The following is a 54855-nucleotide window of genomic DNA, read 5'->3' as shown; positions in this document are numbered from 1 at the left end:
TTGCGGAGCCGGTTGACCGCTCTGCAGCTTCGGTTGGAACCGCTGACCGGCCACGAAGACCCGGATGTTGCGGAGGAATCCCGGGCCGCGCAGGAACAAGCCGACCGCCTAGCCCAAGCCCTAGATGAGCTTCTGGCCGCCGCCCGCGCCGCCCGCGAGGTAGACGCCGAGCCGGTCGACCTGCCGGTGACGCTGCCCGCCGTTGCGGAGGAATGGCGTCAGTTGCTGCGGGTCGAGGGCCGGAACTTGCGGCTGAAGGTCGCCGACGGCTTGATGGTGCGCGTGACCCCGGCACGGCTGCGCGAGGTGATCGGGGTACTGCTGGACAACGCCCTCCGCCACGGCGCCGGGACTGTGACGCTGTCCGCCCGCCGCGGCGACGCTGAGGGAACGGTGGTGATCGAGGTGGCGGACACCGGGTCCGGAGTGCCGGACGAAATCGCACCCCACATTTTCGAACGAGGCTTTTCCGGCGGGGGCTCGACCGGGGTTGGCTTGGCTCTGGCGCGCGCTCTCGTCGAGGCGGATGGCGGACGGCTGGAACTGTCGAATAAGCGTCCGGCGATTTTCAGCCTTTTCTTGAAGGTCCCGCGCCCGGACGAGGTAGGAGAATTGCGGTGGCCCGCGGAGCCGGTTCCTCGGTGAGCAGGATCTGGACGGCTTGCCGCAGGTCGGCGGCGATGCGATGCGGTGGTTGCTGATCTTGCGGCCACGTGCGGTGGTGGCTGATCCAGAGCGTGCGAATTCCGGCGCTGTGCCCGCACTCTTGCGCCGCTCGACCGGAAGATGTGCGCATCCGGTTTGCGCAGGACTAGGCGTCGAGAATGCAGTAGCCGTCGGCTGCTTCGGCGAGGCAGGCGTGTCGGAGCTTCGCTAACCGGCTCATGGGCGACGACGCAGGATTCGCGATCCGGTGGCGCTCAGAATGCTGAGATTGTCCAGAGCGCACGGGCAGAGCTGTACGTGCGGCGGGATTCTCGCCCGATAGTTCGCTCGCAACTGGCCAGCTGGCTGGCCCAGCGGGAAAACGCCCCGCCGAGATCGACCAGCGTGTCGTCAAGATCGACCAGCGCCAGCCGGGTCACCGGGGAAGCCGGGTGACCCCGTCCTTCCGCCGTTCGCCCAGCTCATCCGGGAACACCCACTTCTTGAATCCCCAGAACCGGAACACCATCGCCAGCAGCATGCCGATGATCGACCCGCTCGCGAAGTCCGCCACCTCCTGCACGAAGCGCGACACGTTCGGCACTTCCAGGTGCAGCCAGTAGCGCGAGATCAGCAGCGGAATGAGGTTCACCACCACCGCGACGCCGCTGATCACGAAGAACAGCGTCGCCTCGTGGGCGCGTTCGCGGCCGCCCCTGGTGCGGAACGACCATTCGCGGTTGAGCACGTACGACACGATCGTCGCGACAATGATCGCGATCGCCTTCGCCGTGGTCGGTTTCGACTCCAGCACGCTGAGCTTCAGCAGGTACCAGACGCCGTTGTCGACCAGGAAGGTCGTGCCGCCCACGATCGCGAACTTCAGCAGCTCCCGGTGCTTCACGAGCACGGAGCGCAATGGCTCGGGGGTGCGGGCGAGCACGGTTTCGACGACGGTCACGTATCGCAGTCTAGAGAATTCGAGGTCACGCCAGGTCTCAGGCGGCCTTACGGTCCGGAATATCCGGATTGTCATTCCGCCCCGGTTCCGGCCGGGCGCCCTCCGTGGGGAAAACCCACTTTTTGAACGCCCACCAGCGGAACAACGTCCCGAGAAGAGTGCCTATGATCATCCCGCTCACGAAGTCGGCGGACTCCTGGCCGACCAGGCTCACGTGCGGCACCTGCAGGTCCAGCACGTACCGCGAAACCCACTGCGGCAACGCGTTCAGCCCGAGCGCGACCCCGCTGATCAGGAAAAACAGCGCGGCCTCGTGCGCGCGCTCCCGCCCGCCGCGAGTGCGGAACGCCCATTCCCGGTTCGCGACGTAGGAAAAGATCGTGGCGACCAGCACACCGACGATCAGCGCCGTGACCGGATGCGTCCGCAGCACGGTGAACTTCAGGACGTACGTGATCGTCAGCGTGATGACGAAGCTCGTGCCGCCGACCAGGGCGAAACGGACCAGCTCACGGTGCTTCGCCAGGAGTTCGCGCACCTGGCGGACGCTACTCCGTGAACCAGCCGAAGAACCCCCGGGGTTCGACCGACGGCGGGCGGTTGTCGTGGTTACCGGGTTTGCCCGGCTTGCCGTTCGAACCGGGGTTCGGCGGCGCGCTCGTGGTTGCGGCCGGGCTGCTGGACGTCGGGTCCGGGGTCTCGTCGTCCGGGGACGTCGAGGTCGGCGGGGTGGTGCTGGGCTTCGGGTGCTTCGACGAACTCGGCGAGTGGCTCTTCGAAGTCGAGGTCGAGGGCGACGTCGTCGGCAACGGCACCGACGTGGATGACCACGGCCCGATCGTCGGATCGTGGCACATGTCCCACCAGCAATCGAGCGGCACCGAAACCGGTTTCGCCGAGGCACTGCCGAGCGACGCGTTGACCGTGACGGTGTCCGGGCCGTCGAACGGCTCACGGTTCACACCCACCCACAACTCCGCCGTCTCGCCCGGAGCCAATGGCTTGACGCTGGTGCAGCTCAGGCTCGCATCGCCGGAAGTGCACTTGAACCGCTTGACGGTGAACGGCCCCGTAGCACGGTGGTCGATGGTGATCGTGACCGGTTTCGTGCTCTGTCCGGTGTTCTGCACGTCGGCCTTGAGGACCGGATGGAACCAAGGGCCGAGCTTGCTGGCCGCCAGCGAGAGGTCGTCCTTCGGAGCCTTGACCTTCACCTGCACGCGCACGCTGACGTTCACCGAAGCACCCGCCGTGACCGAACCGGTCACCGTGCCGCCGCTCGCGTTGTCGTCTGCCTTCAGCCGGAACATCAGCACAGCCGACTGACCAGGCTGCAAACCGCTGCCCGTCTTGCACGTAACCGTGCCGGTGCCGCCCGGGCACGCGACCTGCATCGGCCCGGACTGCGCGGCCGCCTCGCTGGAGTACGCGCCGGCAGCGCCGCCGCCGTTCGCGCCAACCGCCTGCACGCCAGGCGGCAGGTTCAGCGTCGCCTGGACCGGATCGGACACCGAACCGCCGTCGTTGCGCACGGTGATCGGCAGCGCGACCGGTCCGCCGCCTGGCTGGAGTTCGACCCCACCCGGCGGCATGGCCGCGGAAAGCTGCGGCGGAGCGGCCGGGTTCGGAGCTGGCGGCTGCGCCGGCGGTGCGGCCGGAGGAGCCGCAGGCGGCGGCACGGCGGGAGGCGCGGGCTGAGCAGGCGGCGGGGCCTGCGGAGCCGGGGGCGCGGCCGGAGGAGCGGGCTTCGGTGCAGGCGCAGGCGCAGGTGCCGGCGCGGCGGCCGGCGGCGCGGGAGCCTGCTGAGCGGCCGGAATGGTCTGCGTCCCGCCACCAGCAGCCAGCGCGACAGCAACCGCGGCCACCATCGCGGCCCCGGACATCGCGACGCCAGCGAACTGCCGAGGCGCGGACGCAGCTGCAGCCGCACCCGCCTTGGCTCCGCCTGCCGCAGCCGCACCAGCGCTGACCGCGGCGGCACCGGCAGTAGCCGCGCTCGCCTTGGCCGCGCCGATCGTGGCCAGGTAGCCGAGAGCGGCGCCGCCCAGGACGATCGGGGCGATGATCGCGCGCAGGCTGCCGTTGACGTCGGCCAGTTCGGCCGCCAGCATCCGGCATTCGTCGCATTCGTCGAGGTGGTTTTCCACCTGGGAGCGTTCGCGCTTGGACAGCCCGTCGCGCGTCCAGGCCCCGAGCCGCTCGGCCGTCGCACGGCAACGGTCCGCACCGTTTTCCTGCAGGTGGACCTGCAGATAAGCCTGGCGGAGCCCTTCCCGGGCGCGGTACGCGAGCGCGGACACGCCGTTCGCGGTCAGCCCGAGCAGCGGCGCGACTTCAGCCGGGCTCTGCTGCTCGATTTCGGTGTGCCACAGCACTGCCTGCCAGCGTTCCGGCAGCCGCGCGAACGCTTTCGCGGCCATCGTGCGCTCGAGGCCGGCGACGGCGGTGTCGGAGAACGGCACGGTGAGCGCCTCGCCGGCGGTCCCGCCGACGTCGCTCATGTCCTCGTTGAGGTCGATCCGGCGGTCGCGACGGGTCTTGTCATACGCGGTGTGACGCAGCGCGGTAAGCAGGTACGCACGGAAGGCGCTGTCCGGGCCCTTCCCGCCACGCAGCGTGTCCAGAACCTTCGAGAAAGCCTCCGACACGAGGTCGTCGGCCTCCGAGCTGGACCGCGCGAGCTGGCGGGCGAGGTTGTGCGCGGCACCGCTGTGCCGCTCGTAGAGCGGACCGTAGGACGCGATCTTTCCCGCGCGCACCTCTGCGATCAGCTCGGCGTCACTCTTACCGGAGAGATCGGCGGGAACGGTGGACACGGGGCTCCTTTAAGGCTGCGCGCGCGGCGGACTCCACGCGCCTTACTCCCTACAACGCACACCAAGTGTGACGGATGCGGCGACACTCGTCACGCCGTGGTCCGTCAGATGGCTCAGTAGGCGCAGCAAGTTCACCTCCTCGTCTGGTGATTAGACGAAAAAGATCGGGGAAAACGCGTCACGAGGGGAGTTGCGCCGCGTCCCCTCCGTGATTGGGGAACAAGATCGACAGGTACCGGAAGGAGCTGGGGGTTCGGTGGACGTACCGGCGACCGGGGCGCGGTTCGGCTCCGCAGGCGACTCGTCGGGGGACGAGACGCGTGCGCGGTTCGAGCGGGACCGCCATTTGCGGGCATTGCGAGCTCGCTGGCGAACAGCCAGCCTCGCCGCCGGCTGGCGTTTCCCGAGCGACTGGGCATTGCCCGAAGTAGACGCGGTGTGCGCGGCCGTCGTGCGGCACGGCTCGACCGGCGCGGAGAACGCGCTGGCCGGACTGGGCCGGGCGCGGGCCGCGGCGGGAGCGGGGCTGTCGGAAACGCTGTCCGACCTGGCCGCCCTGCACGCGGTGCTCGCCGACCCGCACGCGGTCGACGGATTCGTCGCGCCGGATGTCGACGCCACCCCGGCCCGGCTGCTCCGCGTGACCGCGCTGGCCTGGGCAGATGTCGCCACCGACCAGCTCGTGCACACCGAGGTCACCGACCCGCTCACCGGCCTGCCGTCCGCGGCGTACCTGCGGACGCGGCTCGGCGAGATCTACCGCGGCGGCGTCAACGAGGCGAACGTGCTGCTCACGGTCTCGCTGGATTTGACGGCGGTGTCCGGCTGGCCTCGGCTGACGGCGATGATCCTCGCCGCGGACGCCGTCCGGGCCGTGTTCGACACCGGCGAGTGCTACGCGACGATCGGCCCGTCCGCGGTCGCGGTGCTGGCTGAACGCAACGAACGCCTGGCCACGCGCGGAGTCGCGTTGCGAAGGGCGCTCAACGAACGCCTTTCGGTGGATCCGCAGCTGCGTGACGTCGCCCGTCCGCTGGTGTCGGCCGTGCGGCTTCCCGGGACGCATGACCGGGCCTGTGAGCTGCTGACGGAACTGGCGCACAGCTGAGCCCCGGTCCCCCTTCCCGACCAGCATTCCCGCGTTCATGCTTTCCTGGTGTGGTGACCAGGACCGTACCCTCCGCTGCCGACGGCGAAGCTCCGGTGAATCGATCCGGGCAGCCCCGGCTGGCTCTGCGCCGATCTCTGGCACGGCTCTCCGTGCGCCCGCGTTCGATGCTCATCTTCGCGGTGTTCCCGCTGCTCGCGATCGCGGTCGGGTTCTGGGGCTGGACGCACGACTGGAACCTCGGCGTGGACAGCGCGGTCTATCGGGCAGGCGCGCTGCAGCTGCTGCGCGGCGACAACCTCTACGACGCGAACACGCTGCCCACCGAACCCGGCTGGGCGCTGCTGCCGTTCACCTACCCGCCGACCGCGGCGCTGCTGTTCGCGCCGCTCGCGCTCGTTCCGGTGCAGGTGGCGTGGGGTTTCCTCACCGTGGTCTCGCTGGGCGCGCTCGCGCTGTCGGTGCGGATCGCGATCGGCGCGCTGCCCCGCCCAGCCTCCGACGGACCTCGCTGGTGGGCCTCGCCCGCGCGGTCGACCATCGTGTTCTTCCTGGTCTTCCTCGGCCTGGAACCGGTGTGGCGGACGATCTTCCTCGGCCAGATCAACCTGATCCTGATGGCGATGGTCCTGCTGGACATGCTCGTCATCGGCGCACGCGGGAGCCGCTGGGGCGGCGTGCTCGTCGGGCTCGCGGCCGCGATCAAGCTGACGCCCATCGTCTTTCTCGGCCACCTGCTGGTCACCGGCCGCTGGAAAGACGCTTTGCGCGGATTCGCGACTTTCGTCGGAATGCAGGCGCTGCTGTTCTTGATCAACCCGCACGATTCGTGGAAATACTGGACCAAAACGCTGCCCGACACCGGCCGGATCGGCCCGGTGCACTGGGCGGGCAACCAGTCCCTGAACGCACTGATGAATCGCGCCACGGACCTGGCCCCGTGGGCCTCCAGCGCGGCGACCGTCATCGGCCTGGTGCTGGCGATTCCGGCGCTGTGGCTGATGTTCCGTTTCCACCGGCGCGGACAGGCGCTGGCCGCGCTGCTCGTCACGGCGTTCTGGATTCTGCTGATCTCGCCGATTTCCTGGACGCACCACTGGGTCTGGGTCGCGCCGCTGGTCGTGCTCCTGGTGTCCAGGTTGCCGAAAACCACCCCGGCGACCGCGTGGAAACGGTGGCTGGGGACGTTCCTGGTGGCGTTCGTGTTCGTCAGCTGCGTATTGCTGATCTTGCCGAATGGCCGGAATGTCGAGCTGCATTGGAAGGTGTGGCAGAACATTCTCGGCGACGCCTACATCCTGATGCCGGTGGTGCTGGCTGTCGCGCTGGTGCTGCGGTGGGGTTTGCAGCGGCGTGCCCGCAACCGGGCCGAGCAGGAATCTTCCTAGCTCTTTTCGCTGGTCAGGGGCTTGCTGGCGGTTTTTGTCAGTGGTGGCGGTTACTGTCTGGATCGCGGTGGTTACGCGGCCGTCCGGAGTCAGACTCGCGGACGGGCACGGCCATCGTTCTGATCCGGCGTTCTTCGCGGGCAGATCAACCGAATAGTGAGCCCTTGTTACTCCGCGGCGTCGCCGTAGAAGTCGCCTAGCGCGGTGCGGGTGTACTGGATCAGCAGATCAGCGTGCGCGAAGCCGTCCGGAAGACAGTCGCGGGCGGCGGTGAGCAACTCGTCGAACCGGAGAGGCGGCGTGACGGCCTTGGCGAGTGGGTGCCGTTCGCGGAGCTGCTTCATCAACTCGGCGAGGTAGATGACGGCTGAGTTGGAGTCGGTGCTCCAAAGCCAGGCGAGAACGTCGCCGAACCCCTTGGGGAAGACCAGCGGCCGGGTTTCGCCGGTGAGCATCCCGGTGGCCACGCCGGGGAGGCTGGCCTGGCGAAGGGCGTGAAGAACCGGACGCGGGAGAGTGACGGATTCCATCCGGCCATCCTGCTGCAGCGGGACTGGCTGGGGCGGGTTTCCGCACCGGGGTGTCCGGTTGAGGTCCGGGTGCCGCTGCCGACCCAGCTTGCGCGATCCGGTCCCAGCCGATCGCCTTCGTTGGGCTTCGTGGGGAGGGTTCGGCGGAAAACTAGGTCGCTCCGTGCCGCCGATCCACGGGGACGCGCGCACTTCAGCCGGTTTCCGCCGACCCCGGCCTGTCGTGCCTCAGCCGTCGCGATTCGCCCCGCATCTGGCTGGCTAGCCGCGTTCGACGCGCTTCTGCCGCGAACCTCCGTGGGAAGCGTGGCCCTTGGAGCACTGTCCGGCCGGTTCACGGAGGTGCCCGAGGCTTCCTCCGACCCGACCCGACCCGACCCGGTTCGGTTCGGCGCGGCTGAGTCCAGTCGTTCGGATCCACCTCGTATTGGCTGCCCGGCTGCCGAGCCCGGTCGTCTCGGCTCGCCGCGCACCTAGATGGCTAGCCGCGTTGGCTGCCTGGCCGCGTTAGCGGCGCGCTTGCCGAGTCCTCGGTGGGGAGCGTGGTCTTTCGGGCGCTTTCCGGCCGGTTCACGGACATGTCCGAGGCTTCCGCCGACCCAGCTCGGCTGAGTCCAGTCGTTCGGATCCGCCCCGCACTGGCTGCCCGGCTGCCGAGCCCGGTCGTCTCGGCTCGCCGCGCACCTAGCCGACTAGCCGCGTCGGCCGCGCGTCCGCCGAGACCTCGATGGGCGCCGCGGTGGTCGCAGGCACAGTCCGGCCCGCTCCACGGACGTGCCCGCGGCTTCCACCGGCCCGGCCGCTGAGCCCAGTCGCCCCGATCTGCCCCACTCACTGGCCGAGTCCGCCGCGCTCCGGCCAATGCCTTCCCGCCGAAACGAGATCCGCCCGCCCACCGCCCAGCCGGGCACGCGCCACCCCGCCCGGTACCCGCCACCCCCAGCCGCCCGGCCCCAACCCCGCCCCGTCACCCACCTCACTCCGCCGCAGGTCGCCGACGGTCCGCCAGCTCCCGCCCAGTAACCTGGTCTCCGCTATGGACAAACGAACCGGTCTTCCCATCGTCGGCATGGTGGGCGGCGGGCAGCTCGCCCGCATGACGCAGCAGGCGGCGATTTCCCTCGGCCAGTCGCTGAAGGTGCTGGCGGCCGACGAGGGCGACGCGGCGGCCCTCGTCGCCAGTGACGTCGTGCTCGGCCACCACACCGACCTCGACGCGCTGATCGATTTCGCCCGCCAGGTCGACGTGGTCACCTTCGACCACGAGCACGTGCCCGGCGAGCACCTGCTCACCCTCGCCACTGAAGGCTTCGTCGTCCGCCCCGCGCCCACCGCGCTCGGGTTCGCGCAGAACAAGCTCGTGATGCGCGAGATGATGGCCGGCCTCGGCGTGCCCGGTCCCGCCTTCGCCGAAGTGTCCACTGTGGACGATGTGGTGACGTTCGGCGGCGAGCACGGCTGGCCGGTGGTGCTCAAGGCGTCGCGCGGCGGATACGACGGCCGGGGCGTCTGGATGCTCGACACCGCCCAGCAGGCCCGCGAGACCGTTCCCGAGCTCCTCGAAGCCGGCACGGAGCTGCTGGTCGAGGAGAAGGTCGCGATGAAGCGCGAGCTGTCCGCGCTGGTCGCGCGCTCGCCGTTCGGCCAGGGCGCGGCGTACCCGGTGGTCGAGACCGTCCAGACGAACGGCATCAACACCGAGGTCCTCGCCCCAGCACCGGGGCTGGCCGAGTCGCGCGTGCACGAGGCGCAGGAGCTGGCGTTGCGCATCGCGTCGACGCTCGACGTCACCGGGCTGCTCGCGGTCGAGCTGTTCGAGACCGAGACCGGCCTGCTGGTCAACGAGCTGGCGATGCGCCCGCACAACTCCGGCCACTGGACCATGGACGGCTCGCGCACGTCGCAGTTCGAGCAGCACCTGCGCGGCGTCCTGGACTACCCGCTCGGCCGCACCGACCTGATCGCGCCCGCGTGCGTGATGGCGAACGTGCTCGGCGCGGACGTCTCGCCGCAGATGAGCCCGGACGAGCGGGTGCACCACCTGTTCGCGCGGTTCCCCGAGGTGAAAATCCACCTCTACGGCAAGCAGGACCGGCCGGGCCGCAAGCTCGGGCACGTCAACTTCGTCGGCGACCGCATGGACGACCTGCGCAACCGTGCGCTGCTGTCCGCGCACTGGCTGTCCCACGCCGTCTGGCTCGACGGCTACGAGATCCACTGAAGGGGAACACAATGGCGCCGCAGGTGGGCGTGATCATGGGCAGCGACTCCGACTGGCCGGTGATGGAGGCCGCGGGACAAGCGCTGGACGAGTTCGGCGTCGAGTACGAGGTCGGCGTCTACTCGGCACACCGCACCCCGCAGCGGATGCTGGACTACGCGAAGTCCGCGGCCGACCGGGGCATCCGCACGATCATCGCGGGCGCGGGCGGCGCCGCGCACCTGCCGGGCATGGTCGCGTCGGCGACGGTGCTGCCGGTGATCGGCGTGCCGGTTCCGCTGAAGTACCTGGACGGCATGGACTCGCTGCTGTCGATCGTGCAGATGCCGGCCGGCATCCCGGTCGCGACCGTGTCCGTCGGCGGAGCGCGCAACGCCGGTCTCCTCGCGGTCCGCATCCTCGCCGCGGCTGACCTGCAGTTGCAGGCGAAACTGACGCAGTTCCAGGAAGACCTTGAGCAGCTGGTGCTCGACAAGGACGCCAAACTCCGCGAAAAAGCGGGCAAGTAGCGCGCGGATGCCGGTCCGGAACCGGCATCCGCACCCACCTCCAGGATCAAGCCGGGTCGGGCAGCTGCTTCCGCAGTTCGCGCTTCAGCACCTTGCCCGCCGCCGACACCGGGATCTCCGCCACGAAATGCAGCTCCCGCAAGCGTTTGTACGGCAGCACCTTCTCGTTCACCGCGGCCATCAGCTGCTCGGCGTCCACTGAGGAATCCGGCTGCCGCACCACGAACGCCACCGGCAGTTCGCCGACCTCCGGGCTCGGGCGGCCGACCACCGCCGCCGACAGCACGCCCGGCGACGCGCTCAGCAGCTCCTCCAATTCACGAGGAAAGACGTTGTATCCCTTGTACAGCAGCATGTCTTTCTTGCGATCCACAATGGACAGATAGCCGTCCTCGTCGAGAACGCCGATGTCGCCGGTGTGCAGCCATCCGTCGACCAGCGCGGCGGCGGTCTCCTTCGGACGGTTCCGGTACCCGCGCATCACCTGCGGCCCGCGCAAGCACGCCTCGCCCTCTTGCCCGGGCGGCAACGGCTCCTCGCTGCTATCCGCGACGAGCTTGACCTCAGTGTCGAAGATCGGCCCGCCGACCGATCCGACCTTGCGCACGCCGGACCGGTAGCTCGGCGAGATCACCGCGCCCATCGTCACCTCGGTGAGCCCGTACCCCTCGGCGATCACGACGTCAGGGAACCGCTGGTGCAGCGCGCGGATCATCTCGTGGCTCATCGGCGCGGCGCCGGAGCCGATGTTGCGCACCGACGACAGGTCGGCAGTGTGGAACGCGGGCGTCGCCAGCAACGCCGCGAACAGCGCCGGCGCGCCGCCGATGGTCGTGACCTGCAGTCGCTCAGCGTCCGCGACATACGCTGCCGGGTCGAACCGCGCGTGCAGCACTGTCGTCCCGCCGCTCATCAGCGGACCGTTGAGCCCCGCGATCACGCCCATCGCGTGGAACCACGGCGTCAGGTTGATGGCGGTGCCGGTGCCAAGCCGCGTCGGCCATTCGTCCGGGCTGCCGACCTGGTCGATCGTCAGGTCGCCGTTCGCGTCGAGGGCCGGTATCGAGCCGGTCGACCAGCAGGTGTGCTGCAGCGTGTTCGTGACGACGTTGCGATGCGTGAGCTCGACGCCTTTGGATCGCCCGGTCGTGCCACCCGTGTAGGCGAGATGCGCGAGGTCGTGGTCCACATCGATCGCCACGTCCGGCCTGGTCGCAGGCTGGTCAGCGAAGAACTCGCGGAACTCCACACTCCCTTCAGCGAGCTCACCAGCAGGCGAAACGACGATCGTGAGCCGCGCCGGAATCCGGTCGGCAACCGCCGCGAGCGTGCCCGCCACCGGCCCAAAGGTCACCACGGCCGCAGCCCCGCAGTCGGTCAGCTGAAAGGCGAGGTCGTCCGGCGGAAGCAGCGGATTCGTCGGACTGAATGTCGCTCCCGCCAGCAGGATGCCGTGGTAGGCGATCGGATAGGCGAGGCAGTTCGGCAGATGCACGGCGACGACGTCGCCCCGCCCGATGCCGCGGGCCAGCAACGCCTGCGCGAACTGGCAGGCGGCCTGCCAGGTCTGAGCGAACGTGAGCTGATCGTCGCCCATCGCGAACGCGACGCGGTCGCCGTACCGCGTCGCGGCGCCGGCGAGCACCGAACCGATCGGCACCTGGGGGTAGTCAAGGGAAGCGGGCAATCCGGGCGGCGGGGTCGACGCAGTGGCAGCCATCACGTGACCATACGAATGGTGAGGCCGAGGACACAAGCAGCGAGCCGCCGCGTCCGGTGTGAACGCGGGCTAACATCGGGGGACTTTCTCCCGTTTCGCTGCAGAAGAGGTGACTGAAGGTGGCCGAGGGCCTGTATCAGCTGGCCGAAGAGCACGAGGAACTGCGCGCCGCGGTCCGGGCTCTAGCCGAAAAGGAGATCGCCCCGTACGCGGCGGAGGTCGACGAACAGGAGCGCTACCCGGTCGAGGCCAACCAAGCGCTCGTCAAGGCGGGTTTCAACGCCGTCCACATCGGCGAGGAATACGACGGCCAGGGCGCCGACGCCATCGGCGCGTGCATCGTGATCGAGGAAGTCGCCCGCGTCGACGCGTCAGCGTCGCTCATCCCGGCAGTCAACAAGCTGGGCACACAGCCCATCATCCTGTCCGGTTCGGAGGCCCTGAAGAAGCTGGTCCTTCCGTCCATCGCCTCGGGCGAGGCGTCCGCGTCCTACGCCCTGTCCGAACGAGAGGCCGGCTCGGACACCGCGTCCATGCGCACCCGCGCCCGCCTCGACGGCGACCACTGGGTCCTCAACGGCACCAAATGCTGGATCACCAACGCCGGCGAATCGTCGTGGTACACGGTCATGGCCGTCACCGACCCGAACGCGGAAAAGAAGGCTAACGGCATTTCCGCCTTCGTGGTGCACAAGGACGACCCAGGCTTCTCGGTAGGCCCGAAGGAAAAGAAGCTCGGTATCAAGGGTTCCCCCACCCGAGAAATCTACTTCGAAAACTGCACCATCCCCGCGGACCGCATCATCGGCGAACCAGGCACCGGCCTGAAAACCGCCCTGCGCACCCTGGACCACACCCGCCCGACCATCGGCGCGCAGGCCCTCGGAATCGCCCAGGGCGCCCTGGACGCAGCCGTCGCGTACGTCAAGGAACGCAAGCAATTCGGCAAGGCGATCGCGGAATTCCAAGGAATCCAGTTCATGCTGGCCGACATGGGAACGAAAATCGAAGCCGCCCGCCACCTGGTGTACGCCTCCGCAGCGTCCTCGGAACGCGGTGAAAAGCGCGCCAGCTTCACCGCATCGGCAGCCAAGGCCTACGCGTCCGACGTGGCAATGTCGGTAACCACAGACGCAGTACAACTATTCGGCGGCGCAGGCTACACGCGAGACTTCCCGGTGGAGCGCATGATGCGCGACGCGAAGATTACGCAGATTTATGAAGGCACGAACCAAATCCAGAAGGTCGTAATGGCTCGGTCTCTGCTGAAGGGCTGAGCCCCCGACGGTCCGCCGAAGAGCCCCACTACCCGGATCGGGTGGTGGGGCTCTTCTTGTGATCGATCTTGCTGTCTCCGGGTGCGCGACTGGCTACAGTTGCGATCGGGAGACTTTGGCGTCGCGGGGGAGAGACTGTCGGATGAGGATGCGCTTCGCTAGTTTGACCGCCGCTGCGGTAGTGGGAGTCATGTTCGTTGCAGGGTGTGCCGGAGGTTCTGCGGCGAGCACCGCTTCGGGGCCGGCTAGTGATCGGGTGCCGTCGTCGTCGGCAGGGAAAGCCTTGCCATATGCCGGTGCGCCCAAAGTTGAAAACCCGCTCCCTGCGTCAGTCCTGGCGGGCCATCCGTGCGACAGTGCGTTCGCTCCGGGTCAAGTTGGCCATATTCTGGGGAAAGAGCTGCAAGGAAGACATGCCGACAACGGTTCGCTCGGCGCGCAGTGCCATTGGGTCAATAGTGGATCGGGTGCTGCTCTGACTGTACTGTATGTTACCGAAGCATCAGATGGGCTGAGCGCACTATATGCGAATTCGAAGCCGCAGTCCACTGTGTGGCGTCCGCTTCCGGCCGTACGGGGATTGCCAGCTGTAGCTCATTCAGCCTATGGTCCGAAGGGTGACAAATCTTTTTGCCAGGTAAGCATTGGAATCAATGATCAGCACGATGTAGATGTGTCCGTCACCCTCAGTTCGGCTAAGGTTGGCGAGGTGGATCCGTGTGACGTTACGGCTCAAATCGCGGGCATGGTCGTCACTAATTTGGCGCAGCGGGCGGGTAATTGACCGCCGTGTTGTCCGCGGATTTGCTAGTCGCCAGGGTGATGGGCTGATCAGATGAGGATGCGGATCTGCTCCCTCGCTGTTGGCATGACGGCAGTGACAGTGCTAGAGGTGGGATGTTCTGGTGGGTTGACGTCAAAAGCCGTCTTCGGGCTCGTCTGGTTCTCGGGCATCGCCACCGGTAGCGGGAAGACCTTGGCATGTGCAGGTGCGCCCAAGCCGCGGGGAGTATATGCCGATATTCCTGCGGCGCCACGAAGTCTGACCGCATGAGCGCTGGGCTGCGCCAACACGAGACGCTTGGCGACAGTCTGGCGTCCACTTCCTTCTGTTCAAGGTCTCCCTGCTGTAGCCCATGCAGCCTCCAGCGGCTCGGCGAAACGGGATAAGCGCCAGGTGAGTGTCGGTAGCACAGACAAGTACACAGCCGATGTATCGGTTGGTTTAGGGCAAACGAGGGTTGGCTCGCAGGAGCCGCGTGCCGCCGCGGCAACGGTAGCGGACATGATCATCGCAAATCTGAAGCGCAAAGCGGGTGCGTGACCCATGTGGCGCGTCGCTGTCCTTGCGCCACGGTCGCCCCTGCTCGGGCCGGGTGCACAGTGGGGTGAGTTTACCTGTTTCCGTCACCCCGCTGTGAGCAGTTGGTTACAGTGGCTGCCGGAGGGGCCTCGGGACTGGTTGCCTGGTCGAGAGGCAGTGCGCGGTGCACGGGAGGGCGGGCATGGCTGAGAACGACCCAGGGAAAGCGATAGAAACGACGGGGTGGTTGACCGGACTGCCGATCACCGTCGTGGGCGCGGCGATGAACGTGGCCAAAGGGGTGTCGGACGCTGCTGCCGTGGCATCTGCCATGAAGGCCGGTGCGGGGTTCACTCTGAACCCGGACGAAGCGCATTCGTTGCTTGAACGAGCGAGGCGGCTCCGGGACAACGCAGGGAAGATGCAGCCGAGTGCGGAGGCTCTGACCAGGCTTACCCCGCCAGCGGCAGATCCTGGCAGTGCCGGGTTCAATCAGCAGGCGGTCAACGCGTTCGAAGCCGGGAAGAGCGCAAACGAGAACATGCAGCGGTATATGGCTGAGCTGATCAGTCGCCTGGAGAAGGCGTTGGGCATCGTCAGTGATTCGGATTTCCAGGCAGCTGCGGACGTCAAATCGGCAGGCAAGAGTGAGGGCGGAGGGCTTGCGGTATGAGGGCTCGGTTTTTTCCTTGGGTGGCTGGTGCCGGGGTCGCAACCACACTGGTTGCGGCGTGTGCCGGCGGTTCGGCGCCGAGTCCGCCGTCATCCTCGGCCGGTGTTCCGTCTTCCCCGTCGGAGACCGGGAAGACGCTGCCGTATGCAGGCGCGCCCAAGGTTGAGAGCCCGCTCCCCGATTCGGTGTTGTCGGGGCATCCGTGTGACGGCGGGCTTACGCCTGAACAGGTGGGACAGATCCTGAACCAAAAACCGCAAGGCGAACATGATGACGAGGCTGCTCTTGGCTCGCAGTGTCATTGGACCAACAGCGATGCCGGTGCGATCGTCAGCGTTCTGTACAGCACAAAGACCTCTGACGGGTTGAGCGCGGTCTACGCGAACACGAAGCCGAAATCCACAGTTTGGCGCTCTCTTCCTGCGGTTCAGGGTTTTCCTGCCGTTGCGCATTCGACCTACAGTACTGAAGGATCGAAATCGTTTTGCCAGGTGAGTGTCGGTGTCAATGACCGGCACACCGTCGACATATCGATCACACTCGGCAAGGCAAAGGTCGGGAATACGGATCCATGCGGCGTCACTGCGCAAGTCGCGGACATGGTGGTCACCAACCTGAAGCAGAAGGCGGGTGCGTGACCGATGGGGTTTTTCGACTTCATCGGTGACGGAGCCAAATGGATTGGCGACCGCATCAGTGACGCGGATGACTGGGTCAACGATCGGCTCAAAGACGCTGGTGGCTGGTTCTCCGATTTCTACCACGGAAACCTCGGTGATCAAGCCCTTCCGGCACCGGCGATTGTGCAGCAGGTCCAGCAGGGGCCGGGCACTTCGTCGTGGGACAGTGGCAGCTCCACGGTGCAGAAGATGATCCAGGAGCACAACCAGAACAGCGACGACGCGCAGCAGATCACCACCATGCTCGAGTCCGTCTGGACCGGCGACGGGGCGGATGCGGCTCGCGCACGGCTCAGGCCGTTGTCTGATGCATCGGCTACCTCTGCGCAGGCTTATGTCGTTAATGGGCAGAAGCTCGTCGACACCACGCACGGCTACAACGACATGAAGATCGCGCTGCAGTCGATGCCCCCGACGCCCCCGCACAAGAATCTTTGGGATCAGGGGACTCCGTGGGACACGGATACCGAGAAGCAGATCAACGAGTACAACGCGGCAGCGAATCACAACGTTGAGCGGTATCAGAAATACGCGGATCAGGCCAAGGCCAACGGTCAAGGGCTGAATAGCAATTACGGCCAAGTGTCCGGGTTCGACGGGCAGAATCTCAAGATCGATTCCGGTGGCGATCACACGAAGAGCAAGAGCGAGTCGCACGAGAAGGCTTATCGGAGGCCTGGGCGGGATTCTGGTGGGCCGGGCAATGAGCCTGGGGCCAGTGGCGGGGTTGGAAGCTGGCCGGGAGGCAGCGGGGCCGGGACCGGCGGGCCTGGGGCCAGTGGGCCTGGCAGCACCGGGCCTGGCGGCAGTGGGTCGGGGAGCAGTTGGCCGGTTGGCGGAACTGGTGGGGTGCCGTTCCACCCGGGGAGTACGGGAAGCGGCGGGACATACCCGGGGAGCACCGACGGGACGTCGACATCTGGGTGGACGCCCCCGTCGGTCGATCGGGTTGGTGGGTCTAACTGGACACCGTCGACACCGACCTCCTGGGGGACTGGGGGCGGTAATAGCAGCAACAACAGCAGCGTTGGCGGCTGGGCACCGGGTGGGTTTGGGCCGCTCGGCAGCAGCGGTGGTGGGGCAGGTAGCGAAGCGGGCCGCGGCGGAGGGATCGCGGCGCGGCTTGGCGGGGGCGCGGGCGTAGGCACAGGAGCGGGTGCCGGAGTGGGCGCAGGCGAAGAAGGGCGCGGAACAGCCGGGACGGCAGGGAAGGGCGCGGCCGGAGCTAAGGGAAGCCCGGGGATAGGTGGCATGGCCGGCGGCGGAAAGGGCAAAGGCGAGGAAGACAAAGAACACCAGCGCAAGTACGGAATCGAAGACGACTCCGCGTTCTCGCTCGTCGACGAGAACGGCGAGCGGGCCCTCGACCCGCGCACTGGGCTGCCTCCGACACCCCCGACGATTGGTGGTTGAGGGGTCCGATGACGATCATCGACAGACCGCTGCGGATGCCGCGGTCGGTGTTCTTGGCGCTTTGGCACGCGGAGGATCTCGGGAAAGTACCGGTGGTCGTCGAGGACACACCGATGTACTTGACCGAGGAAGGCGCGGCCGAAAGGGCGAAGCGGACGCGGGATCTTCTTGCGCAGCTGGGCGAAACGGCCGCGGAAGCGTTGCGTGGCACGTTGAGGCTGCTCGCTACCGCGCGGCATGAGGTGTACGGGTGGACTGACTTCGGCACCCATCAAGAGGACAACGGGGCGATTCTCGTTGCGGCGAGCGGGAAAGAAGCCGTGCGGTTGATTACCGACGCGGAGTCCGTTCAGCTCGACCCGGTGTCACCCCGCGAGCTGGCGGCTTGTTTGGTCATGGCGATGCCGGACTGCCCGCCGGCGGCGGTTCGGGTGATGCAGGTCAGCCGGGAGTACTACGACGGGGGCGGCAGCGCTGATCCGCTGGCGGAGGAAGGCGGCGACGCGGACGAGTTGCGGTATCTGATGCGGGCGCCGCGGGACGCGGTGCATCAGTTGCATGCCGCGGTCCGGGACGGGAGGGGCGAGCGGAGCTACAGTTCGCCGTTGTCGGTCATCGATCTCAGGGGGCGGGGGCGGGTGCTGAGCTTCCAGAGCACCAGGGACGGCGCCGCGCAGATCAGTGTCTACCCGGGAAACCGGGCGTCCTTGATCGATGCGGTGGATCGAACGCTCGCCGGATTGCGATAAAAACTAGTAACCGCGTTTCCCTTTCTCGTGTTCCGCGTTAACCACTGCGTCGGGTTCACAGAGAGGTGAAACGGTATGGGCGTACGCGCGTTCGGACGGGGCATGGTCCTCCTGGCGGCGACGGTGGTCGCGCTCGGCGGCGGCACCGCGGTGGCATCGGGGGCGACCGGGCAGGAACCGACTGGTCCGGTGCAGCCGAACATCATCGCCGCGGCGATCTACTCGGTCGGGCAGCCGACGATCGCGCCGCCGGGGGCCAACGACTGGAACTGCAAACCCTCCGCCGAGCATCCGAACCCGGTGCTGCTGTCCAACGGCACCACGGCCAACGCGTACGAGAACTGGGCGAATCTGTCCCAGAAGCTCGCCGACGCGGGGTACTGCGTGTTCGCCGGCAACTTCGGCGGGTCGCCGGGGGCGTTCCTGCAGACGGTGGGGCCGGTGGCGGGGACCGCGGGGCAGCTCGCGACCTTCGGGGACAAGATTCTGAAGGCCACCGGGGCCTCGAAACTCGACGTCGTCGGGCATTCGCAGGGCGGGATGAACCCGCGCTACTGGATCAAATACCTCGGCGGCGCGAGCAAGATCGGCAAGCTGATCGGGCTGTCTCCGTCCAATTACGGCACCAATCTGTTCGGCCTGCTGACCGCGATCCAGGCGATCCCGCCCGCTCGCGACCTGGTGGGGGTGGCGTGCGCGGCTTGCAATGAGCAGTCCACCGGGTCCGCGTTCCTCAACGACCTCAACGCGGGCGGAGACACGGTTCCGGGCGTCGACTACACCGTCATCCAGACCAGGTATGACGACGTTGTCACCCCCTACACCAACGCCTTCCTCAAGCCCGCGCCGAACGTGAAAAACCTCGTCCTCCAGGACGTCTGCGGGCTCGACTACACCGACCACCTCGGCATCACCTACGACCCGATCGCGCAGCGCGAGGTGCTCAACGCGCTCGACCCGCAGCACGCGAAGAAGCCCAGCTGCGTGTTCGTGCCCCCGGTGATCAGCTGAGATACCCCCGCCGCGGGGTAAAAACGCGAACACTTCCGCCGACTCGGTTGTGCGGGGTCCCGCCGCGATGTCACAGTCGGTGACATGTTCTGGCTGCTCCCCGACACCTGGACGCCGCACGACGAGGCCGAGCTGGTCGCCGGATGGCGGCTTTGGCTCGAGCTGAGCGACCGCGCGTGGCCCACCGCGTCGTGGGACGGCACCCCGTCCGGCGCGGTGGGCCCGTTGCGCGAACTGCTCGACGCGTGCGACGAAATCGAGCGCACGTGCCGGGAAACGGCCGCGCCGTCCGCGGAGTTCACGGACCTCGTTCAGCCGCTCGTGCTGTGCGCGAGCGCGGTCATCTGCCTGTGGTGGGACGACCACGCCCCGCTCGACTCCGCTCGCGCGAAGGCGCTCCACGAGGACCTGCGCCGGTTTTCGGCCCTCGCGGAGCGCGTCCTCACGCTGTTGTCCGCCCACGGCGGCTGGACGGAACTCGACGCGGCCCGCCGCCACCCGGCTTGAGCCGGTATTCGGCGAAACTGCTCACCAGCGTTCCTTCGCCTTGGGTTAGTGCGGGCAAGGCCTGTTCCAGTTCGTGTGCGGAGGCGGCCGGGAGGTGACCGTCCACAGTGCACCGGTCACCGGCGATCACTGGTTCGCCGGGCACTGCGCGAAGTTCCACCAGCTTGCGCAGAACCGCGCTGACCGAGGAGGCCGGTGCTTCGATTTCGAATGCGTGGACCGGTTCGTACACCCGCGTTCCGGCCTGGCGTAGCGCTTCCTGCAGCACTAGCCGGGTCATGCCGCGGAAATCCCCGGCGGTGCTCACCGGCGGGTAGAACGCGGTATCGGTGAGGGTGACCACGCAGTCGATCACTTCCCGGCCGTGCAAGCCTTCATGCAGGATCTCATAAACGGTGTCTTCAACGGCTTTGTGAAACGACAGCGGCAGCGAGCCGAGTTCGACTTCCAGTCGGTAGTCGGTGCCGGAGCCAGACGGGCCAGGTTCGACGCGAAGTCCGACTGTGGCCCAGAAGAACACTCGCTCGTCCGGTGCGGGATGGCGCACGCGGTGTCCAGTCCCGTGTAGACGTTCGACCAGCAGCGGGCGTGATTCCTCGAATTCGGCGGCGATTCCGAACTCTTCGGCGAGCGTCGTCCGGATTACTTCTTTCTGCACCTCGCCGTACAAGCGGACGGTGATGTCCTGTTCCTGGCGGCGGATGCTAATCAGCGGGTCCTGTTCGGACAGTCGGGTCAGCGCGATGTACAGCGCGCTGGTCTGGTCTGGATCGACCGGGTACACCAGCGTTTCCAAGCTCGGCGGGGCGAAGAATCGGTTCTGGGAAAGGTCGGCGCTTTCGCCGAGCCGGTCGCCGATCCGAATCTCCGGCAAACCCCAGACACGGGCGACATCCCCGGCCAGCGCCTCGCCGGACACCGGGGTCGCGCCGAGCTCGAACACTCGCACAGCGGACGGGCGGCCGACGCCTTCCGTGCCCAAGCGTCGGAACGGCGCCGGCCGGCGTGCCGCTAAGGAGCCGGAAAACATTCGCACGTAAGCGATTTTCTCGCCGGAACGGCCGCGTTCGATCTTGAAGACGGTGGCGTCGAGCGGTCCGTCCGCGCGGCGTTCGCGGGACGGCAGCAGTTCGTAAACTCCGGCGATAAGGTCGCGCACGCCAGCTCCGGTGACGGCCGAACCGAAGAAGACCGGATACACCGAGGCTGTGGCGACCTGACGTGCTAACGCATCGCGGTAATCCATTGAGGACGCTGTATCGGCCACATAGGACTCAACGAAGGTGTCGTCTCCGGCCAGCGCGTCAGCGAGCCGTTCGTCGAAGGGCAGCGGTACCGGGTGTGCATTGGCGGTACCGATCTCAGCCACCGTGCTCATCGCGACGCAGTGCGGGGAAAGCTTGGTACGCAAGGATTCCAGCAACGAGGCCTCGCGAGCACCGGTGCGGTCGATCTTGTTCACGAACACCAGCACCGGAATGCCGAGCCGGACGAGGGTGCGCATCAACACGCGGGTCTGGGCTTGCACCCCTTCCACCGCGGACACCACGAGCACCGCGCCGTCGAGCACGCCGACGGCGCGTTCGACTTCGGCGATGAAATCGGGGTGGCCGGGAGTGTCCACGAGGCTGAGCCGGTGTCCGGGCGTGCTGACCGCCACGACGGCGGATTTGATGGTGATGCCGCGCCGGCGTTCGAGCTCGAGCGAATCGGTCTGGGTGTCGCCGTCGTCGACGCGGCCGGCGTGGTCGATCACGCCGGTCTCGAAGAGCAGCCGTTCAGTGAGGCTGGTTTTACCTGCGTCGATGTGCGCCAGGATGCCGATGGTCAGTGCTTTCATGCGTGCGGAAGTCCTCAGATGCGGGAGACAGGCCGAACTGGGGTCGATCGGACTGTCGGCGCATCGGGGCTCCTCGCACGTCGAAAACCGGAAAACACGCCCGCGAGCAGGCGAACACTCGCGGATATCGGCACGGTAGCGCCGGGCCGGACGCGGTGTACAGCGAGTTTTCGGTGCCTGTCGGTTTCCTGTCGATCACTGGCTGACACCCCCGCGGCGGTGTTCAGTGCCCTACCGTGGGCCGGGTCAGTTGAATTTTCACCTATCGGGAGCTGTCTCCATGTTGACTCGAGTCAAGGACGTCGCGCTGCTGCTCGGCCGCATCGGCATCGCGGTGGTGTTCTTCGCCCACGGCCTGCAGAAATGGGACAGCGGCGTCGGCGCGACCGCCGAAATGTTCAGCCAGATCGGCATCCCGCTGCCGAGCGTCGCCGCGTTCCTCGTGATCGTGCTCGAACTGCTCGGCTCGATCGCGTTCGTCGTCGGCTTCCTGCTGCCGGTGGTCGCCATCGGCTACGCGATCAACATGGCCGGCGCGCTGATCTCGGTGCACGCGGCGCACGGCCTCACCGGCGAAGGCGGCTACGAGCTGGTGCTGGTGCTCGGACTCACCGCACTGGCGCTGGGCTTCAACGGCGGACGGCTTTCCCTCGACCACGTGCTGTTCCGGCGTCGCCGTGAGGGCGCGAACGAGCTGCAGGCCGCCTGACCACCGCCGCCAGCGCTCACCCGGTCAGGTCGGCGGTGGTGCGTTCGGTCTCGCGGCGGGCGGCCAGCTTCGCCGGGTCGGCGTTCGTCACCTGGACCAGGTGCGCGCTGGCGGCGAGCGGGACGAGCAGTCCGTCGAGGACGCCGTCCGGCACCGTCCAGTCCATCGTGGACAAAACTCGGTCTGCCGCGGTCAGGCCGAGTTTTGCCGCGCGGGCAGTGGCTTCCGCCCACACTTCGTCCACAGTGGAGGATCCAAGCGCCAGGGTGTCGCCGGTGGCCGGCCGCATCGGGAAGAACTGGTCGCCGGACATCCGGGCCTCGTTGAGGTAGTCGAGCGCTCCGCCGGACGGCGGGGTCGACAGGCCGCGGCCCATCGGGTCGAGCGACACCACCGCGACCGCCGGGGCGTCGATCTCCTCGTCCGGGCTGGTGAAAACTACTCGCGCACCCTCGGGCTCGGCGACCACGCGGGCACCGCACCACCACGCGCCGAGCAGCACGCCCGCGGTCTGCCAGTGCGCGGGCAGCCGCACCGCGACAGCGTCGCCCGGCTCCACGTCGAACTCGTCGACCAGCCAGTTCGCCGTTTTCGCGGCCCAGTTCTGCATCGTCGCCACGGACAGCTCGACCCGGCTGCCGAGCCGGTCGTCGTAATGCGTGACCAGCGGTTTCGCCGGCGAGGCCAGAAGCGGGCGCAGCAGCTGCTCGGTGAGGCTCATGCGCCCGCCTCGCTAGCGCTCGGCGCGGCATGAGCCGAAGGCGCACTGTTGAATGATTCGCTCGCAAGCTCGCTCATGTCCTCAGGCTAGCCGCGGCGTCAGTCGACGCAGGGCACGCCCGGGATTCCCGAGTCCAAGCCCTGCGGCACCGCTCCGGCCGCCGCGCCGCCGCCTCCGTTTCCCGTGCTTCCGGGGCTGGTGCGTCCGGCCAGTCCGGCCACGAACTTCTGCACCGCGCCCGGGTCGACCTCGACGATGCTCTGCCCGTCCTCGCTGCGGCCGTTCGTGGTGATCACCGGGATCGTCGCGAAGGTCAGGTCGCCGGATGCGACGCCCTTGACCTGCTGGGCGAATTCGAGCACGTCGAGGCTGTCGTCGAGGACGAACGACCGGTGCACCGCGTCCATCAGGCTGTTCAGCGTGCCCGGATTGGCGAGCGTGCCAGCGGACAGCACCTTGCGCATCGCCGAGGACAGGAACGCCTGCTGTCGCTTGATCCGGTCGAGGTCGCCGTTGGGCAGGTTTTTGCGCTGGCGCACAAAGGACAGTGCTTCGCCGCCGCTCACCGTCTGCACGCCGCGGCGGAAGTTCGCCCCGGAGTCCTTGTCCGACGTCGCGTGGTTGAGGCACACCGGAACGCCGCCGACCGCCTCGGTGATCAGGTAGAACCCGAGCAGGTTGACCTCGGCGTAGTGGTCGATGCGCGCCTGGGTGAGGTCCTGCACGGTCTGGACCAGCGCCCGCCGCCCGGCGGCGTCCGAATCGCGCGCGATCTTCGCCTGGTCGTGCTCGCCCTGCGCGCGCTCCTCCTGCTCGGCGTGCGCCTTGGCGACGCCGTACGCGGAGTTGATCTTCGCCTTGCCGCGGCCCGGCACGTCGACCCAGCTGTCGCGCGGGATCGACACCGCGGACGCCTTGCCGCCGTTCTTCGGGATCCGCAGCAGGATGATGGTGTCGGTGTTGATCCCGGCTTTGTCCTCGGTGCGCAACGACTTCAGCATGCTCAGCGGAAGCGGGTTGCCCTGCTGGTCGGTGCGCGCGTCGCTGCCGACGAGCAGGATGTCGGTGCCGCCGTCGTCAGCGGGCGGGGCCGGGGGCTCGCCGTCGCGCGGGGTGAGAACGTCGGCGGTCGCGACGTTGTCCTGCAGTTTGTCCTTGGTGACGTACGCGTAGCCGGTCGCTCCCAGTGCGACCAGGGAGACCAGGCCGATCGCGACGCGGCGGGTGATCCGGGTGACCCGGCCCGTGCGGCGTCGCGGTTCCTCCGGCGGCACCGGGTTCGACGGCTGGGGGAGTTCGACGCGCGGGTGCGGGGAGGGCTTCCACTCGGGAGCGGCTTCCTGCTCGGCAGCGGCATCCTCGATGCTGGCGGCACTCTCGGTGCTGGCGGCTCCTTCGGCGCTGGCGGCACCCTCGGTAACCGGCTCGGTTTCCTCGGCCGCGCGCTCCTCGGCCGCCGCTTCGGCTGCCTCTCCGGCGACCGGTTCGGCGGCGGCGTGCTTCGGCTCCGTCGTTCCGTCGGATCCGCGGTCCGAGGCGTCGGAAACCGCCGGACTGTCGGCGGGATCCGCCGTCCGGTCCGGTTTGTCCTGGTTTTCACTCACCCCGGTTACCTCCCCGCTCACCAGCGTACGGCCTGCGGCGCGCCGCCACGCTGGGTGCTCGACTCTAGTTGACGCAGGGGACATCGCCCGCTGTGATGAGCGGCGCGGGTGAGTTCGACGGTCCGGACGAAGGCGGTCCGGACGGGGACGACGAGGACGGTGCGGCAGGCGGGGCCGAGGGCAGGGCCGAGGACGTCGTGGCCGGCGCTCCGGCCGTGTCGCGCGCGTCTTTGCCGAGGATCACCCGGACGTGCCCGGCGGCGACGTCGGCGTCCGGTTCGGCCTGTGCGTTGGCGCCGAGAGCCTGGCGGACCAGGTCGGCGGCGGCCTCGTCCGACGGGTGGTAGCGCAGCACGGTGGCCGCCCGGGTGGACAGCTTCGTGCTCGTGCCGAGCTGGAAACCCTTGCCCTGCAACAGGCCCCGCATCTGGTCGGCGGCATCGGAGCCGGAGCCGTCGAACAGTTCGACGGCGATCTTTTCGGCTCCGGGCAGCGGCGCGTTGCTGGGCTCCGGCGCGCTGCCGTCGGAGGTCAGCCGGTTGATCTCGGCGCGGACCTTCGCCTGGTCGACACGCAGTACGTCCGCGCCACCCAGCACCGCGTTGCCCTCGGTGGGGATGGTGTGGAATTCGACGTTTCCGCCGGTCAGCCCGCGCATCTGCTCGACGAACTCGGACAGGTCCCAGCCCGCCGACAGCACCACGGACTTCTTCACCGCCTCGATGAGCTGCGCGATCCGCACCGGGTTGGCGAGCACGTCGGACGAGAGCACCTTGCTCGCCAGCCCGGACAGGAACGCCTGCTGGCGCCCGATCCGGTCGAGGTCGCCGTTCTGCAGGCCGTAGCGCTGCCGGACGAACGCGAGCGCCTGCACGCCCTCGATGGTCTGCTTCCCGGCGGGCAGGTCGACGCCCGACTTCTTTTCCTTGACCGGGTTCTTGAGGCACACCTGCACGCCGCCGATGGCCTTCGTGACCTCGTAGAAGCTGGCCAGGTTGACCTCGGCGTAGCGGTCGATCATGCCCGGTTTGCCGATGAACTTCTCGAGCGTGGCGACGAGGTTCTTGCGCCCGGCGAGCTTGGCTTTCTCGTCGACGTCCTTGAGGTCGGCGTTGCCTTTGGCCTGCAGCGTTTTGGCGGTGTCGTTGTAGGCGTAGACGTACGCGCTGTTGAGCTTGTGCTTGCCGAAGCCGCCGGTGATCTCGACGTAGGAGTCGCGCGGGAAGGAGATGGCGATCGCGTGCTCCCCGTTCTGCGGGATGTGCACGAGAATCATCGTGTCGGTCTGCTTTTCGCCGTCGGACTCGCCGGCGTGCAGCATGTCGAGCACCTCGCGGGGCAGCGGGTTGCCCTGCGCGTCGGTGCGGCTGTCCTGGCCGACCAGGAGGATGTCGATGGCGCCGTCGAGCGGTTTCGCGTGCGGCTGCTGCTCGCCGAAGATCGCCGTGGTGGAGAAACCGGACTGCGGGTCGCCGATGAACTGCCAGCCGTACCAGGTCAGCGCCAGCACGACCACGGACACGACGGACAGCAGGATCTTCCCGCTTCGCCGCAGCACGATGACCACGCCGCGACCGCGGTGCACCGGCAGCGGTGTCCCCGGCCATTCGGCCACTGTTCCTCCCCAGGATGCTCGCGCTTTTCGCGCTTTGCCGAACTCTACCGAGTCTCGGGTGAGCCACCCGTAGGCTGGTGGAGAGATTGCCCGGTCGGGCGGAAGGGTGGATGAGGATGCGGGTCCTGGTCACCGGCGGTGCCGGGTTCATCGGTTCGCACTATGTGCGGCAGGTGCTGTCGGGGGCGTATCCGACGCTGGCCGACGCCGAGGTCGTGGTGCTCGACAAGCTCACTTACGCGGGCAGCGAGGCGAACCTCGCCCCGGTCGCGGACAGCCCGCGGCTGCGCTTCGTGCGCGGCGACATCTGCGACACCGCACAGGTCGCCGACCTGATGCGCGGCGTCGACCTGGTCGTCCACTTCGCCGCGGAGTCCCATGTGGACCGCTCGATCCTCGGTTCGGCGGACTTCGTGCTCACCAATGTGCTCGGCACGCAGACGTTGCTGCAGGCCGCGCTGGAGGCGCAGGTCGGGAAGTTCGTGCACGTCTCGACGGACGAGGTGTACGGGTCCATCCAGGACGGTTCGTGGTCGGAAGACCACGTGCTGGAGCCGAATTCGCCGTACTCCGCCTCGAAGGCCTCGTCGGATCTGATCGCGCGCTCGTACTTCCGCACGCACGGTTTCCCGGTGTGCGTCACGCGGTGCTCGAACAACTACGGCCCGTACCAGTTCCCGGAAAAGGTCATCCCGCTCTTCGCGACGAACCTGCTGGACGGCAAGAAGGTCCCGCTCTACGGCGATGGTCTGAACATCCGCGACTGGCTGCACGTGGACGACCACTGCCACGGAATCCAGCTGGTCGCCGACGGCGGTCGCCCCGGCGAGATCTACAACATCGGCGGCGGCACCGAACTGACCAACCGGGAACTGACCGAACGCCTGCTCGCGGCGACCGGCGTCGGCTGGGAAATGGTCGAACCGGTGACCGACCGCAAGGGCCACGACCGGCGGTACTCGGTCGACATCGCGAAGATCAGCGGCGAACTCGGTTACGCTCCGCGGGTGTCGTTCGAGGACGGTTTGGCGGAGACGGTGCGCTGGTATGCCGACAACCGGTCGTGGTGGGAGCCGCTGAAGGCCCGCGCCGCGCTCGGCACGTCCTGAAACCCTTGTCGTAGTAGGAGGTACGCCGGTGCGGCTGGCAGTGCTCGTGCCCGGCGGTTCCGGTCAGTTAGGCCGGGACCTGGTGAACACCGCGGGCCCGGAAACGGAAGTGATCGCGCCTTCGTCGGCGGAGCTGGACATAACGGCTACCGGCCAGGTGATCGCCGCGGTGGGCGAACTAGCGGAACGAGCGAGCGCTGCCGGGGCGATGCCGGTGGTGATCAATGCCGCGGCTTACACGGCCGTCGATGCCGCGGAGTCGGATGAGGCTCGAGCTTTTGCGGTGAATGTCGATGGCCCTCGGGTACTGGCTGCCGCTTGTACTTCGCGGCGGGTGCCGCTGATTCATATCTCTACGGATTATGTTTTTCCCGGGGATGGAGATCGGCCCTACGAGGTTGATGACGCGCTTGGGCCTAAGAATGCTTACGGCCGAACCAAGGCCGCTGGAGAGGATGCGGTTCTTGGTTCGGGCGCTTCAGCTTGGGTTGTCCGGACCAGTTGGGTCTATGGGAAGACCGGCGCTAACTTCGTAGAGACTATTCGCAGGCTGGAGTCTGAGCGGGATCAGTTGTCCGTAGTGGATGACCAGGTAGGGGCACCTACCTGGTCAGCTGATCTCGCCCGGGGCTTGTGGGAACTCGCCGACGCAGTTGCCGCCGGGCGAGGGCCGGCGGGAAAGGTCCTTCACTGCACCGGTGGCGGGAAGACTTCCTGGTACGGATTCGCCCAGGCGATCTTCGAGGAGATCGGTGCCGACCCCACCCGCGTAAAACCTTGCACGACCGAAGAATTCCCCCGCCCAGCCGCCCGCCCCGCCTACTCCCTGCTCTCCAACGCTTCCTGGCGAGACGCCGGACTAACTCCTTTGCAGGATTGGCGCACAGCTCTAAACAGCTACATCAACGCCTAACGAAGACAAAGCGCCAGCCCCCTCCCTGCTCCCCGATACGAAGCCGCCCTGCGGTCTGGGGGTGCTTGTCAAGGCATCTTTCCCGCCTTGACAAGCACCCCCAGACCGTCAGCACAATTACGGCTCGGGGTGCCTTTGTCTGGGCGGTTCTTTTCCGGCTTCGCCGGTTTCTTTCCCGGCTTCGCCGGTAACCCGGCGAAGCCGGGAAAAGCCTGAGGGGACCCCCACCCCGATCCATTAATTGTCACTACGGTCTGAGGTGCTTGTCAAGGCGGGAAAGAGTACCTTGACAAGCACCTCAGACCGCGTGCGAAGCGGGGATCGGGGTTGCGGGAGGGGTCTGGGTGTTGCCCGCGTTGTGCGTTTAGGCGGCGGTTTTTAGCCGATTTATTGTTCGGTCGCCTGGCGGTATGCATCTAGCGTGCGTAGTGCGGTGTTGTGCCAGGTGAAGCTTGCCGCATGAGTTCTGCGGGCGGTCGAAGTCGCGAGGCCGTGTGGATCGGTTACGGCTTGGCGCATGGCCTCTGCCAGGCCGTCGACGTCGTCATACGGGACCAACGTGGCGCAGTCTCCCGCGACCTCGCGGAGGGCGGGGATATCCGTGCAGACGACGGGGACATCCGAGGCCATTGCTTCCAGGACGGGCAGGCCGAAGCCTTCGTCTCGCGACGGGAGCACCAGGGCGGCGGCACCGGCGACCACCGTCCGAAGGTCCACATCGGACAGATACCCAGTCTGGCCGGACCTGGGCAGCCTCGGAAATGGTCCAGGGCCGGCGAAAACCAGCGGCGGCAAATCCGGGGCTGCCGCGTGGGCCGCTGCGAGCCAGTCGAGGCCCTTGCGCGGACCGGCGGCGCCGGCGAATAGCAGGTACTTCTCCGGCAGCCGCAGTTTCGCTCGTACCCCATCATCCGGCGGTCGGGCGGTGAACCAAGCGGGGTTCACGCCCAGCGGAGTGGCGATGATCTTCGACCGGTCAACGTCCAGCTTCTCGGCGACAGCGTCCGCAACGGCCTCGGTCGGCGTGCAGATGACATTTGCTCGGTGTGCGCCGCGCCGGACCAGTTCGGGCAGGGTTCGGTCGGAGTGGGCCAGTTCTTGAGGAGCGTCGATAAAGGCCAGATCGTGGATGGTGAGGACTCCGGCGGCACGGAGACGGCCGGGGAGGACGAAGTTCGTGCCATGAACGACATCGGTGGGGCCGGCAAACAGTTCCACCGGCGGAAGCTGGGTGCGCAGCCAGGTAGCCCGCAAAAGCCGGGCGGAAACTGGCATTCCCCGAGCCTGAACTCCATGCGGCAAAACGTGCCGCAGCTTCCGCCAGCCTCGCAAGGTGAAAGCGACGGCACGAAGGTCCACTTCGGACATCGAAGCCAGCTCTTCGCTCAGCGCGGCCGTATACCGGCCAATCCCCGTCCGGGAACCGAGCAGAGGGGTGCCGTCCAGCAGGACGCGCAGCGGACGGTCAGCCACGGCGCAACCGTTCCCGCGCCACCTTTGTGACCCGTCCTGCTGCTCGCCTTGCCAACTCGCCTGGTCCGCCAGCGGCGAGATATTCCTTGACCAGAGCCAAATCGCGCCGGACCAGAGCGGAGCCGCGTACTGGGTCGCTGACAGTCAGGTCCGCGCCGCCGGGCAAGCGGTCGGCGGCCGGGCGCGGGTTGCGGCAGAATTCGACTAGCGGTTTCAGTGCCTCCGGCCAGGCGTATCGCTGCGCGACCACCCGGATTCGCTCGACGCAAGCGTCGGCGAATTCCCGGTCGTACAAGGACTTCTCCAGCGCGTCTGCCAAAGCACCGGCATCCTCGGCAGGGACTACGACGCCGAGGTTTTCCGCGCGGACGAGATCAGCGAAGGCATCCCCGTCCGTCGTCACGATGGGCAACCCGGCCCACAGGTAATCCAGGACCCGGGTGCGGAAAGCGAAAGTGGTCTCGACGTGTTCGTAATGTGTCGTGACACCGCAGTCCGCGTCGAGAAGCCAGTTCTGGCGGTCCGAATACGGGACCCACTGCTCGTTGAAGAAGACGTTCTTGTCCGTGAGGCCCAAGGAATCCGCAAGTCGTACCGTACGGGCGCCGATATCCATTTCGGCGACCTCGGGGTTCGGGTGCTTCATGCCGAGGAACACGAGACGGGCGTCGTCGCGGCGGTGGCGGAGGAGGTCGAAGGCGCGGATCAGGGTCAGCGGGTCGAACCAGCTGTAAACCCCGCCTGCCCACAGGACGACGCGGTCGGATTCGCCGATGCCAAGAGACGAACGCAGGCCGGGACCGGTGCGCGTCGGGGCTTGGGGGGAGAGGCCGAAGGGGACGACGGCGAGCAGCGACTGGGTGGTCGGGTCGGCGTCGTAGAGGCGCGGGGACAGGCGGCCGAGTGCGGCTAGGTGGCCTAGCCAGAAGTGTCGCTGGCGTTCTGAGGCGCAGAGGAAGAAATCGGCGCGTTCGAGCTGGGCGTCCAGGACTCGGGTGACGCCGGCCAGGTCGAGCGCGCGCTGGTCGTCGGGGGCGTCCTTGCCCTGCTCCAGCAGCTCCAGGTGCATCGGGTCGTAGACGTCCGCGACCACGATTTTGTTCTCGTGCTGCTTTTTCAGCGACGGGGCGAGTTCCAGTACGTGGCCCTGCAGGATCACGACGTCCGCCCATTCGATGGGGCCGTCGAGATCGCGGTGTTTGCCCGAGCTGACCCGGAAGGCCGCGGGCGGGGGCGAGACCAGGGGATTGGTGGTCATGAGGTGCACGTCGTGCTCGGCCGACAGCGTCGAGGCGATGTTCCACGCGCGGATCGCGGGGCCGGCCATGCGCTCGGTGATCGAATCGCCGGTCAGGACGAGGATCTTGCGACGCTGGCCGAAGACGTCCTTGATGCCGAACGCTTCGACCAGGATCTCGTGCGCGCGCAGGTAGTCCGGCAGCGGGTAGGCGGGCTCAAGTGCCTTGCGCAGCAACGGAAGCAGGTCGGCGTCGGTGCGCACGCGGGCGGTTTGCTCAATCGCCCGGGACTCGGCCAGCGAAGGCATCATTTCGACGAATCGGTCCACCGCCAGCACTCCGGCGAGAGCGGTGCGCGGGACCGCGACGTCGGAGGTGTCGACCGGGCCGACGCCCTTCTCCAGGTTCAGCTGCTCCGGGTCGATGCCGCCGCGTGCGGTCGCGCGGCGGACGGCCAGTGCGAGTGCGGCGGGCAGAGCGCGGGCGAGCGATTCGTCGGAGAGGTTTTTGTACAGCGCGGCCAGTGCGTTGCGTTCCAGCAGGAAGGTCTCGCGGCCGGTGTCGGGCGCGTCGACGGCGGACATGGTGCCGTGGTGGCGGTGGTAGGTGAGCGATTCCGGCACGTAGCGGACGCGCCAGCCGCGCAGGTTGAGGCGCCAGCCGAGGTCGACGTCCTCGTAGAACATGAAGAAGCGCTCGTCGAAACCGCCGAGCTCGGCGAAGACCGAGGCGCGCACGAACAGCGCCGAGCCGGTGCCGAAGAGGACGTCCTTGGCGACGTCGTGCTCGGCCTCGGGCACGTCGGCGAGCGGGCTGCCGGCGTGGCGCTTGTAGCCCATGCCGAACCAAGTCAGACCCGCGTCCACGAAGTCCGTGCCGGTGCCCTCCCAGTCGACGACCTTGCTCGCCACCGCGGCGACGGTCGGCTGCGCGCGCAGCTCGGCGACGGCCGCGGAGACCCACGCCGGAGCGGGGCGCGCGTCGTTGTTGAGGAAGCCGAGGACGGTGCCGTTCGCGTGCTGCGCGCCGAGGTTGCAGCCGCCGGCGAATCCGGTGTTGACCGGCGATTCGATGAGCCGGACGTCGGGAACCGCGGCGCGGATGCGGGCCGCGTCGTCGCCGCCGGAAGCGTTGTCGACGCAGATCAGCTCGACATTCGCGTAGTCCAGGTCGGCTCGCAGCGCCCGCAGGCAGGTGATGGTGTCGTCGGCGCCGCGGTAATTCACCACGATCACCGAGACGAGCGGTTGCGGGTCCCCCACTGCCAAGACGAGCTCCTCCGTCGAATTTCCGCCCAGCTTAAAGGCCAGCCCAGGCATCCCAGATCGCGCCTCGGCCCAGCGCCGAGATCCGGCTTACGCGACCGCGCTCCCGCAGCGTGCGGGGGAGCCGGAGAAAGATCTCCGCCAGTACGCGTAATCGCAGCGCTGGGTCGAAGTTCGCCGCGTCCGGACGGCGCCGGCGCAGCGGCAGCAAAGCGGTGATCGCGGCGAAGCGGGCCAGTTCGCGGAATGCGACTTTCGTAGGTGCGCAGCGCAGCAACATGAGCAACCGGTTGCGTTCGTTCCAGCGGTGAAATTGCGGTGAACCGGGCTTCGTGCTGGCTCCGTGCAGGTGCTGGACACGTGCCTTCGGCGCGGCGGCGACGTGCCATCCGGCCAGCCGAAGCCGCCACGCGGTGTCGGTGTCCTCGTAGTAACAGAAGAAACTCGCCGGGACCCCGCCGACCGCGCGCACGGCCTCTGTGCGCAGCAGCGCGGCGCCGCCGCAGAAGCCGAAGACCTCGTCGCTGGGTTCGGTGAGGTCGGCGCCGTGGCCGTCGGCGGTGAGGCGGACGCCGGTGGACTGGGTGCTGCCGTCGGGCAGTTCGAGCCGGGACGTCACGGCGGCGGCGAGCGGCTGGCTGTCGAGGGTGTCTTCGAGGACCGCGAGCCAGTCCGGTTCGGGAGCGGCGTCGTCGTTGAGCCAGGCGACCAGCGGGGTGTCGACGCGGCCGAGCGCGTGGGCCATCGCGCCGGCGTACCCGGTGTTCCGGCGGAGCCGGAGGACCTCCGGACGGCTCGGGTGCGCGGCCAGAATCGTTGCGGTGCCGTCGGTTGAGGCGTTGTCGACCACGAGTGTCCGATGTGGACGGTCCTGGGCGGCGAGCGCGTCGAGGCACGCGGCGAGGTGGTCTTCCCCACGCCAGGTCACCACGACGACGGTGGTGCCGGATTCCGCGCTGGTCACCTGGGAGAGAATAGCGGCGTGCCCGAACTGGTCGTGATCGCCGAGCAACTGCTCGCCCCCGTTCCGGGTGGCACCGGCCGGTACACCGCCGAACTGCTGCCCGCGCTCGCCCGCACCGCGCCGCCCGGCTGGACCGTGTCCAGCGTGGTCGCGCGGCACGCGGACGTCTCCGCGGCGCGGATCGAGGGCGTCGAAGGACCGCGCGTGCTGCCGCTGCCGCCGAGGGCGCTCGTCGCGCTGTGGCAGCTGGGCCTGCGCTGGTGGCCGGGCGGTGACGCGGTGCACGCGCCGACCCCGTTCGCGCCGCCCCGACCCCCGGCTGGGCGAACGCTGACCGTCACGGTGCATGACACCGTGCCGTGGACGCATCCGGAGACTTTGACCGCGCGAGGGGTCAGCTGGCACCGGTCGATGATCGCGCGGGCCGCGCGGCGGTCGTCCGGGCTGATCGTGCCGACCCGGGCGGTCGCCGACGAGCTGGCGGTGCTGCTGGACGTGGACGTTCCGGTTCGGGTCGTGCCGCACGGGGTGACCGTGCCGGAGGGGTCCGCTCAGCTGGATCTGCCGTCGCGCTACGTGCTGGCGGTCGGGACGATCGAACCGCGCAAGGGCATGGACGTGCTGGTCGACGCGGTGGCGCAGCTCGACGGCACGGACGAGGTCGGCGACGTCGGCCTGGTGCTCGCCGGCCAGCCCGGCTGGGGCGGCATCGACCCGGTGCGGCTGGCGGCCGACCGCGGCCTGAAATCGGTGCGGGTGCTGGGGAAGGTGACCGACGCGCAGCTGGCGACGGCGATGCGCGGCGCGAGCGTGCTGGCGATGCCGAGCCTCGCCGAGGGGTTCGGGCTGCCGCTGCTGGAAGCGATGGCGATCGGGGTGCCGGTGGTGCACACGGACGTCCCGGCGCTGGTGGAGGTGTCCAGCGGGGCGGGGCTGGTGGTGCCGCGCGGCGACGCGGACGCGCTGGCTCGGGCGCTGAAAGAGGTGCTGCTGTCGCCGGACAAGGCGGCGGAGCTGTCGAAGCTGGGCCGGGAGCGGGCGAGGACGTTCACCTGGCGAGCCGCGGCGGAGGCGGTGTGGGCCGCGCATCGGCGGTCGAGCTGAACGGTGCCGCGCGGCGACGCGGCGGAGGCCTCGAAGCTTCGTCGGCGGCGGCCTCGCGGTTAGGACAACGGCTGGGCGGCGGCAGTCGGACTGCCAGGTTCGGGCTGCGGCCGGTGCGCACGAATGTTCCGGAGCTGGTCGAAGCGCGCGGGTCGGGTGGTGGTTGGTGTGCCGTGAAGCGGCGCGGGCCGGGCGAGGCGTGGAGCTGGGCGGGCGTGTCGGCGGTCGAGCTGATTGGTGCCGGTCGTGGTTGGTGCCGCCCGGCGATGCGGGCCGGGCGGGGCGGTGGAGCTAGGTTGGCGCGTCGGTGGCCGAGCGGATCGGTGCGGTGGTGTTTGGTGCGCCGCGCGGCGATGCGGGCCGAATGAGACCGCGGAGCTGGGCGGGCGCGTCGGTGGTCGAGCGGACAGTCAGACAGAACTGCCGAGGTCACACGGTCGGGTGAACCCAGACGGGTGAGCGCAGGTGGGCGAGGGTGGATGCTCCCGGAGTTGGCGGCAGTTTGCCGGTTCCTGACCTGTGCGGTGGGTGATCGCCGTACGCTGCACTCGTGACCGGTGATCCCCGTGTGCTGATCGACGCGACCGCGGTGCCCGCGGATCGGGGCGGGGTCGGCCGATACGTGGACTCGCTCGTCGGCGCACTCGACCAGGACGGGGCCCGGCTGACGGTGGTCTGCCAGCCGCGCGACCTGCCGCTCTACGACCAGCTCGCGCCCAGTTCCCGGATCGTCGCCGCGTCGCCCGCGACCTCGACGCGCACTGCTCGGCTGACCTGGGAACAGGCCACCCTGCCGCGCCTTGTGCGCCGGCTCGCCGCCGACGTCGTGCACTCGCCGCACTACACGATGCCGCTCGGCAGCGGGGCCGCTTCGGTGGTCACGCTGCACGACGCGACGTTCTTCACCGACGCCGTCCTGCACTCGTCGGTGAAGGCCCGTTTCTTCCGCGCTTGGACCACCACGGCGCTGCGCCGGGCGACACTCTGCGTAGTCCCCAGTCACGCGACAGCGGTAGAGCTGGCTCGGGTGAGCCCGGTGCGGCGGGCCGAGATGGAGATCATCCATCACGGCGTCGACAGCGAACGGTTTCATCCGCCGTCCCCGGAGGAGATCGCGGCGGCGCGGAAGGCGGTCGGGCTCGGCGCGACGCCGTATGTCGCCTTCCTCGGGGCGCTCGAACCGCGGAAAAACGTGCCCGCGCTGATCCGCGGTTACGCCCGCGCGGTCGCCGGGCAGCGAGACGCACCGGCGCTCGTGCTCGCCGGGCAGCCCGGCTGGGACACCCAGGTGGAGCGCGCGCTGGACGCGGTGCCGCACCGGCTTCGGGTGATCCGCGCCGGGTACCTGCCGTTCGGCACGCTCGCCGGATTCCTTGGCGGAGCGGAACTTGTGGCTTATCCGAGCCTCGGCGAAGGCTTCGGACTGCCGGTTCTCGAGGCGATGGCCTGCGGTGCCGCGGTACTGACCACGCGTCGGCTGTCGCTGCCGGAGGTCGGTGGGGACGCGGTGGCGTACTGCGGCGTCGGTGCGGGAGACGTCGCCGCGGCGTTGACGGAATTGCTAGCCGATCCGTCGCGCCGCTCGGTGCTCGCTTCCGCGGCGCAGCGGCGCGCCAAGGAATTCTCGTGGACGACAACGGCGGATCGGCACCGCGAGGCTTACGGAAAAGCCTGGCACCAGCATTTGCGCAATCGTTAACGGAGGCGGTAAAGGGCTTCCGCGTTGGCGTGCGCGATCTTTTCCCGGTCTTCCTGGTTCGGCAATTGCTCCAGGAATTCCGTGACGGCTGCGGCCTGTATCTGATGGAACGGGTAATCGCCGGACAGCAGGATCCGGTCGGCGGTCGTGTATTCGAGTGCGTTGCGCAGCATTCGCGGGACGAGCATTCCGCTCGTCGCCAGGTGAATGTTCGTGCGGAAATACTCGGAGACGCGGCGTTCGAGATGCGGGGCCGTGTGCGACAGGCTGTCGATGCGGTCGAGTGCGAACAGGACAACCTCGCCCCAGTGGCCGAGGACGACCTGCAGCTCCGGGTGGCGGTCGAAGGTTCCGCGCAGGATCAGCCGGATGACGGCGAGCCCGGCCTCGTAGTGCCAGCCGAGGCCGTAGGTGGCCAGCCCGAGGTCGAGTTCGGGGCTGAACCCGCTGTAGGAAGCCCGGCGCACTGACTCCACCGGGATCTGCGGGTGGACGAAGACCGGCCGTCCGAGTGCGGCAGCCGCGCCGAGCAACTGGTCGTACGCAGGATCGTCGAGGGGGCGATCGCCGCTGCGGCCGTACGACATGATTCCGACGTGCGCCGGGTCGTTCGCGGTCCGTTGCAACTCGGCGAGGGCCGCGGCTGGATCGGACATCGGCAGCGTCGTCATGGCGCGGAAGCGATCGGGATGCTTCGCGACGGCCTCGCTGGCGAGATCGTTCGCCTGGCGGCTCAGCTCGATGCCGTGCGGCGGCGGGCATCCGTGCGTCCCCGGCGGCGCGATCGAGAGCACTTGGACGTCGATGCCCGCGTCGTCCATCCACGCGACGCGCTGGTCGCCGATGTCGAGCAGGCGTTCCGTGAGATCGCCCCGGTCGTTGTGGGCGACGCTCGGATCGCCGGATTCGGTGCGCAGCATCCGGTCGATGCCAGGGGTGGTCCAGTGCTCCTCGATCGCGACGGTTTTCATCGGCCTCCTCATGAGGGCTGGTGCTTTCGAGATTACCAGTTTTCGGTTAACCGGCCTTCGGCGTTGTGCGGACGTGGTGCGCGATAGCGACCGCGACTCCGCTTGCGACGAAGAATGCGGTTACCGCCGGATTCATGGATTTAGACAAACTGGGCGCGCTTTCCGGACTTAACGCCCAGAGTGCGAGGACTCCGAGATAGACAGCGGCCAGCCCGGCGGACCACCAGCGCAGAGCGCGCGGCTGCGAATTGCGCAGGCTGGAGGCGACGAGCGCGATCAGCGGGAGGCCGGAGAGCAACGCGAACTGTCCGAGGACGAGCGCGGGAACGGACCAGGCGGTGATCAGGATGGGCAGCGAGGCGCGAGATGCGGTCATGACGGTTCTCCTTCGCGGGGCCTGCGTTCAGTGGCGGCAGTGGGCTTCGGCGGCGGTCTTCAGGTCGGCGAGCCAGAGGTCCAGCCCCGGGGCCAGGTACTTGATCGCGGTGGCCGGGTCGGCCTCGATCTGCGACCCGGTCCAGCTTTCTTCGGTGCGCACGATGACTCCGCCGCGCACCGGGACGAAGTTCCAGACGTGCGTTCCCTTGTCGATCCGCAGGCCCTGGCCGATCGCGGGGCCGGACCAGCGGATGCACTGGCCGGGCTTGACCTGGTGGACGGTCGACGTGATGACCAGCGTGGTGGCGGGCGTCGACGGTGTGGCCGGGGCGGGCGTGGTCCAGCGGAACTGCGAACCGGGGTGCAGCTTGCCCGGGTCGAGGCGCTTCATGCTCGTGACCGGCTTCTGCCAGCGCGGCCAGCTTTCGACGTTGGTGTGCAGCCGCCACACGGTGCTCAGCGGGGCCTTGATGAAGGTTTCCGCGCGGTGGTGGAGCTGGGCTGTCCGGTCGATGCCTTTGCCTTGGCAGGTAAGGGAATCCGGGTGCGCGGTGGCGGCTTGGGCGGGCGCGGCGCCCAGCAGTCCGGCGGCGATCGGAAGGGCGAGGAGGGCGGCGCGCAGGCGACGGGCGGTGTCCGACATGGTGAACTCCCTTAGTGGCAGTTAATAGCATTAACTCTGGTGAAGACCGTACAAGCTCGCCATCGTGAACGTCAATAGCGGAAGTGAAGGGGCTTAACTACACTGGGCGGACAGGAGCGAAGGGGAACGGCCGATGACCGAACAGGCACCGCGGGAGCGCTACCGCGAGCAGGTGCGCGGGGAGATCAAGCAGCACGCGCGGAACCAGATCGCCGAGGCGGGGCTGCCCGCGCTGTCGCTGACCGCGATTGCCAAGCAGATGAGCATGACCGTGCCCGCGCTGTACCGGTACTACCGCGGCCGGGACGAGCTGATCACCGCGCTGATCCGGGACGCGTTCCGGAGCCTCGCCGACACCGTCCGGGCGGCCGCGGACTCCGGGGCGGACCTGCTGGCCCTCGCCCACGTCATCCGGGACTGGGCCAAGGCCGACCCGCAGCGCTACTTCCTCATCTACGGCACGCCGGTGCCCGGCTACCACGCGCCGCCGGACACCACGGCGATCTCCAACGAGGTCATGGAAGTCCTGATCCAGGCGAACTCGGCGCTGGGCGAACCGGAGTCGGCGACGACGTTCCACGTGCACCTGGAAACCCATCGCGAGTGGGTGGACAGCGACACCGTCGGCACCGGCGCGGTGCGGCGCGCGCTGTCCTTCTGGACCCGCTTGCACGGCGTGCTGTCGCTCGAACTGGCCGGCCACTTCACCGGGATGAAGTTCGACCCGGCCCTGCTGATCGACGACGAACTGGCCGAGCTGAAAGCGTAAGCGGAAGTGACTGCGGGTGACCGGGTCGGTGGGCTGACGTAGCCGTCCGTGAGCAGTGGACAATGGCGCGGTGACTGAGCAGCGCACGTATGGTGACCGCGTCGGCGTCGTGACCGTGACCTACTTCCCCGGCGAAACGCTCGAGAAGTTCCTCGACACGCTCGACAAGGCGACTGACCGCGACGTCCACGTCGTCGTCGCCGACAACGCGTCCACCGACGGCGCTCCGGAAAAGGCCGCCGAACGCGAGAACGTGACGCTCGTCAGCATCGGCGAGAACGTCGGCTACGGGACGGCCGCCAACCGCGGCGTCGCGGCGCTCGACGACAGCTACGGCTGGGTCGTCGTGGTCAACCCGGACCTCGAATGGGAGCCGGGCTCGCTCGACGCGCTGATCGAGGTCGCCGGCCGCTGGCCGCGCGGGGCCGCGTTCGGGCCGCTGATCCACGACCTCGACGGGACCGTCTACCCGTCCGCGCGACTGCTGCCGTCGTTCGGGCGCGGGATCGGGCACGCGGTGTTCAGCAAGGTCTGGCCGGGCAACCCGTGGACCCGCGAATACCGCCAGGAGAACGCCGCGCCGACCGAGCGCACGTCCGGCTGGCTGTCCGGCTCCTGCCAGCTCTTCCGGCGCGAGGCGTTCGACTCCGTCGGCGGCTTCGACACCCGCTACTTCATGTACTTCGAGGACGTCGACCTCGGCGACCGGCTCGCGAAGGCGGGCTGGCAGAACGTCTACGCCCCGTCGTCGAGCGTGATGCACATCGGCGGCCACTCGACGGCGCGCGCGTCGGCGAAGATGCTGCGCGCCCATCACGCGAGCGCCTACCGCTACCTCGCCGACCGGCACCAGGGGTTGCTGTGGAAGCCGGTGCTGGCGGCGGTGAAGCTCGGGCTGGCGTTGCGGGTGAAGCTGGAAACCCGCAAGGGCTGACGGCTGCGGGGTCCGCAAGGGCTGCGAGTCCGCAAAGGACAGCAGGGCAACCGGCGTGCCTTCTCGGGCGTCCGGATGCTCAACAGCCGCAACACTTTGCGGTCGTAAAGATCGCTCGCGGGAGACGCGACCTCCCGCACGGGGCATCTCCCCGGGCAATCCGGGCAACCCGGGCCGGGGGAGACCCCGCGAGGATCACAGCCCGTCGAGCCGCCGGGACAGATTGGACCGTCCGCTGTTCTGCTTGACCGTCGGGACCAGACCGGTCATCTCTTCCTCGGCCGGCTCCTTCAGCGGGCTCGCCACCGGCTTCGCCTGCGGGCGCGGGACCAGCGGCGTCGTCGTCTGCGGACCGGCCGGGCTCGGCACCGTCGGCTGCGGCAGGGTGTTCTGCGGGCCCGGGATCTCGAGCGGCCGCGTCGGCGTCGGCTGGGCCAGCGGATGCGGCGACGGCTGCGTGCGCGAGCCGCCTGCCAGCGGATGGTCGTTTTCTTCGATCAGCGACGCGGGCAGCTGCGTCGTGGTGTCGGGGTCCAGCCCGGAGACCACCGCTCTGGAGATCTGCTGGGTGCTGGAGGAATCCATCGGAGACGTCATGTTGTCCGGCGTCACCACGAAGGCGCCGCGGGATCGTGCGCGTGCGAGCAAAGCGTCCGCGCGATCGCGGGGGTCCATTCCCCTCGGCCTCCCGACTGACCCGGGGCCTCTGGGGAAAGGCCCGCCTGTTTCCTGTCTAGGGTAGGCCCTCGGGGCCCGCGCCGCCCACGTTTCCCGCGGCTTGTCGCTCAGCGGTGCGTGATACAAAGGAGATTTCTGTGACGTCCGAGGTCGAGGTCGACGCCGTCGTACTGGTCGGCGGCCAGGGCACGCGGCTGCGCCCGCTCACGCTGTCCGCGCCGAAGCCGATGCTGCCGACGGCGGGCACGCCGTACCTGAGCCACCTGTTCTCCCGCATCCGCGCGGCCGGCATCCGGCACGTGGTGCTCGGCACGTCGTACCGGGCCGAGGTGTTCGAGGAGTACTTCGGCGACGGGTCCGCGCACGGCCTGGAACTCGAGTACGTAGTGGAGGACGAGCCGCTCGACACCGGCGGCGCCATCCGCAACGTCTACGACCGGCTGCGCGCCGACCACGCGATCGTCTTCAACGGCGACATCCTCTCCGGGGCCGATCTCCACGCTCAGCTGCGCACCCACCTCGACTCCGGCGCGGACGTCACCCTTCATCTGCAGCGCGTCCCCGACCCGAGCCGCTTCGGCTCGGTGCCGACTGATTCCGATGGGCGCGTCACGGCTTTCCTGGAGAAGACGCCGAACCCGCCGACGGACCAGATCAACGCCGGCTGTTACGTCTTCCGCCGTCCGGTGATCGAGACCATTCCGACCGGGCGGCGAGTGTCGGTCGAGCGCGAGACGTTCCCCGGGCTTCTCGAAAATGGCGCGCATCTGCACGGATTTGTCGACTCTTCGTACTGGCTCGACGTCGGCACCCCGGAAGCGTTTGTCCGCGGCAGCGCCGATCTGGTTCGCGGCGTCGCGCCGACCTCTGCGCTGGCCGGGCCGACTGGCGATTCTCTCGTGCTGGACGCGGCTTCCGTCTTTACCGGAGCGAAGCTCACCGACGGGACGACGATCGGCGCGCGAGCCATTGTCGGCAAGGACGCGACGGTATCCGGCTCGGTCGTGTTCGACGACGCGGTGATCGGTCCGGACGCGATTGTGGAGAATTCGGTGCTGGGCCGCGGAGCTCAGGTCGGCGAGGGCGCGGTGCTGCGCGGCGTGGTGCTCGGCGACGGCGCGTCGGTGGGGGCCGGCTGCGAACTGCTGGACGGCGTGCGGATCTGGCCCGGCGTTTCGGTGCCGGACGGCGGCATCCGGTTTTCGAGCGACGCGTGATGGAGTGGCGTCCGGGGTTTCCGGTGGATCTGGCGCAGGTGCTGGGTCCGCTGAGCCGTGGGCGCGGTTCGCTGAACTTCCGGCGCGACCGCGGTGTCTGGTGGCTGGCCGCGAACACGCCCGGCGGCAAGGGAACGCTGGCGCTGCTGCACCGGCCGGACGGGGTCGTCGAGGCCGAGGCTTGGGGCGACGGCGCGGATTTCCTGCTTGACGGCGTACCCGCGCTGCTGGGCGCGGACGATGACGACACCGGATTCGTCGCGCACCACGACGTGATCGCCGAAGGCCGTCGCAACGCGCCCGGGCTGCGGCTCGGCTCGACCGGGCGGGTGTGGGACGCACTGGTGCTGGCGATCCTCGAACAGAAAGTGAGCGGCAAGGAAGCGATCCGGTCGTGGGCGGAGCTGTGCCGATGGTTCGGCACGCGCGCGCCCGGTCCGGGTCCGGATTTCCTGCGGGTGCCGCCGGATCCAGTCGCCATTCGGTCCATTGTGGACTGGAACTGGCACAAGATCGGCGTGGACCTCAAGCGCCGCACGGCCTTGATCGAGGCGGCCCGGGTGGCCCCGCGGCTGGAGGAAGCGGTGCGGCTGCGCGGGATCGAGGGACGCGCGTGGCTGCGGAAGGTGCGAGGCATCGGCGTGTGGACGGCGGCGGAGATCGCCCAGCGCGCGTGGGGCGACCCGGACGCGGTCAGTTTCGGCGACTACAACATCCCGTCGATGGTCGGGCACACGCTGCTCGGGCGGAAGATCGACGACGAGGAGATGGCGCAGGTGCTCGCGCCGTACGCCCCGCAACGGCAGCGCGCGATCCGGTACCTGGGGGCGGCTGGGGCTCGGAAGCCGAGGTTCGGGCCGCGGATTGAGCTGCGGGATTACCGGGCGATGTAGCTCGGCGCGATGGGTGCGGAGGTTGAGGTTCCGACTGCGGGGCTTCTAGGCGACGCTAGTCAGCGCGGCGGGTACGGGCCGGGCTGCTGACCGGGTCCCTGCGGCGGGTATTGGGTGCCGGGCTGGGGCGGTTGCGGGGCGTTCGGGTACTGCGGGCCGGGCGGCGGGTAGCCGGGCTGGCCGGGGTAGTTCTGCGTGGGATAACCGGGCTGTTGGGGGCCGGGCGCGGGGTAGCCGGGCTGGCCGGGCGGCGGATAGCCCTGCTGCGGCGGGAAGTAACCCGGCGGCGGGCCTTGCTTCCGCCGGGACGAGGCCCGCGCCATCACCACGATCACGGCCACCACCCCAGCCAGCAGCATCAAGACGATGAGGTGCCAAGGCTGCACAGCCATGATGAAGATCCTCCCCTGGGCGAGGGTCCATCGTAGGCCGCTCAGCTGGGTTCGCGCACCGGAATGGATCAGCCCTGCGGGGGCTGCTGCGGCGGGTACTGCTGACCGGGCTGCGGCGGATACTGCTGCTGCGGGTACTGGCCCTGCGGCGGGAACTGCTGCGGAGCACCCGGCTGCGGCGGGTACTGGCCTTGCGGCTGCTGCCCGTACGGAGGCTGTCCCGGATACTGCCCCGGCCCAGCCTGCGGTGGCTGCGGTGGCTGCTTAGGCCGCCCCACCGTGAATTTCAGGATCAGTACGACCACCAGCAGCAGGATCAGCGCGCCCGGCAGGACGAAGTTCAGCATGGGCTTCCCAATCGGGTCGGGCACGGACAAAACCAGATGCTAATTCCTCGCCGCGGTCAGCGCAGGGCAGCCGCCGCGATCGCCACGCCTTGTTCGGCCGACAAGCCCAATCCCCGGATGACCTCGGCGTACGTGGCCGCCGCGGCTTGGGCTCGCGACAGCGTCTCGTCGCCGGTCGCGCCGACGAAAGTGCCTGCTCTGCCTCGGGTTTCCAGCAGACCGGCTTCCTCGAGCTCGCGGTACGCGCGCGCCACCGTGTTCGGCGCGATGCCCAGGTCCGCGGCCAGTCCGCGCACCGTCGGGAGTTTCGCGCCGACCGCCAGGGTGCCGTCGTTGATCTGGTTCGCCAGCGACGTCCGGACCTGTTCGAACGGCGGGACGGGCGAAGCCGGGTCGTAGCTGATGCTCATCGTTGCCGCCGTTTCCTCCGGATGCTCACCACAATGCCCAGCGCCAGCAGCGCGAACGCCACCGCGAAGCCGATCAGCACCACCCATCCGCTGATCGCGACGCCGGTGTCGCCCGGATGCAGATGCGGTCGCGCCAGGTCCATGCGCCCAGGTTAACGGGCCGCGGCGATCAGTTCGGCCAGATCTTCCGAACCCGCGGGCAGCGCGTCCACCGGCCACCAGCGCAGATCGTCGGATTCCTCGCTGCGCACGGGTTCCGCGCCGGGCGGGGCGTGCACGGCGTACCGGACGTCGAAATGCCGCGTGGGGACGCCGAGCGAGCAGGTGATCGGATGGACGTCCAGATGCACCGGCGTTTCGCCGATCACCAGGCCGCTCATGCCGGATTCCTCGGTCGCCTCGCGCAGGGCGGCTTCGGACAGCGACGCGTCCGACGGTTCGCAGTGCCCGCCGAGTTGCAGCCAGCGGCCGACGCGCGGGTGCAGAGTGAGCAGGACCTGCGTGCCGGTCGAGTCGAGGACCACCGCGGACGCGGTCAGGTGCCCGGCCTCGCAGGAACGCTGGCAAGTGTCCGGACGCGACGCCAGGAAGCCGAGAAACGCTTGTCGCAGCGACTCTTGTGCCGAGGAAGAGGGTTTCCACTCGGTCAGCGCGGCGACGGCGGATTCGTGCAGGGTCATCGTTCGATCAGCCAATCGCCGGTGGTGAGCGGTCCGCGCGGGGGAGCGGGTTCGGCCGGGTGCCCGACGGCGACCGCGCCGAGCGGCTGCCACTGGTCGTCGAGGTCCAAAGTGGACCGGACCAGGTCGGCGGCGAAGATGGTCGAGCCGATCCAGCAGGATCCCAGGTCTTCGGCGGCCAGCGCGACCAGCAGACCCTGCACGGCGGCACCGGCGGCGACGGTGAACATGGTGCGCTCGTGCCGGTTTCGCCGGTCGTCGCGGTAGGTATGCGCGCCTTCGGGCAGCAGGAACGGGATCACCAGTTCCGGCGCGCGGTAGAGAATGTCGCCGCGGGACAGGCGTTTCGCGATCTGTTCGGGAGTGAAACCGTCGCTGGTCAGGTCGGCTTCCCAGGAGGAGCGCATCGCGTCGAGGAGCTTGCGGCGCAGGCCTTCGTCGCGCAGCCAGATGAATCGCACCGGGTGCGTGTGGTGCGGCGCGGGCGCGGTGAGCGCGGCGGCGACGGCGCGCCGCATGGCTTCGGGATCCACCGGGTCGTCACTGAACTGCCGGACGGAACGCCGGTGCGGCACCGCTTCCCGGCGGCCCTGCGCGATGGATTCGTTGGTGCCCAACCGAAAAAGGTCGGTTTCGATCGGGCGGATCAGGGTGCGCGCGGTGGAGCCGTCGTCGTGGATCTGCAGCCCGCGCACGACCGCCACCGGCAACCCGCCGAGCTTGCCCTTCACCAGATCCGCGGCGGCGGCGATCTCGTCCGCGACCGCGATTTCCGTGACAGCCAGCTCGTTGCCCTGCGAATCGACCTGTCCGGCGTACCCGTGCAGCACGCGCAGGCCGGACGCGCCGATCGCGGCGTCCGTCTGGCCGACTCGCCAGGCGCGGCCCATGGTGTCGGTGACGACCACGGCCACCTCGACGCCCAGCCGCTCCCGCAAACCGTTGCGCAAAGCCAAAGCGGACGCATCCGGGTCCGCGGGCAGCAACGCCACTTCGTCGCCGCGCACGTTCGACGCGTCGATCCCGGCGGCCGCCTGCACGATGCCCAGCTGGTTTTCGGTGATCAGCGTGCGCGCGATCCGGGCGACCACCCGCACCGATTCTTCCTCGACCAGCTTGCGCCGGGCGGCGTCGCGCTCCTCGGGGTCGCTCGGCACGCGCACCAGGCGGCCCTCGATCTTCGAGAAAGCCTTGCTGGTCACCACGACCACGTCGCCGGACCGCAGCCACGGCGCGGCGGACACGATCGCGCCGGTCAGGTCGTCGCCAGGACGGAACTCCGGCAACCCCGGGACCGGCAGGATCTCGATCTTCTGGGAAGCATGGTCAGTCAAGAGAGACTCCCGCTACGTCGAGCGCCGCGCGGACCATGTCCGCCGTCGCGTCCGCATCGGACATCAGCAGCGGCACCGCGCGCACGTCCACCCCGGGCACCGTGACCTCGTCATCCTCCGGCGCGACGAGCCAGCCGTCGAGCACGCCGCCCTCGCTTCGCGCGCCGTAATGCCGGCCGACCGCCTCCGCGGAGGTCTCCACGCCGATCGCGGTGAGGCACGCGTCGGCCATGCCGCGCAATGCTTTCCCGCCGATGATCGGCGACACCCCGACGACCTTCGCGCGGGATTTCCGCAGCGCGTCGCGCACCCCGGGCACCCCGAGCGTCGTGCCGACCGACACGACCGGGTTCGACGGCGCGAACAGCACGACGTCCGCCTCGGCCAGCGCCGCCAGCACGCCGGGGCCGGGCTTGGCCTCGTCGTTGCCGACCGCGACGATCGAATGCGCGGGCACACCGGCCCGGTAGCGCACCCACCACTCCTGGAAGTGCACGGCCTTCTGCTGGTCCGGCTGCTCCGGGTCGTCGATCACGACGTGCGTCTCGACCCGGTCGTCCGACATCGGCAGCAGCCGCACGCCGGGCTGCCAGCGGTCGCACAGCGCCTCGGTGACCTGGGACAGCGGATAGCCCGCGCGAAGCATCCGCGACCGGATCAGGTGCGTGGCGATGTCCTTGTCGCCGAGCCCGAACCAGGTCGGCTCCGCGCCGTAGGCGGCGAGTTCCTCCTTGACCGTCCAGGTCTCGCCCGCGTGGCCCCAGCCGCGTTCGGTATCGATGCCGCCGCCGAGGGTGTACATGCAGGTGTCGAGATCCGGGCAGATGCGCAGGCCGTGCATCCACACGTCGTCGCCGGTGTTGACCAGCGCGGTGATCTCGTGCGGAGATTCGGCTGACCCTTCCGAGCCGATCGCGGGAAGTCCGAGTGCGGTTTTGACCCCGAGCAGGAAGCGGGCGCCGCCCACCCCGCCAACCAGTACGACGATCTTCACGACTGGCGATCCTCGCACGTCCGCGGCGCCGGGCCCCAGTACCGGTACCTGTGGTGCTCCGAACAGCCCAGCGAGGAATACAACGCGAGCGCGCCAGTGTTGCTCACCGCCACTTGCAGGACCCACTTGTCGGCACCGTGCGCGCGGCCCCAGTCCGCGAGCGCGTGCAGCACCGTCGTGGCCAGGCCGCGGCGGCGAAACGCCGGCGCGACCGCGAGCCGGGAGACGTGCAGCCAGTCGTCCACGATCGCGCCGCGCACCGCTCCCGCGGTGATTCCGTCGGCCAGCACGACGCCGTAGCCGACCTTTCCGGTGGTCACGACGTGCCGCTGGGCGGAACCCGGCTCCCTGGTGTTCTCGGCCAACTCCCACCATTCCGGCGTCGCCTGGTCGAGGACCTCGGCGCCGGGCGAAGGCGCGGACGGCAGCGGACCGGTCAGTACCGACACCTGGTGCCCGGCGGCGTGCTCGACCTGCTCGCGCCAGCCCGCCGCGGCCACCGCGCGCTCCAGATCGCTGTCTTCCAGCACCTGAACCGCGGGCGGAATGCCGCGGGCGTGGGCGAAGTCACACACGGCCTCGAGCGCGTCCGGGAGCGGACGGCCGGGGTCGCCGACGGCGAGTGTGCTGTTCGCGCGCCCGGTGAAGCCGTCCGCCCAGCGCAAAGTCCATTGTCCGAGCGGCTCCTCGACCACCGCCGGCCATGCTTTCGCGCACACGATTTCGAGCTTTTCCCGGGAGTTCACGGTTAGATTGTGACGGAGAGAGCTGTCCCGTTCCGCAGGAGAACCCATGAGCTACGCGCGCAAGGACGACCGGCACAACGACGAGCTTGTCGACGAGATCGCCGATGGCTTCAAGCGGACTCTCGAAGAAAAACGCGAGGACGGCAAGCCCGCCGGCCCCGCGTTCACGATTACCGGCGATGCCCGGAACGCGCCGAAACCGCGTCGCCGGGACCGCTGAGCGGCGCGGATCCGCCCCGTTTCCAGGGGTGGGATAAGGGTCGCCTAACCACCACCGGGGGCCGGGGAAGCGCGTAATGTCCGCACCGACCGGCCCAGCAGGAGAAGCCAGGAGTACGCAGTGACCTACGTGATCGCCGAGCCCTGCGTCGACGTGCTCGACAAGGCGTGTATCGACGAGTGCCCCGTGGACTGCATCTACGAGGGCGAGCGGATGTTGTACATCCACCCGGACGAGTGCGTCGACTGCGGCGCCTGCGAGCCGGTCTGCCCGGTCGAGGCCATCTACTACGAGGACGACGTCCCGGACAACTGGTCCGACTACACCAAGGCGAACGTCGACTTCTTCAATGAGCTGGGCTCGCCCGGCGGCGCCTCCAAGGTCGGCAAGACCGCGCACGACCCGGGGTTCATCAAGGCTCTGCCCCCGCAGGGCGAATGACCCGGCTGCCCGACTTCCCCTGGGATTCGCTCGCCGAGGTCAAGGCCCGCGCGCAGGCGCATCCCGGGGGCATCGTCGACCTCTCCGTCGGCACGCCCGTCGACCCGGTGCCGGACTCGATCCGCGCCGCGCTCGCGTCCGTGTCGGAGATCCCCGGCTACCCGACCACGCACGGCACGCCTGAGCTGCGCGAAGCGGCCGTCACGGCGTTGCAGCGGCGGTATGGGATCACCGGCGTCGAACCGGACGCGGTGCTGCCGACGATCGGCTCGAAAGAGGCCGTGGCCTGGCTGCCGCGGCTGCTCGGCTTCGGACCGGGCGACGTGGTGGTCATCCCGGAGCTGGCGTACCCGACGTACGAGGTCGGCGCGCTGCTCGCGGGCACCGAGGTGGTGCGCGCGGACGGGCTGACCCAGCTCGGCCCGCGCCGCCCGGCGATGATCTGGCTGAACTCGCCGTCGAACCCGACTGGCCGCGTGCTGGGCGTCGACCACCTGCGCAAGGTGGTCGAATGGGCGCGCGACCGCGGCACTGTCGTGGTGTCCGACGAGTGCTACCTCTCGCTCGGCTGGGAGGCGGAACCGCTGTCGGTGCTGCATCCGTCCGTCCACGGTGGACAGACGGACGGCCTGCTCGCGGTGCATTCGCTGTCCAAGTCGGCGAACCTCGCCAGCTACCGCGCCGGGTTCGTGGCCGGTGACCCTGCGCTGGTGAAGACCCTGCTGGAGGTGCGCAAGCACGCCGGCATGATCGTGCCGCGTCCGGTGCAGCAGGCGATGGTGGCCGCGCTGACCGACGACGAAGCCCTTGCCGGACAACGCGAACGCTACCGCGCGCGTCGCGTCGTGCTGCGGAAGGCGTTGCAGGACAGCGGGTTTGAGATCACGTACTCCGAGGCTGGGCTGTATCTCTGGGCCACGCGCGGGGAATCCGCGCAGGCCACGGTGGAATGGCTTGCCGAGCGCGGGATTCTGGTCGCGCCGGGGACGTTCTACGGGCCTGCGGGACGCGACCATGTGCGGGTCGCGCTGACGTCCACGGACGAGCGCATCGAGGCGGCTGCGGAGCGGCTCGCGCAGGGCTAACCGCCTCTCGCCCCGTCGACGGGCCGGAGCGCGATCCCGAGGTACGTGAGGGGAACCCTGAGGGAATCTGATTCCCTCAGGGTTCCCCTCACGTACTTTCGCGGCAGCCGAGTCATGCAGCCCCTCGTCAGCCGGTTCAGTAGTCGCGGCCGGTGAAGCCGCGGTACACAAACCGCGTCAGTGCCTCGATGGCTTCCTCGTCCGACGGCTGATCCCAGCCCGCGGGTGGCGGGGTCAGCAGCCACATCTGCGCGAAGTTGTCGATCAGCTGGTACATCATCGCGATGGTCAGCTGGGTGTTCGCCGGGAGCCGCAAGCCGGCCGCGGTGACGTGTTCGAGGTGGCTCTCGACGTCTGAGGCTTGAGTGGCGCCGAAATTCGCGTACGTGGCGGCGAAGTCGTCGTTCACCATCGCCGCCTGGCGCAGCGCGAGCATCGTGGGCGCGTTGGCGCGGTAGAAGTCCCAGTACTGCCGCACGTGCCAGCGGACCGCGGCGGGATCGCTGAAATCGGCCAGATGGTCTTCGGCCATGGCCTGCTGGTCGCTGTCCTCCGCCAGGTCGGCCAGCAGCGCGACCAGCAGTTCTTCCTTGCTCGCGAAGTGGTTGTAGAACGACCCGGCGGCGCGGCCCGCTTCCTTGGTGATGTCGGTGATCTTCGTGTTCAGGTAGCCCTTGGCCGCGAACACGCGCTTGGCCGCTTCCTTCAGCGCCGTTTCCGTTTCGGCGGCTTTGTCCTTGCGGCTCGTCGCCGTCATCCGGCACCTCCCTTGACGCGAACGCTATCAGCGGGCATTCTGAATCTAGATTCACTGAATGTAAATTCACCGAGAGGGGCGAGGGACATGACGGTGCTGGTGGCGGGAGCGGGGCCGACCGGGCTCACGCTGGCGATCGAGCTGGCGCGGCGCGGGGTCGGCGTGCGGATCGTGGACAAGGCGGAGCAGTACTTCGCCGGTTCGCGCGGCGACGGGCTGCAGCCGCGCACGATGGAGGTTTTCGAGGATCTCGGCGTGCTGGACGCGGTGCTCGCCGCGGGTGCGCCGCCGTATCCGATGAAGGTGTACCTCGACGGGAAGTTCGCCATGGTGCGGCGGATGGCCGAGCCGGTCGAGCCGACGCCCGCGGTGCCGTATCCGAACGCCTGGTTCCTCGGCCAGTCGCAGACCGAGGGGATCCTGCGGGACCGGCTGGCCGAGTTCGGCGTGCGGGTGGAGCTGAACACCGCGCTGACCGGCTTCACGCAGGACGACGAGGGTGTCACCGCCGAGCTGTCGACCGGGGAGACGGTGCGGGCGGAGTACCTGGTCGGTGCGGACGGCGGGAAGAGCTTCGTGCGCAAGGCGCTGGGGATCGCCTTCGAGGGGACCACCGACGAGTCGATCCGGCTGCTGCTGGGCGACGTCTCGGCGGAGGGGCTCGACCACGACTCGGGGTATTGGTTCGCGGCGGCGGACGAGCCGATGTCCGGCGTGGCCTTCACGCCGCTCGCGGGGACGCCGCACTTCCAGTTCTCCTCGCCGCTCGGCGACGGCGACGCGGAGGCTTCGTTGAGCGCGTTGCAGGCGCACCTGGACCGCGTGTCCGGCGGCGGGATCCGACTGCTCGACTTGGCGTGGTCCACGGTGTGGCGGCCGAACATCCGGCTGGCCGCGGCGTTCCGGCAGGGCCGCGTGTTCCTTGCGGGGGACGCCGCGCACGTGCACCCGCCGACGGGCGGGCAGGGGCTGAACACCGGGGTGCAGGACGCGTACAACCTCGCCTGGAAGCTTGCCGACGGATCACCTGAGCTGCTGGACAGCTACGAGGCGGAACGGCGTGCGGTCGCGGCGCGGGTGCTGGGGGTGAGCAGTGCGTTGCTGAAGAAGTACAAGGATGGTTCCGAGGACGCGCACAAACGCGGGCCGGAGACGCAGCAGCTTGACTTGACCTATCGGGGTGGACCGCTGTCGCCGGTGGGTACGGGTGCGTTGCGACCGGGGGATCGGGCGCCGGATGCGCCGCTTGTCGACGGGAATGGCAAGGGGGTGCGGCTGTTCGAGTTGTTCCAGGGTCCACATGCGACCGAGCTGGTGTTCGGCGAGGGGGAACTGGGGACGGAGCATCCGGCGTATCGGATTTTGCCGCAGGGGTCTACGGGGGAATTCGTTGATGTCGGCGGGCATGCTTATGCGGCTTATGAAGGGGTGCCGGGGAAGCGGGTGTTGGTGCGGCCGGATGGGTATGTGTGGTCGGTTAAGTGACCGCGTGCTCGGCTTTTTCGATGCGGTGCCACACATCGAGCCACGCGGCGCGGGCTCGGGCGCGTTTGGCCAGCTCGTGTTCGACGATCCGGCCAGCGACGAAGCCCATCTCCGCATCCGCGTTGGCCAGCGCGCCGCGCACCTTCTCGGCGGCGTAAACCGCGTCCTGATGATCGCCCAGCACGGTCTGGAATTTGCGAGTCGCCTTGATCAGTTCGGACAGCTTCTCGGCCTGCTTCTTCTTCGCCGCCGATCGGGCCAATTCCGCGGTGTAGCGCAGTTTCTTGCCGTGGATGCGCAGTGCGTGCAGGTCGTCGTCCGGTGGGTTCGGCGGCAGGGCGGCGACCGCGCGGGCGAGTTTTCGGTACGGCTTCCGCACGTCGGCGGCCAGACCGGGCTTCTCGGACGGCGTCTCGTCGATCTCGTGCTCCGCGGTGCGGGACAGCTGGGCGATGCCCTGCAGCAGGGTCGCGTACCGCGGGCTCGACAGCGCCCGGTTCAGCCGGCGGCGGGCGGTGGTGCGTTCGGCGACGAAGCGGGACACCAGCCGTCGGCCGGCGGCCTGGTCTCGGACGTCGAAGTCGGCGATCACCTCGCGCAGGTGGCCGATCAGGACGTCGTAGTCGCGGACCTCCCCGAGCACCTGGCCCAGCCAGCCGAGATCGGCGCGCACCGGTTCCGCGGTGGCCCCGACCAGCGCGCTGGAGGATTTCAGCACGCTCCGCATCCGCCGTTGCGCCACGCGCATCTGGTGCAGTTCTTCCGGATCGGCACCGGCCCGGGTGCCGGGTTCGCGGGACAGCAGTTCGCGCAGTTCGTGGTCGAGTTTGGCGCGCACGTGCGCGGCCGCCGGGGCCTCGGGGTCCGCTGTCGCCGGTTCGGCGGGGAGCCCGAGTGCGGCCGGCGTCGTCGGTTCCGGAGTGCGGCGGCGGCTGGTCGCTTCGGAAGTCACGTGGTTAATGGTAGGTGAACAACGAGCGGATCGGAGTCCGCCGAAACAGCGAGAGGGTGCGCTCCCGCCGCGGGAAGCGCACCCTCTCGAAGGCTGGATCAGTTGGCGTGCAGTGCTTCGTTCAGCTTGATGCCGACGCCGCCGCGCGGCACGACCTCGACCGCGCCGGTCGCGGAGTTGCGCCGGAAGACCGCGCCGGAGATGCCGGACAGCTCGCGTGCCTTGACCGTCTTGCCGTCGACCTCGACCTTGGTGCCCGCGGTGATGTACAGCCCGGCCTCGATCACCGAATCGTCGCCGAGGGAGATGCCCGCGCCGCCGTTCGCGCCGATCAGGCAGCGCTCGCCGACCGAGATCACCTCGGTGCCGCCGCCGGACAGGGTGCCCATGATCGACGCGCCGCCGCCGACGTCGCTGCCGTCGCCGACCAGCACGCCCGCCGAGATGCGACCCTCGACCATCGACGCGCCGAGCGTGCCCGCGTTGAAGTTGACGAAGCCCTCGTGCATCACGGTGGTGCCGGACGCGAGGTGCGCGCCGAGGCGCACGCGGTCGGCGTCGGCGATGCGGACGCCGGTCGGCAGCACGTAGTCGACCATCCGCGGGAACTTGTCCACGCCGTACACCGCGACCGCGCCGCGCGACCGCAGCCGCAGCCGGGTCTGCTCGAAGCCCTCGACCGGGCACGGGCCGTGGCTCGTCCACACGACGTTGGCCAGCAGGCCGAAGATGCCGTCGAGGCTCTGCCCGTGCGGCCGGACCAGGCGGTGCGACAGCAGGTGCAAGCGCAGGTAGACGTCGTGGGCGTCGGCGGGCGCGGTGGCAAGGCTGCCGATCGTGACGCGCACCGCGACGACCTCGACACCGCGGTCGGTGTCCGGGCCGAGCAGCGCGGCCGCGGACTCGCCGAGCAGCTCGGCGGTCTGCTCCGCGGTCAGCCGTTCGGTGCCGCTGGTGCCTGCGTCGACCAGCTTGGGGTGCGGGTACCAGGTGTCCAGCACGGTCCCGTCGGACGTGACGGTCGCCAGCCCGACGCCGACGGCGCCGGTCGTTTCGGGGTCAGGGGTCTGCTCGCTCACGCTGGTCACGGTAGCCGAAGCGAGCCGGATCAACCCGTGGTGGCCAGCTGGTTCACCTTTTGCTTGACCTCGGTCAGCGCGGCCGAGATGGAGACGAGCGCCTGCGTGCACTCCCCGCCCGGCGTCGCCACGGTGGTGCAGCCTGCCTGGCGGAACGCGCCGACCGCCTGGTCGATCGCGGTCGCGTCGCGGTCGAGCGGCTGGTTGACCGTCTTGCCCGCTTTCGCCAGCTTGTGCACCGAACCGGCGGTGTTGCCCACCTCGGTGACGTATTTCTCACAGCCCTTGGGCAGCTGGGTTTGCGGGCCGGTGAAGCAGGAGTCGGCCGACAGCGCCTCGAGCTTGGTCGGCAGGGCGTCCGGACCCGGATCGCCGGCGCCAGGACGGGCCTTGGGCCCGGCCTCGGTACTGCAGCCGGTGAGGACGAGGGCGAGGACGCCCAGAGCGACCAGGGAGCTTCGCGTGCGCACGTCCTCACGGTAGCCCCCGTGCTGGCTGGGTACGGTGCCGGTATGACCTCCCTTGACCTGCGCGCCGATCCGGCCGAGCTCACTGCTGCCCTTGTGGATGTGTTCAGCGTCTCTGGGGAGGAGGGGCGGCTTGCTGACCTGGTGCAGGCGGCTCTGAGCGAGCAGGCTCCGCATTTGGAGGTTGTGCGTAATGGGGATGCTGTGTTGGCGCGGACTCATTTGGGGCGGGCTTCGCGGGTGATTCTTGCCGGGCATCTGGATACGGTGCCGGAGAATTCCAATTTGCCTTCTCGGCGTACTGGGGCTGGGGACGATGCGGTGTTGCATGGTCTTGGTTCGGTGGATATGAAGGGTGGGGATGCGGTGTTTTTGCATCTCGCCGCTACTTTGCCGGAGCCTCGGCATGATGTGACGTTTGTTTTTTATGATAATGAAGAGGTTGAGGCTGTTCGGAATGGGCTTGGGCGGATTGAGCGGGAGTTGCCTGAGTGGCTTGTGGGTGATTTGGCGGTTGTGGGGGAGCCGTCTAATGGGGTGATTGAGGCTGGGTGTCAGGGGACGTTGCGGGTTGAGGTTCGGACTTCTGGGGCTCGGGCGCATACTGCTCGGGCTTGGATGGGGTCGAATGCGATTCATGCGTTGGCTGAGCCGTTGCGGCGGTTGGATTCTTATTCGGCTCGGGTTGTCGAGATTGACGGGCTGACTTATCGGGAAGGGCTGCAGGCTACTGCTATTTCTGGTGGGGTGGCTGGGAATGTTGTTCCTGATTCAGCTGTTTTGACGGTTAATCATCGGTTTGCGCCGGATCGGGGGGCGGAGCAGGCTGAGGCTCATGTGCGTGAGGTTTTTGACGGGTTTGATGTGACGTTGGTGGATATGTCGCCTGGGGCGTTGCCTGGGTTGTCGGAGCCTGCTGCCGCGGAACTTGTGGCTGCGGCTGGGGGGACTGCTGCGGCTAAGTTGGGGTGGACGGATGTGGCTCGGTTTGCTGCGTTGGGGATGCCTGCGGTGAATTTTGGGCCTGGGGATCCTACGTTGGCGCATACGCAGCAGGAGAATGTTCGGGTTGGGGAGATTCGGGGGGTTGCTGAGGTGTTGAGGAAGTTCCTTAGTTGAGGGGTCGGCTCGTCGCCTGGCGGCGACATTGCGCACGGGTGGTTGCGTGGGGCACCCCGAAGCTTGATTGTGCTGACGGTCTGGGGGTGCTTGTCAAGG

At 68.6% G+C, this 54855-nt stretch carries 55 protein-coding genes (1 of these 55 only partly in view); 27 read left to right on the top strand and 28 right to left on the bottom strand.

All coding sequences use genetic code 11. The features are described 5' to 3' along the window. Positions 1–645 carry the 3' portion of an ATP-binding protein gene (locus ACFXI3_RS18090; RefSeq protein ID WP_344288916.1) on the top strand. 639 nt of this gene lie to the left of the window's left edge, so only the last 645 of its 1284 coding nucleotides appear in the window; the start codon falls outside the window, past its left edge; it ends in the stop codon at positions 643–645. 436 nt (positions 646–1081) lie between these two features. Here ACFXI3_RS18090 and ACFXI3_RS18085 read toward each other — a convergent pair whose 3' ends face one another. Genes ACFXI3_RS18085 through ACFXI3_RS18075 form a run of 3 tightly spaced genes read right to left on the bottom strand, consistent with a single transcriptional unit; the run spans position 1082 to position 4422 of the window. Continuing rightward, positions 1082–1606, bottom strand: coding sequence for a GtrA family protein (locus tag ACFXI3_RS18085; RefSeq protein ID WP_344288785.1), 525 nt, complete (start codon positions 1604–1606; stop codon positions 1082–1084). Positions 1607–1643: 37 nt separating this feature from the next. Further along, positions 1644–2144, bottom strand: a complete 501-nt coding sequence (locus ACFXI3_RS18080) for a GtrA family protein (protein ID WP_370940342.1) — start codon at positions 2142–2144, stop codon at positions 1644–1646. 10 nt (positions 2145–2154) lie between these two features. Further along, positions 2155–4422, bottom strand: a complete 2268-nt coding sequence (locus tag ACFXI3_RS18075; protein ID WP_378400570.1) for a sigma-70 family RNA polymerase sigma factor — start codon at positions 4420–4422, stop codon at positions 2155–2157. A 256-nt stretch (positions 4423–4678) separates the two neighbouring features. Here ACFXI3_RS18075 and ACFXI3_RS18070 point away from each other — a divergent pair, with 256 nt between their 5' ends. Together ACFXI3_RS18070 and ACFXI3_RS18065 are read left to right on the top strand one after the other, a co-directional pair. After that, positions 4679–5530: a GGDEF domain-containing protein gene (locus tag ACFXI3_RS18070; protein ID WP_344288779.1), complete on the top strand. Its 852-nt coding sequence runs from the start codon at positions 4679–4681 to the stop codon at positions 5528–5530. A gap of 53 nt (positions 5531–5583) precedes the next feature. Beyond that, complete coding sequence (locus tag ACFXI3_RS18065) at positions 5584–6918, top strand: glycosyltransferase 87 family protein (protein ID WP_378400568.1); 1335 nt, start codon at positions 5584–5586, stop codon at positions 6916–6918. Between the two features lie 167 nt (positions 6919–7085). On the opposite strand, the gene ACFXI3_RS18060 is transcribed toward ACFXI3_RS18065, so the two are convergent. After that, complete coding sequence (locus tag ACFXI3_RS18060; protein WP_378400566.1) at positions 7086–7448, bottom strand: hypothetical protein; 363 nt, start codon at positions 7446–7448, stop codon at positions 7086–7088. Positions 7449–8484: 1036 nt separating this feature from the next. Here ACFXI3_RS18060 and ACFXI3_RS18055 point away from each other — a divergent pair. Both ACFXI3_RS18055 and purE read left to right on the top strand, forming a co-directional pair. Then, positions 8485–9669: a 5-(carboxyamino)imidazole ribonucleotide synthase gene (locus ACFXI3_RS18055; protein ID WP_378400565.1), complete on the top strand. Its 1185-nt coding sequence runs from the start codon at positions 8485–8487 to the stop codon at positions 9667–9669. 11 nt (positions 9670–9680) lie between these two features. Then, entirely contained in the window at positions 9681–10178 is a 498-nt protein-coding gene (gene purE / locus ACFXI3_RS18050) for a 5-(carboxyamino)imidazole ribonucleotide mutase (protein WP_101435814.1), read from the top strand. A gap of 46 nt (positions 10179–10224) precedes the next feature. Here the strand turns inward: purE and ACFXI3_RS18045 are convergent, their stop codons facing one another. Further along, on the bottom strand, positions 10225–11898 hold the full coding sequence (locus tag ACFXI3_RS18045) for a class I adenylate-forming enzyme family protein (protein WP_378400563.1): 1674 nt from the start codon (positions 11896–11898) through the stop codon (positions 10225–10227). Between the two features lie 119 nt (positions 11899–12017). On the opposite strand from ACFXI3_RS18045, the gene ACFXI3_RS18040 reads away from it, so the two are divergent. The 8 genes from ACFXI3_RS18040 (at position 12018) to ACFXI3_RS18005 (ending at position 19511) form a co-directional block, all read left to right on the top strand. Further along, positions 12018–13175 carry an acyl-CoA dehydrogenase family protein gene (locus ACFXI3_RS18040; protein WP_378400561.1) on the top strand — a complete coding sequence of 386 codons (1158 nt, stop codon included), beginning with the start codon at positions 12018–12020 and terminating at the stop codon, positions 13173–13175. Between the two features lie 142 nt (positions 13176–13317). After that, positions 13318–13959: a DUF3558 family protein gene (locus ACFXI3_RS18035; protein WP_378400559.1), complete on the top strand. Its 642-nt coding sequence runs from the start codon at positions 13318–13320 to the stop codon at positions 13957–13959. 721 nt (positions 13960–14680) lie between these two features. After that, complete coding sequence (locus ACFXI3_RS18030; RefSeq protein WP_378400557.1) at positions 14681–15151, top strand: hypothetical protein; 471 nt, start codon at positions 14681–14683, stop codon at positions 15149–15151. Continuing rightward, positions 15148–15789 (top strand): DUF3558 domain-containing protein, encoded by a 642-nt coding sequence (locus ACFXI3_RS18025; protein WP_378400555.1) that lies wholly within the window; start codon positions 15148–15150, stop codon positions 15787–15789. The genes ACFXI3_RS18030 and ACFXI3_RS18025 overlap by 4 nt, the downstream gene beginning before the upstream one ends. Before the next feature lie 3 nt (positions 15790–15792). Continuing rightward, complete coding sequence (locus ACFXI3_RS18020; protein ID WP_378400553.1) at positions 15793–17244, top strand: hypothetical protein; 1452 nt, start codon at positions 15793–15795, stop codon at positions 17242–17244. Positions 17245–17252: 8 nt separating this feature from the next. Further along, positions 17253–17993: an ESX secretion-associated protein EspG gene (locus ACFXI3_RS18015; protein WP_378400551.1), complete on the top strand. Its 741-nt coding sequence runs from the start codon at positions 17253–17255 to the stop codon at positions 17991–17993. A 75-nt stretch (positions 17994–18068) separates the two neighbouring features. Further along, entirely contained in the window at positions 18069–19004 is a 936-nt protein-coding gene (locus ACFXI3_RS18010) for an esterase/lipase family protein (protein ID WP_378400549.1), read from the top strand. An 84-nt stretch (positions 19005–19088) separates the two neighbouring features. Further along, a complete protein-coding gene (locus ACFXI3_RS18005) occupies positions 19089–19511 on the top strand; it encodes a hypothetical protein (protein ID WP_378400547.1) in 423 nt (140 codons plus the stop codon). Here ACFXI3_RS18005 and ACFXI3_RS18000 read toward each other — a convergent pair. Beyond that, a complete protein-coding gene (locus tag ACFXI3_RS18000) occupies positions 19447–21351 on the bottom strand; it encodes a GTP-binding protein (protein ID WP_378400545.1) in 1905 nt (634 codons plus the stop codon). The genes ACFXI3_RS18005 and ACFXI3_RS18000 overlap by 65 nt on opposite strands. Before the next feature lie 280 nt (positions 21352–21631). Between ACFXI3_RS18000 and ACFXI3_RS17995 the strand changes: the two genes are divergently transcribed. Continuing rightward, positions 21632–22060, top strand: coding sequence for a DoxX family protein (locus ACFXI3_RS17995; protein WP_378400543.1), 429 nt, complete (start codon positions 21632–21634; stop codon positions 22058–22060). 16 nt (positions 22061–22076) lie between these two features. On the opposite strand, the gene ACFXI3_RS17990 is transcribed toward ACFXI3_RS17995, so the two are convergent. The 3 genes from ACFXI3_RS17990 to ACFXI3_RS17980 all read right to left on the bottom strand — a co-directional run bounded on the left by ACFXI3_RS17990 (position 22077) and on the right by ACFXI3_RS17980 (position 26000). Further along, on the bottom strand, positions 22077–22781 hold the full coding sequence (locus ACFXI3_RS17990) for a TIGR03089 family protein (RefSeq protein WP_378400541.1): 705 nt from the start codon (positions 22779–22781) through the stop codon (positions 22077–22079). Positions 22782–22879: 98 nt separating this feature from the next. Continuing rightward, on the bottom strand, positions 22880–24385 hold the full coding sequence (locus tag ACFXI3_RS17985; protein WP_378400539.1) for an LCP family protein: 1506 nt from the start codon (positions 24383–24385) through the stop codon (positions 22880–22882). 64 nt (positions 24386–24449) lie between these two features. Next, positions 24450–26000, bottom strand: coding sequence for an LCP family protein (locus tag ACFXI3_RS17980; protein ID WP_378400537.1), 1551 nt, complete (start codon positions 25998–26000; stop codon positions 24450–24452). 116 nt (positions 26001–26116) lie between these two features. Between ACFXI3_RS17980 and rfbB the strand changes: the two genes are divergently transcribed. Together rfbB and rfbD are read left to right on the top strand one after the other, a co-directional pair. Beyond that, positions 26117–27109 (top strand): dTDP-glucose 4,6-dehydratase, encoded by a 993-nt coding sequence (rfbB, locus tag ACFXI3_RS17975; RefSeq protein ID WP_344288914.1) that lies wholly within the window; start codon positions 26117–26119, stop codon positions 27107–27109. A gap of 28 nt (positions 27110–27137) precedes the next feature. Then, on the top strand, positions 27138–28022 hold the full coding sequence (rfbD, locus tag ACFXI3_RS17970; protein ID WP_378400535.1) for a dTDP-4-dehydrorhamnose reductase: 885 nt from the start codon (positions 27138–27140) through the stop codon (positions 28020–28022). Between the two features lie 387 nt (positions 28023–28409). On the opposite strand, the gene ACFXI3_RS17965 is transcribed toward rfbD, so the two are convergent. From ACFXI3_RS17965 to ACFXI3_RS17955, 3 genes are read right to left on the bottom strand one after another with little or no spacing between them, the layout of a single operon-like run. Continuing rightward, the gene (locus ACFXI3_RS17965) at positions 28410–29495 is read right to left on the bottom strand and encodes a glycosyltransferase family 4 protein (RefSeq protein ID WP_378400533.1); all 1086 of its coding nucleotides are present in this window, start codon (positions 29493–29495) and stop codon (positions 28410–28412) included. Next, on the bottom strand, positions 29488–32001 hold the full coding sequence (locus ACFXI3_RS17960) for a glycosyltransferase (RefSeq protein WP_378400532.1): 2514 nt from the start codon (positions 31999–32001) through the stop codon (positions 29488–29490). The genes ACFXI3_RS17965 and ACFXI3_RS17960 overlap by 8 nt, the downstream gene beginning before the upstream one ends. A 31-nt stretch (positions 32002–32032) precedes the next feature. After that, a complete protein-coding gene (locus ACFXI3_RS17955; RefSeq protein WP_378400530.1) occupies positions 32033–32962 on the bottom strand; it encodes a glycosyltransferase family 2 protein in 930 nt (309 codons plus the stop codon). A gap of 18 nt (positions 32963–32980) precedes the next feature. On the opposite strand from ACFXI3_RS17955, the gene ACFXI3_RS17950 reads away from it, so the two are divergent. Together ACFXI3_RS17950 and ACFXI3_RS17945 are read left to right on the top strand one after the other, a co-directional pair. Next, positions 32981–34066 (top strand): glycosyltransferase family 4 protein, encoded by a 1086-nt coding sequence (locus ACFXI3_RS17950; protein WP_378400528.1) that lies wholly within the window; start codon positions 32981–32983, stop codon positions 34064–34066. 568 nt (positions 34067–34634) lie between these two features. Then, positions 34635–35765 carry a glycosyltransferase family 1 protein gene (locus tag ACFXI3_RS17945; protein WP_344288912.1) on the top strand — a complete coding sequence of 377 codons (1131 nt, stop codon included), beginning with the start codon at positions 34635–34637 and terminating at the stop codon, positions 35763–35765. Here the strand turns inward: ACFXI3_RS17945 and ACFXI3_RS17940 are convergent. The 3 genes from ACFXI3_RS17940 to ACFXI3_RS17930 are packed head-to-tail and all read right to left on the bottom strand — an operon-like array spanning position 35762 to position 37757. Continuing rightward, positions 35762–36736, bottom strand: a complete 975-nt coding sequence (locus tag ACFXI3_RS17940; RefSeq protein WP_378400526.1) for an amidohydrolase family protein — start codon at positions 36734–36736, stop codon at positions 35762–35764. The two genes, ACFXI3_RS17945 and ACFXI3_RS17940, sit on opposite strands and share 4 nt — an antisense overlap. Positions 36737–36782: 46 nt before the next feature. Continuing rightward, on the bottom strand, positions 36783–37112 hold the full coding sequence (locus ACFXI3_RS17935) for a hypothetical protein (RefSeq protein WP_378400524.1): 330 nt from the start codon (positions 37110–37112) through the stop codon (positions 36783–36785). A 27-nt stretch (positions 37113–37139) separates the two neighbouring features. Continuing rightward, positions 37140–37757, bottom strand: a complete 618-nt coding sequence (locus tag ACFXI3_RS17930) for an SRPBCC family protein (protein WP_378400522.1) — start codon at positions 37755–37757, stop codon at positions 37140–37142. 133 nt (positions 37758–37890) lie between these two features. Here ACFXI3_RS17930 and ACFXI3_RS17925 point away from each other — a divergent pair, with 133 nt between their 5' ends. Further along, the gene (locus ACFXI3_RS17925) at positions 37891–38526 is read left to right on the top strand and encodes a TetR/AcrR family transcriptional regulator (RefSeq protein ID WP_344288725.1); all 636 of its coding nucleotides are present in this window, start codon (positions 37891–37893) and stop codon (positions 38524–38526) included. A 70-nt stretch (positions 38527–38596) separates the two neighbouring features. Then, complete coding sequence (locus ACFXI3_RS17920; RefSeq protein ID WP_344288723.1) at positions 38597–39460, top strand: glycosyltransferase family 2 protein; 864 nt, start codon at positions 38597–38599, stop codon at positions 39458–39460. A 195-nt stretch (positions 39461–39655) separates the two neighbouring features. On the opposite strand, the gene ACFXI3_RS17915 is transcribed toward ACFXI3_RS17920, so the two are convergent. Then, positions 39656–40135, bottom strand: a complete 480-nt coding sequence (locus ACFXI3_RS17915; protein WP_344288719.1) for a hypothetical protein — start codon at positions 40133–40135, stop codon at positions 39656–39658. A 140-nt stretch (positions 40136–40275) separates the two neighbouring features. Between ACFXI3_RS17915 and ACFXI3_RS17910 the strand changes: the two genes are divergently transcribed. Both ACFXI3_RS17910 and ACFXI3_RS17905 read left to right on the top strand, forming a co-directional pair. Then, complete coding sequence (locus ACFXI3_RS17910) at positions 40276–41355, top strand: sugar phosphate nucleotidyltransferase (RefSeq protein WP_378400520.1); 1080 nt, start codon at positions 40276–40278, stop codon at positions 41353–41355. Next, positions 41355–42248: a DNA-3-methyladenine glycosylase family protein gene (locus ACFXI3_RS17905; RefSeq protein ID WP_378400518.1), complete on the top strand. Its 894-nt coding sequence runs from the start codon at positions 41355–41357 to the stop codon at positions 42246–42248. Before ACFXI3_RS17910 ends, ACFXI3_RS17905 begins: the two co-directional genes overlap by 1 nt. 59 nt (positions 42249–42307) lie before the next feature. On the opposite strand, the gene ACFXI3_RS17900 is transcribed toward ACFXI3_RS17905, so the two are convergent. The 8 genes from ACFXI3_RS17900 to ACFXI3_RS17865 all read right to left on the bottom strand — a co-directional run bounded on the left by ACFXI3_RS17900 (position 42308) and on the right by ACFXI3_RS17865 (position 47151). Beyond that, positions 42308–42640: a hypothetical protein gene (locus ACFXI3_RS17900; RefSeq protein ID WP_378400516.1), complete on the bottom strand. Its 333-nt coding sequence runs from the start codon at positions 42638–42640 to the stop codon at positions 42308–42310. Positions 42641–42708: 68 nt separating this feature from the next. Further along, positions 42709–43011, bottom strand: coding sequence for a hypothetical protein (locus ACFXI3_RS17895; protein ID WP_378400514.1), 303 nt, complete (start codon positions 43009–43011; stop codon positions 42709–42711). 32 nt (positions 43012–43043) lie between these two features. Further along, on the bottom strand, positions 43044–43397 hold the full coding sequence (locus tag ACFXI3_RS17890) for a GntR family transcriptional regulator (RefSeq protein ID WP_378400512.1): 354 nt from the start codon (positions 43395–43397) through the stop codon (positions 43044–43046). Next, on the bottom strand, positions 43394–43540 hold the full coding sequence (locus ACFXI3_RS17885) for an LPXTG cell wall anchor domain-containing protein (protein WP_093575833.1): 147 nt from the start codon (positions 43538–43540) through the stop codon (positions 43394–43396). Before ACFXI3_RS17885 ends, ACFXI3_RS17890 begins: the two co-directional genes overlap by 4 nt. Before the next feature lie 9 nt (positions 43541–43549). Next, positions 43550–44077 carry an NUDIX hydrolase gene (locus ACFXI3_RS17880; protein WP_378400510.1) on the bottom strand — a complete coding sequence of 176 codons (528 nt, stop codon included), beginning with the start codon at positions 44075–44077 and terminating at the stop codon, positions 43550–43552. Then, the gene (locus ACFXI3_RS17875) at positions 44074–45411 is read right to left on the bottom strand and encodes a coenzyme F420-0:L-glutamate ligase (RefSeq protein ID WP_378400508.1); all 1338 of its coding nucleotides are present in this window, start codon (positions 45409–45411) and stop codon (positions 44074–44076) included. The genes ACFXI3_RS17880 and ACFXI3_RS17875 overlap by 4 nt, the downstream gene beginning before the upstream one ends. Further along, positions 45404–46405, bottom strand: coding sequence for a 2-phospho-L-lactate transferase (gene cofD, locus ACFXI3_RS17870; RefSeq protein WP_378400507.1), 1002 nt, complete (start codon positions 46403–46405; stop codon positions 45404–45406). The genes ACFXI3_RS17875 and cofD overlap by 8 nt, the downstream gene beginning before the upstream one ends. Further along, positions 46402–47151: a GNAT family N-acetyltransferase gene (locus ACFXI3_RS17865; protein WP_378400505.1), complete on the bottom strand. Its 750-nt coding sequence runs from the start codon at positions 47149–47151 to the stop codon at positions 46402–46404. The genes cofD and ACFXI3_RS17865 overlap by 4 nt, the downstream gene beginning before the upstream one ends. Before the next feature lie 46 nt (positions 47152–47197). Between ACFXI3_RS17865 and ACFXI3_RS17860 the strand changes: the two genes are divergently transcribed. From ACFXI3_RS17860 to dapC, 3 genes are all read left to right on the top strand, one after another. Beyond that, positions 47198–47371 (top strand): hypothetical protein, encoded by a 174-nt coding sequence (locus ACFXI3_RS17860; RefSeq protein WP_093575832.1) that lies wholly within the window; start codon positions 47198–47200, stop codon positions 47369–47371. Between the two features lie 120 nt (positions 47372–47491). After that, positions 47492–47812, top strand: a complete 321-nt coding sequence (gene fdxA / locus ACFXI3_RS17855) for a ferredoxin (protein ID WP_009072848.1) — start codon at positions 47492–47494, stop codon at positions 47810–47812. After that, positions 47809–48897 carry a succinyldiaminopimelate transaminase gene (gene dapC / locus ACFXI3_RS17850; protein WP_378400503.1) on the top strand — a complete coding sequence of 363 codons (1089 nt, stop codon included), beginning with the start codon at positions 47809–47811 and terminating at the stop codon, positions 48895–48897. The genes fdxA and dapC overlap by 4 nt, the downstream gene beginning before the upstream one ends. A 136-nt stretch (positions 48898–49033) precedes the next feature. Here the strand turns inward: dapC and ACFXI3_RS17845 are convergent, their stop codons facing one another. Continuing rightward, positions 49034–49654, bottom strand: a complete 621-nt coding sequence (locus tag ACFXI3_RS17845; protein ID WP_378400501.1) for a TetR/AcrR family transcriptional regulator — start codon at positions 49652–49654, stop codon at positions 49034–49036. Between the two features lie 87 nt (positions 49655–49741). Between ACFXI3_RS17845 and ACFXI3_RS17840 the strand changes: the two genes are divergently transcribed. Continuing rightward, positions 49742–51139, top strand: coding sequence for an FAD-dependent monooxygenase (locus ACFXI3_RS17840; RefSeq protein ID WP_378400499.1), 1398 nt, complete (start codon positions 49742–49744; stop codon positions 51137–51139). Here the strand turns inward: ACFXI3_RS17840 and ACFXI3_RS17835 are convergent. The 3 genes from ACFXI3_RS17835 to ACFXI3_RS17825 all read right to left on the bottom strand — a co-directional run bounded on the left by ACFXI3_RS17835 (position 51132) and on the right by ACFXI3_RS17825 (position 53640). After that, on the bottom strand, positions 51132–52091 hold the full coding sequence (locus tag ACFXI3_RS17835) for a CHAD domain-containing protein (protein WP_378400497.1): 960 nt from the start codon (positions 52089–52091) through the stop codon (positions 51132–51134). The two genes, ACFXI3_RS17840 and ACFXI3_RS17835, sit on opposite strands and share 8 nt — an antisense overlap. Positions 52092–52189: 98 nt before the next feature. Further along, positions 52190–53170 carry a 2,3,4,5-tetrahydropyridine-2,6-dicarboxylate N-succinyltransferase gene (dapD, locus tag ACFXI3_RS17830; RefSeq protein WP_344288688.1) on the bottom strand — a complete coding sequence of 327 codons (981 nt, stop codon included), beginning with the start codon at positions 53168–53170 and terminating at the stop codon, positions 52190–52192. 29 nt (positions 53171–53199) lie between these two features. Beyond that, positions 53200–53640, bottom strand: a complete 441-nt coding sequence (locus tag ACFXI3_RS17825) for a hypothetical protein (protein ID WP_344288686.1) — start codon at positions 53638–53640, stop codon at positions 53200–53202. A gap of 42 nt (positions 53641–53682) precedes the next feature. Here ACFXI3_RS17825 and dapE point away from each other — a divergent pair, with 42 nt between their 5' ends. Continuing rightward, the gene (dapE, locus tag ACFXI3_RS17820; RefSeq protein ID WP_378400495.1) at positions 53683–54756 is read left to right on the top strand and encodes a succinyl-diaminopimelate desuccinylase; all 1074 of its coding nucleotides are present in this window, start codon (positions 53683–53685) and stop codon (positions 54754–54756) included. Positions 54757–54855: the final 99 nt, after the last annotated feature.

It is taken from the genome of Amycolatopsis sp. NPDC059235 (assembly GCF_042754125.1).
Taxonomy (GTDB): domain Bacteria; phylum Actinomycetota; class Actinomycetes; order Mycobacteriales; family Pseudonocardiaceae; genus Amycolatopsis; species Amycolatopsis albidoflava.
Note: the sequence above shows the minus strand (reverse complement) of the source record. Positions and strands in the feature narration are given on the sequence as shown.

Coding starts and splice junctions, on each gene's coding strand:
- ACFXI3_RS17905 (WP_378400518.1), top strand. CDS start 41,355: ATGGAGTGGCGTCCGGGGTTTCCGGTGGATCTGGCGCAGGTGCTGGGT.
- ACFXI3_RS17840 (WP_378400499.1), top strand. CDS start 49,742: ATGACGGTGCTGGTGGCGGGAGCGGGGCCGACCGGGCTCACGCTGGCG.
- ACFXI3_RS18055 (WP_378400565.1), top strand. CDS start 8,485: ATGGACAAACGAACCGGTCTTCCCATCGTCGGCATGGTGGGCGGCGGG.
- ACFXI3_RS17935 (WP_378400524.1), bottom strand. CDS start 37,112: ATGACCGCATCTCGCGCCTCGCTGCCCATCCTGATCACCGCCTGGTCC.
- ACFXI3_RS17925 (WP_344288725.1), top strand. CDS start 37,891: ATGACCGAACAGGCACCGCGGGAGCGCTACCGCGAGCAGGTGCGCGGG.
- ACFXI3_RS17900 (WP_378400516.1), bottom strand. CDS start 42,640: ATGGCTGTGCAGCCTTGGCACCTCATCGTCTTGATGCTGCTGGCTGGG.
- dapE (WP_378400495.1), top strand. CDS start 53,683: ATGACCTCCCTTGACCTGCGCGCCGATCCGGCCGAGCTCACTGCTGCC.
- ACFXI3_RS18035 (WP_378400559.1), top strand. CDS start 13,318: ATGAGGATGCGCTTCGCTAGTTTGACCGCCGCTGCGGTAGTGGGAGTC.
- ACFXI3_RS18010 (WP_378400549.1), top strand. CDS start 18,069: ATGGGCGTACGCGCGTTCGGACGGGGCATGGTCCTCCTGGCGGCGACG.
- purE (WP_101435814.1), top strand. CDS start 9,681: ATGGCGCCGCAGGTGGGCGTGATCATGGGCAGCGACTCCGACTGGCCG.
- ACFXI3_RS17860 (WP_093575832.1), top strand. CDS start 47,198: ATGAGCTACGCGCGCAAGGACGACCGGCACAACGACGAGCTTGTCGAC.
- ACFXI3_RS18030 (WP_378400557.1), top strand. CDS start 14,681: ATGGCTGAGAACGACCCAGGGAAAGCGATAGAAACGACGGGGTGGTTG.
- ACFXI3_RS17880 (WP_378400510.1), bottom strand. CDS start 44,077: ATGACCCTGCACGAATCCGCCGTCGCCGCGCTGACCGAGTGGAAACCC.
- ACFXI3_RS17940 (WP_378400526.1), bottom strand. CDS start 36,736: ATGAAAACCGTCGCGATCGAGGAGCACTGGACCACCCCTGGCATCGAC.
- ACFXI3_RS17885 (WP_093575833.1), bottom strand. CDS start 43,540: ATGGACCTGGCGCGACCGCATCTGCATCCGGGCGACACCGGCGTCGCG.
- dapC (WP_378400503.1), top strand. CDS start 47,809: ATGACCCGGCTGCCCGACTTCCCCTGGGATTCGCTCGCCGAGGTCAAG.
- ACFXI3_RS18000 (WP_378400545.1), bottom strand. CDS start 21,351: ATGAAAGCACTGACCATCGGCATCCTGGCGCACATCGACGCAGGTAAA.
- rfbB (WP_344288914.1), top strand. CDS start 26,117: ATGCGGGTCCTGGTCACCGGCGGTGCCGGGTTCATCGGTTCGCACTAT.
- ACFXI3_RS18015 (WP_378400551.1), top strand. CDS start 17,253: ATGACGATCATCGACAGACCGCTGCGGATGCCGCGGTCGGTGTTCTTG.
- ACFXI3_RS18025 (WP_378400555.1), top strand. CDS start 15,148: ATGAGGGCTCGGTTTTTTCCTTGGGTGGCTGGTGCCGGGGTCGCAACC.
- ACFXI3_RS17890 (WP_378400512.1), bottom strand. CDS start 43,397: ATGAGCATCAGCTACGACCCGGCTTCGCCCGTCCCGCCGTTCGAACAG.
- ACFXI3_RS17995 (WP_378400543.1), top strand. CDS start 21,632: ATGTTGACTCGAGTCAAGGACGTCGCGCTGCTGCTCGGCCGCATCGGC.
- ACFXI3_RS17990 (WP_378400541.1), bottom strand. CDS start 22,781: ATGAGCCTCACCGAGCAGCTGCTGCGCCCGCTTCTGGCCTCGCCGGCG.
- ACFXI3_RS17915 (WP_344288719.1), bottom strand. CDS start 40,135: ATGGACCCCCGCGATCGCGCGGACGCTTTGCTCGCACGCGCACGATCC.
- ACFXI3_RS17845 (WP_378400501.1), bottom strand. CDS start 49,654: ATGACGGCGACGAGCCGCAAGGACAAAGCCGCCGAAACGGAAACGGCG.
- ACFXI3_RS18020 (WP_378400553.1), top strand. CDS start 15,793: ATGGGGTTTTTCGACTTCATCGGTGACGGAGCCAAATGGATTGGCGAC.
- ACFXI3_RS18060 (WP_378400566.1), bottom strand. CDS start 7,448: ATGGAATCCGTCACTCTCCCGCGTCCGGTTCTTCACGCCCTTCGCCAG.
- ACFXI3_RS18045 (WP_378400563.1), bottom strand. CDS start 11,898: ATGGCTGCCACTGCGTCGACCCCGCCGCCCGGATTGCCCGCTTCCCTT.
- ACFXI3_RS18005 (WP_378400547.1), top strand. CDS start 19,089: ATGTTCTGGCTGCTCCCCGACACCTGGACGCCGCACGACGAGGCCGAG.
- ACFXI3_RS17930 (WP_378400522.1), bottom strand. CDS start 37,757: ATGTCGGACACCGCCCGTCGCCTGCGCGCCGCCCTCCTCGCCCTTCCG.